The following is a 57671-nucleotide window of genomic DNA, read 5'->3' on the forward strand; positions in this document are numbered from 1 at the left end:
GTCGTTGACGCAGAGAAATTCAGCGCGTGTCCCGTTTTGGGCGTGTATGTGACGCTTGTGGGGTTATCGATGTATGACAGGCCTATGTTTGCATATATTCCGGGTGCGAGATGGGCAGTATACGTTCCCGAGATCGCTTTACTCTCCCAATGAACAAGATTCCCTGCAGCCAAAGCAGACTCCACCGAATACTTACTCCATGCGGTGTCGGTGGCAACAACTGAAATTTGATCGCTAGGCCGCCAGTCAAAGGGGCCCTTTACATACAGTCGAAGCTCATAATACTGGCTGACCTTGTTCAGGTCGGGTGGAGCGTACATTACCGAGAACCCACCATAGATGCCACGAGATGGTGAGCTGTCGGCGTTAGTCTGCCAGACTTGCCTGTCCGCGGCGACGTAATAGAAGCTGTTCTCGTCAGCTCTTGGTTGTTTCGGATACTCCAAGTTCGTGTAGTTGCTATTGTTGAAACCAGCACCTGCCCGAAGCCACGTGTCGGGCGATCCGCGAGCAGCCTTGTTCTGATACCCGACTTCATCAAGCAGGAGAACGCCCGTGTTCGGCGTGCTCCAGGTCAAGCCGGTGGGATTTTGGGTTACTTCTGTAAATACACCGTCTGGACTGATCGAGCGTTGGAGTGAGGCCTTGCTATACAATTGATCACCAGCATTGAACTTCAGGATTATGCCCGGCGTCGGCGCGGCGTTGTTGCCTATGCCTCCTTGATATAGGATGTTTCCTGACGGTCCGAAAACGTTTGCTCCTGCGTTTCCTCCGACCCATATGCCTGCAAACTCGTAGCTGTTTCTGAGATACCCTATCTTGAATTCGAGCTTCCTGTCGAAAAAAGTCTGGTAGAAGGCGAATGTAGCAAGTCCAATTCGATCAGGCCCCCCAGGATTCCACGTCCACCATTGCTGCTCGGTCCCAACGATGATCTGACCATCAGGTACCCCAAACCGGCTGAGATCGTAGGTCACCATCATGGCATTTACCGTATTAAATGTGGGATTCTGGCCGTTATACAGTTGATTGGCGATGGTGCTTTTGGCGGCATTCGGCAGGAGATTATTCACAAACGTGTTTTGCGTCCAACCAACATAACCGATCCCAACCTCTGCCAGCGCGGATCTCACGCCGCCCTTATCCTGATCTATCGTATCGGCGGGACCAGGTACCGTCAGTACTGTGCCTTTTTCCCGCAGGTTCTCGAATTTTGCGAATGGGTCGACATCCGGACTGTCACTGCGTGGTTTAGAGAGGCTCGTAGTTCGTGCCAGCGCCGAGCTAGCGATGGCGGCCACTGCTCGCATTTCAGTGCGCTTTGCGAGCGGGTCTTCCTTCTTTTGAATTGTTCTTTTCGCGACTTCATCCGGCGTGTCGGTCGTTAGGTTACTCATATTGGCATTTTGTGCCAGCGCCGGGCTGGCGGCAATACTCGTCGCTAGTGCCAGTGCGATGACGAGCCCTTTCTGTTTTCTAGCTCGTCGAAAGCAGAAACCAGAGCCCGCGGCTGAGTATGGCGGCTTCATCTGATCATTTTGTGGAAGGTGTGCACTGGCAACGCCAGTGCTATTTATCTCAACTCGCATAGTACCCTCGAGAACAACTAGTCCGTTTGACGCGCGATCCATCGCATTGAAATCGCAATGGACCGATGACGAATATCGAATAGTTTGATGAGAACTCTAGCAAGATGCGATAGAGTCTAGGGCTCCGTGTAGAACAGGACGTCGAGAGAGGAAGGGCTTAGTCTAAATGTGTTGTCTTCCAGGTAGCCTCCGCGCCCTCCTGAGAAGGTCTCGAACTCCCGACGCGGTAGTACCAAGCCTCCCTTGTGTTCGTATGGACTGAAAGCGCGGTGCGGCTACGAGAACCCGGCCACGCTCGTCGGGGTTGACACCTACGAAGCCCGAAGTTCCGGCAGGCTGCGCCTGCTCTCGATATTGATGTGGTATTGGTTCGACCCGCTCGGCGTTCTCTATCTGGCCGGTCGGCAAGAACCCAAGATCGCTAGGTGCGTTGAAACCGTTGCGTCCGAGACATGGCAATGGTGCGAGCATGACTCCTTCGGAAGACGAGTTCGACGGCGTTGCTCCCGGGAGCCGATCAAAAGCAAGTCATCTTCGCAGATCACGCCCTTGCGCCGGAGTCGCTTTTTCCTTGGGCGCCGATCGTGCTGTCTACCCCTCGGAATCTTACGCGGAACTCCATGGCTCGAAGGTGGTCCAGCAGCCGTGAAATCACCACCCGCGGCAGGGGAGCGGCGTAGGGGCGACCGTAGATGCCTACGGACCAACCTCAGCTCGCTTAGACGGCGTAAGCCGCGTCGTGGTCCGCTTTTTTAGGCGTGAGTCACTTTCAAGGTGCAGGTCCAAAATCCACGACGAAAAAAACATGCGGATACGGCGTTCGGAAAAGCTGATCCAGGACGATGCCAACTCCTACAAGTTCCTCGGGTGTAGCCGCGCCGTGCGGACCGACATCGGCCCGGCGATGATTGTCATAGATGAGAAGACGTTGTGCTGAGCCCAGATAAAACGAATGGAGTTCTCACTATCATCTTGAAATGGCTCAGTCGTTGCCGTGTATGAGTACAAGATAGTGGGCGGCGACACGGTTTCAGCTTCAAAACCGAACTCGATCCGCATCACGTGGCTGGGATCGAAAAGCATGCGGCGGGCGAGGGATCGTCCGGGCAATGCGGCTTTCTCTGTACTCGACATATGCGCCCGCCGTCCGGTTCCGCAATGCGCCACGTTGCGCTCGACGCCGCCGCAGTGCGAGCAGAATGTGGGCGGTTACAGCTCCACCTCGCGGAGCCAATGGCCGCGATAGTTCAGCCGGCCGTGAACGAGATTGAAATAGGCGTCCTGCAATGCTTTGACCATCGGACCGATCGCGCCTTTGCCGACCGGCATGCGGTCAATGCCGAGTACGGGCGTCACCTCGGCGCCAGTTCCGCAGATGAAAGCTTCATCCGCTGCATAGAGCTCGCTGCGGTTGACCACGCGCTCTTCGGTCGGAACGCCGAGATGGTCGGCAGCGAGCCGGATAATGGTATCTCGTGTGATGCTCTCCAGCACATCGTCGCTAAGGCTAGGCGTGATCACGACCCCGTTGCGCACGATAAACGGCGTCGCGGTCGGAGCCTCGGCGAGATTGCCGCGATCATTAAGGATTAAGGCGTTGTGATAGCCGTCCGCTAGCGCCTGCATGTGGGCGAGTCGGCTGTTGTGATAGTTGGCATTAGCCTTGATCCGCGCCGGCATCGCCCTGTCGGCGATGCGGACCCAGCTCGACACCTGAACCTGCACGCCTTGGGCCACTGCTGGCGGAACCGGTCGGGCGAGCGCGGTGATCGCAACGCTGATCGGTCCCGAGACCGCCATATCGCCCTGCCCGTCGAGATAGCACATAATGCGAATATGCGTGCTCTCGCGGAACCCGCAGACCCGCAGAAGGTCCACCGTCCACCGCTCGATATCCGCGTTCGCCGGCGTCGGGTCGAACCTCACCGCGCGCTGACTGTAGGCCAACCGATTGAGATGATCCCCCAAGCGGAACAGCAGCAAGCATTTGCGCTCTGCGCTCCAATAGGCGCGCACGCCTTCGAACACGCCAATTCCATATTTGGCGGCGGGACTGAAGGCATGAATTCTGGCCTCGTCCCAGGGAACAACTGTGCCATTGATCGAAGCATATGGGGCAAGCGCCATCAGAAGTCCTTGTATTCGAGTGGAGCCGTCGACGCAGGATTGCGTCTCGAGCCCATTCATGCAGCCATCGCCTAGAGTCGAATATTCCGTAGACTGCTCCGTTCCCACGGCGGAATGACCTTGAAGCCTCTATATCAACCGGAAGAATAGATCTAGTAGTATAGATCACATTATGATATGCTTTGACAATCCATTGCCGTACGAGGGGCCTTCATGCCGTCTATCGCAGATCTCAGCCGCAACCTCCCACCGCCCACGCCAGCGACCGACAAAGCCTTCCGCTCCGCGCTCAGGAACCTCCTCGCAGTCACCAACTTCACCGAACTCTCGCGTACCCATCGCTTTATGGGCACTCCTACTGATCGCGAGCATGGTGCCCGCTGGACGGCACATCGCCTCAAAGACAGGCCCGATCCCGATCGGGTCGTGCTGACCAACGGTACGCTCTCGGCGATGAACATGATCTATCCGGCGGTGATGCGTCCGGGCGATACGTTGCTCACCGAGCCGCTGACGTACCCCGCGGTACCGGCGATCGCTCGTCAGTATGGTTTTAAGACCGCTACCGTCCCTGTGGATGAGGCTGGTATGATTCCGGAGGCCCTGGATGAGGCCTGCCGGGTCCATCGGCCCAAGGCACTGTACTGTCTCGCAACACTCCAAAACCCGACGACGACGATCATGCCGCTCGATCGCCGTCGCGCCATCGTCGAGGTCGCCAGAGCGCACGACCTGCGCATCGTCGAAGACGATATCTACAGCGCGTTACCGCTCGATGCGCCGCCTCCCTTTGCGTGCCTGGCGCCCGAGATCACTTGGTATGTGCTCGGGCTCGGCAAGAGCTTCAATGTGGGCCTGCGCTTTGCTTACGTGGTCGCACCGTCGTCCGAAGAAGCCCGACGTGCTTTCTGGCCCGGCGTCCGCTCGACCTTCTGGATGGCAGCCCCGCTCACTGCGGCAATAGTTGGCGATTGGATAGCGACCGGTCAGGCCGAGACTATCTTCGAGGCGGTTCGCGCCGAAGCGGCGGCCCGCCACGCGCTTGCCGTCGACGCGCTGGGAGCACTCGATTTCCTTTCTCCCGCGGGGGCTATCCATGGTTGGCTTTCACTACCGGCCGGCTCGCGCGAGAGCTTTCACCGCCAGCTCGCAGCGCGCAACGTTTTGGCGGGAGATGCTGCCCCGTTCGTCAACAATACCCAGCCGGTGCCCGACGCTGCCCGGATCTGCTTCGGCTCGCCCGAAACGCGGGAAGAGCTTGCGCGCGGTCTCGACGTGATAGCCGGCGTCGTCTGTGAACTGGCCGAAGCGGCTTCTCGCGCAAGCCCCCTCTAGCGAGGAACGCGCATACGACAGACGTTTGCCCGATGAGCCTCGCATTCAAAAAGTGGCGCCTGTCAAGCAAGCTGCGGCGCAGGGCTACAAGGCTGTTGCGGAGCCAGGTCGAGACGGCTTTGCTCCGACCAATCTCGGGGATGGTCATGATCATGTGTCTTGCGACTGCGACGCAATCGCCGAGGACAGTGGCTCCCGGAGCGTTACAGCGTACGCGAAAGAAAGAGCACCGCGCCTCACGCGGTGCCATGATTGCAATCCGCAAAGAAGCGGCACCAGATGTGTGATCCGGCGGCCATGGTCTACTCAACTAGAGGATTCTTTATTGGCAGTCGCAGCCATCCTCGCTGATGATGGCCCATGCAATGGAGGGGAACGACAGGACTTATGGCGCGCGAGGATACAGCACAGGGTATTCAGATTTGGCGGCGGATTGTCGACACCATCATCGACGAGATAAATCGGGGTGTGCTTCTGCCTGGAATGCGCCTGCCGTCTGCTCCGGACCTCGCAACGCGCTTCGGCGTCAGCCGCCTCACGGTACTTCGCGCGCTCAACCATCTCTCGTCCGAGGGATTGGTCAGCGTCGAGCAGGGGCGTGGCACCTTTATCACGGGCAACGTCATCAACTATCGCTTCGGTACCCGGAGTTATTTCGAGGAGAATATTCTCGAGAATCGCAGAAAGCCAACACGCCGGCTGATCAGCACAGTGATCATCCCCGCCTCGGCGGCTGTTGCAGCCCCGCTGGAAGCACGGGAGGGGACCTTCGTCCTTGTCGTGACCATTCGCAGCGAGGCCGACGGGGTGCCTATTTCCTATGGACCGAGCTACTTCGTCTTTGACGACTTGGGTAAGCTTGCTGCCGCCTTCGAGAAAGCGTCGAAAGGCGGCGACACGATTTTCTCGACGACTGCCGTGCTTAGAAGGGTAGGTGTCACCAATTACCACCGCAAGTGGGTGCGCATGCGCTCGCGCATGCCGACCATTCCCGAGGTCGAGCAGCTCAAAATTCCGACAAGCGAGCCGGTGACCCAGACGGACGTCGTCAATGTCGACAGCAGTGGGAAGCCAATTTCACTGGGGCAGGTGGTCTACGCTACCAGCCGGGTCGAGTTCGTGTTCGAGTGCTGAAACCGGAACGGCGCTCTGCCTAAGAGGACCAGCTAAAGCGAAGGCGAAGGGCTGCGATGACCGACCAAGTGGTTCAAGTCCACATACCGGCTGCCAAGTCGACCGCGCATGCGGACTGTCGGGGCCGCAAGCGGTGATTCAGGAAGTTGGTCATCCGACTTTCCAGCGTCCAATGGCCTCCGGACGGCTCCCAGGCTGTGTGGATCTACACGTAGAGCTGACGTGAAGTCGACGAACACACGTCTCGTCACCCGCAGGCATGCGGCAATCTGGAGTCTGCTATTGTCACTCGTAAATCATGGGTGATCGATCTGTTGGTCGTCTGATTGGGCGCTTGGGAGAGGCTATTCAGCATTTTGAAGCCCCACGCTGCTGGCCAGGCAGCGTCGGATGAACTTGGTATATTCGGCTTCAATAGCGGACTGCCTTTCCAAGCCCGACGCTCCTGACGTCGACTTCGACGTCCGCCGCGACCGTGACGTCACGATCGTAGCGGTAATTCTCATGGTACTGGCCCCATCAGACTCGCCGCGATCTCGTCCGTGACGGTGGGGCCGGTGACCCCGATGCCGCCACTGAAATCGTCGTGCGTGTCTGTGTTGGTACTGGCCGGACATTGAAATTATGGCTCGGCCAGATCGCATATTTGATAGCGCCGCCGGCTGTTGCAGCCGTAGAGCGTACTTGCACACGCGAAGCACCTGGGGGGCCGAACGTCGAGCATGTCCACGGGGACCCCCTAGTTCTGCGAGATATAATAGATGCGACCACCGGATCGCTGTTGGCGTCTCGAAGCCCTATGCCGCGGATCAAGTAGAGAACGTCGGTGCAATGCTGCTTTCACCGCGGGATCGGAAGGCTTGTAACGAAGTAGGTGTGCCGGTCTGATCAATGCCGTCTCGTCTAGCTCCTTGGCATTCAACGTACTAAAAATTCTTCTCGAGTCTTCTGCAGGTCGGCATCGCAGCACTGAACCGCGAGAAGCATGATAACCGGTCGGCTGGATCTCTATGATCCGTGTGCCGTTTGCGCGTAGACAAATGCTGGCTCACATGAATTTCCGGGGATGAGACGCTAGGATTTCTTCGATTATAGAACACCGTCCACTACGTGGGACCACCTTCACACCTGGAGCCGGCCAGCAGAATCAAAGTGCGCGTGCGGGATATGTGATCTTCGAGAACTTCGGCCATTCACGGACTAGTCCCTACGGTTTAGCAGCCGACCTCGAGATGCCGTGACCGCGTGATGCCATCTATTCGGCGTCATTCAATACCGTCACCGAGGGATGAAATCAGATCATCCGTTAAACGGGAAATCACATTTTGATGGAGACCAAACTGAGGGACATCATATTGCTCGCCAATGGTTTCGCAGCCAAAATGCATATGCGTGTGCAGTGCCCCGACAATTCGCGGGGTACCCCAAAGGGATCGGGCTCCTCGCCTGTACGTCTTTAGCATAATAGCTTTCATCAATGCCGTTCCAACTCCTTGTCTCCTGACAGTCTTGTCGACAGCAAAACCTCTTGTCCTCCAAGCATCATTGCAGGAGGTAAAAGGACAGAATTCAGGACCAGCCGACAAGATTCCAATTGTTCGCCCGTTGGCCGATGCTAGCAGGTGTATAGCAAGCTCGGAGATGTCGGCCGACGTCAATCTTAATTCGAATGGCTTATCCGTCGGCCAACTGTCCGGTTTGAGGAGCTTATGGCGAACCGGTAGAACTTTATCCAGCTTTGTTTCCATTATGGAGATCTGCATCAGTACCCCTATCGTCTTCTTCGAGCGCGGCAATTGTCGTCGATTTATTCAGTCCCTTGTCATCTATTCAGTCCCTCCCAGCGTCTTTTACCACCAAGACGCGCGATCGAATCCTCGGATGGTCTCATATTCATCGGCCGGAACCCCGAGCTTCATTCGGAGCTTTCTATCGCATCGGAACCAACGGCGATCTCGAGTTGGATGATGGCTTGATCACGGGAAAAGTAGCCACTCTTTTGTTGAACAGAACGTCCTTCAAAGTTGTCATGACGATGCTGCCATACGCTTTTCGTTGCAATCCGCCGCCGACAAAGGAAGAAGAAGTCACGGTTGGGGCAGGTCCGAGTAGTCAGCTGACGACGACGAGTCGACGCATTTGTCGAGACAGCCATCGATAGCAGTTTGAGTTTGTATTGCATGCATAACTCCGTTAGGTGACGTCTTGACCCGGGACGGCAAACTAATCAGTGACATGCTTGGGTTATCAGAATCAATTACAAGGGCTGGTAGTTGACCACGCGCGGGCGTTTTCGACCTCCCGCACTCGTGGCGCTCCGTTGTCCATTTTGCAATGCTGCGCACCAACGCTACACGCGCTAAGCTCACTTCATTCTAGAAGTGAACCCTTCCGATTTCTGAGGGGGTGGCGACTTGCGATCGCCTCTCAACATTCGTTGTTGACGCTTGGCGTGCTTCTTCCGAAATCCAATGGGCAAGTACTCCATCTCGTAGGAGGAATAGTACGCCGAAGCAAGCTGGTGGCAGACCTCAATGAACGCGTTCTGGGCATCTGAGCACTTTGAGACGCTTATCGTCCTTTGCTCTCTTGTAGGGGCCGATCGGACGGCAAAGGCCGAAAGCGAAGTGCACCAACTGGCGGCCTATGACACTATCATTCAGGGCGAAGTACGACATGAAACGGTGGCAGCCACAAAATAGGAATGCGAACATGACAAGATCTCCACGATCCGTTGTTCGATGGCAGTGTCCCAGCACGGGAACGTTGTGCTTCGGCCAACCCGGGTAGCTTTCGGGGCTTCGTTTCCGGTAGCAGTTCCATGTCCGCCAAAGGATGATGCGCCGCGTTTATCGCGAGTTAGCCCGGTGCCATAGACGCCCGAGCGCGCCTGTCACGCAAACTGCGTGGCGATCATCAAGCTGGCACCAAGACCCCGGTATGTACATTTGCGTGACCGGCCGCAAGCTTCGCTGCAGAGGATTTTCGTTCCTGCTCCGGTTTCACGCCAACGCTAGAGGCTCGAAATAATGTGCAATAAAGTGCGACTTACACTGACGGTTCAGATCAGTCGAGGCAGCGAGTTCTCGTATCTCGACCTAGAGGGTTGCTCGCGCGGTGTCGCATGTGACTTCTCGCTCCCGGAAAGATGACCGCCCCGCCTTGGGGGGCTCGCGGACGCCAAGAAAAAGTCCAGAAACGAAGCAGGTACTACAATTAAGAGCGTCCCGCGGACGGCCAGCAACCGAGCGTCGGCTTTGCTGCAGGACAGTGCTGGCGCAGTCAGCCTACATTGTGGCGGGTGGCGGAAAGTTGGCTCACTGTCCCCAAAGGCACCAACCCTCTGGAAGATACACTGCGAGCCTTCGTAGCGCGAAGACGACATCAGATCTGAGGCTAGCTCTCAAGAGGCAGATCCGCCTCAATATCAACAATAGATAGGGGTCCGCCACGAGGCATGCCGACTATCCGTGCCCATCACGAGCGCTCGATAGATCTGCATCAATTGTTGCGTGATGAGTCCAGGTTGACCGCTTCCAACAACTACGCGTCTATTGACGTCACCGGTCTGATTTCGGCGCCAGTGCCGCAGTAGAAGACCTCGTCAGCGAGGATCAATTCCGTTCGGTCGACATCGCGCTCGATGGTCACTAACCCAAGATATTCACGTGCTAACTCGATAACTGTTTGGCGCGTAATCGACTCTAATATGTCGCTCGTTCCGCTCGGCGTGATCAGCTGACCACCGCGAATGATGAATACGCACATAGCAGGCGCCTCGGCGAGCTTTCCTCTTGAATTCAGGAGGAAGGCGACGTCGTAACCATCACGTTGCGCCTGCATGATCGCCAATCGAGCGTTATGATAATTTGCGTTGCATTTGATACGGGCAGGCATAACGCTGTCGGGCATACGCGTCCAGGAGCTGATCTGAGCAGAAGCGCCTTCGGCGGAATATTTAGTACTCTCCCGTGGCAACGCTGTGATTGCGGTTCCTACGGGCCCAGTGGCGCTCATCTCGCCAAAGCCGTCAATGAAGGCCATCATCCGGATATGGACGGTCATACGAAAAGCATTTGCGCGACACAGATGAACAAGCGCTTCAGCCAACTCCTCGCTGGGTGGCCCTTGATCGAATCGCATCGCTTTTTGCGAGAAAGCATACCGTTCAAGGTGCTCTGCGACTCGAAAGAGGTATAATTGTTGTCTCTCTTCGTTCCAGTAGCCGCGTATTCCCTCAAAGACACCTATGCCATACTTCGACACAGGCGCGAATACATGCACTTTCGCGTCGTGCCATGGAACAATGCGGCCGTTGAGATATACAAATGTCGTCGCGGCCATGTATGTTCACCTATGCTGCTATAGCCATTCTTTGTGAGACTTCGTTCGATCAATAAAGAATTGCTAAACATCAGGCCGGTGCAGTGCCCAACGGTCCGGCTGCTAGCCTGCTCGCTGGCCAAGTTGCAGGTTGCTAATGTAATGGAGCATCCTAACCCGGCCCATTATTTGGTCTCTGGCGTGGAACGCAACGATGTCTGAGAGGTCTAAGCCACTTCTGTCGATCAAGGTGCTCGCGGGGGGCGGTTCACCAGGTAGAGACTAGAACGTTTCGCATTGTATGACGGAGGGTGGTGGCCGATGCCACGCGCTCCGAACCTGGCTAATGCAGAGACCTCAACGCTAGGGTCGTTGAAGCGATCACGACGAAGATCGAAATTGCGACGTATGCAGCTGTATTCAGCGACGACACACGAATAGGTACGACATGCAACACCGCAAGTGCGAGAAAAATGCCAAGCGCAAATGTTGTGAAAAGGTCATCCGCGACCAACGGCCGGGCTACGAAGGCGAGAGCCAGCAAAGGCACATCGTATGATAGTGGTAATCCTACGAAACGTCCATCGCATGATTTACCGAAATTCGCGAAGTAGCTAAGACGAATTGCGCCGGCCGCAAGTAATGCGCTTCCAGTCGCCAAGCCAATAAGTGAGGCGTGGCTTACCTGAAACAAGATAACGGCTGGTAATACCGCGCCGTATATTATGTCCCCGAAGCCATCGAGGCTTTTCCCCATTTTCGCAATATTTGGATCGCGATTCTTGGTGCGCGCCGCTACAATACCGTCAAGATGATCGGACAATACGGCCCAAAGAGCAGTAGCTACAGCGAGCTCCAGGCGGCCTGAGACAGCGAAGAAAAGGCTGACAGACGAGAAGAGAATGCCGCCCGTTGTGATGACGTTTGCCGGATCCCGAAGATATTTCAGCATCTGGTTCCTCTTCATTCTGCCGCCGAGACGACCGATCCGATTGGGTTCTCGCTCAAGAATATCCGCTCCGCCTTGCGCAGGTCCTCCTCGTTGTCGATCTCGTACCACCTGACGCCGTCACAGCGTGCGGCTGCGAGCTGGAGACCTCGTCTTTCGACAAGATACGCGAGGAGCTCCTCCGTATAGCCTTGCGTCGCGCCGGAGCTGATGATGTTATCCAGAGCAGGAACAATCACCGATCTGAGCGTCGCCGCGACAAGGCGCAACAGGTTCATTGTTTTGAACAGCCTGGGACTACCCGCGCCGAGATTCGCTGCCGTTTGCTTCATACGAAAACTAGTAATAAATCCTCTCTCCGAAAGCAGCGCAGCCGATCCTTCCATCGTACAGTCGAACGGCACAACGGCCGCGGCGTCGCCGTAACCGAGAGAGATATAGCGAAGCGCATCTTCCTCGAAAAAGACATCACCCTCGAGCAGATAGCAGTCTCCGGAAAGTAGCGCGTCGCGCGCCAGCCAAAGGGAATAGGCGCTTCCAGTTCGGTCAAAAACAGAGGATTCGACATAGCTGATCTTGAGGGCTCCGAAACGGTGGCCGCAAGCGTATTGAATGGCATCCTTGCGGTAGCCTACGACGATCGTCACCTCTTCAACGCCAACTCCTTCGAGCCTTCGCAACGCGTTGTGTAGAATCGGTGTCCCATTCACCTCGACGAGCGGTTTGGGCCGCAGATCGGTCAGTGGTCGCAAGCGAGAACCGCAGCCGGCAGCAAGAATGACCGCTGTCTTGGGAGCATTGATTGTCATTTCATTCCCCTCGTCGTTACTGGGATATCGGGCTAAGGCTATCGCCCATTGTGGTGCTAGCGGGGACATTTGTTGTGCCGAGCAGTGCTTTCGGGGACCCGACACCTCCAGCAGAACCGATGATCGCGCGGGCATCGATATTATCTCACAGCGAAAGCAACTCAATCACCGTCCTTGGTAGTTGACCAACCCTCACTCGAGGTGGCTAAGGCAGCGCTAACCGCCGACAGAGCCAGTCATGATGGTCGCTCCCGACTCGTAGGATCTGACAGCTGAGACGCATTGGGCGGTATCCGAGCATCCCGCCTCGTTGCCAATGGGTTCGAAATCAATTCGGTGCGCGGGCTTAGTCGTGCCTCCACGGGCTTAGTCTTGAGTCCATTCGAGCGGCGAGAACCACGGCTTGTGTTGTAAGGGCCGTTCAAGGTTCTCGGCAAGTGTTAGGCGCATCAGGGTCAGTACATGGGATACCTCCTGGATCGAAGACCACCAACCGGAGTGGCCAAGTTCGAAATGAACGTGAGAGTGGAGGACCAGTGAGTCTTTGGAAAGAGCAGATCGCTCCCTTGGTAGGGCACGCGTCCATCAACGTATCTGGAGATATCGCGCCTCCGCTCGAGCGAGTTCGTCGTATCCCAGTAGCTCGAAAACCGCCTCAAGCGTTGCGATATGAGGTTCAATGCCCTCAACGCTTTCCTCCGAAATAATGCGGCCGCAGACGTGCTGCATTGCTCCGATTGCAGCTCGCACGGAGTGGTTGGCCCAAATCACCGTTGAGATCCCGGCATTTCGATATGCAGAGGCTGGCGTTCGATAGTATTTGGTGGGAACTACCACGACGGGTAGGCAATTGTGCCAGGCGCGCGCAAACGAGAATATCTCGTCGGCGGTGGTCTCACGAGAGTGAATGAGTATCGCGTCGGCGCCGGCGGCAGCATAAGCGCTGGCCCGTAAGATTGCGTCATCCATTCCATGACCTGCAATCAAGGCTTCGATCCGGGCCACGAGGACCAGATCTTCTGCCACGGTGTCCTTCACGGCCCGCAAACGGCCGCAGAATTCATCGATGTCGGCGAGCGGATGGCGATCGCCAACAAATGAGTTCATCTTAGGAAAGCAGCTATCCTGGAGCGCTAGGCCGGCAGCGCCGCGCTGGCAGAGTTTTCGTGCGAGCAGACGGGCATTATTGAAATTCCCGAAGCCGCCATCACCGTCTACCAGCACAGGGAGCTCAGTGGCGTCCACGATCCGCTCGACCACGTCGACAAGTTCGCTCCATGAGGCTTCGTTGGCGTCGCGATAGCCGAGAGAGGACGCTATTGACAGACCCGAAGCCCAGAGAGCCTTGAAACCTGCGCGTTTTGCAATCAGGCCGGAGAGTGCGTCGTGCGCTTCCATGACAAAGGAGAGATCACGATTCGAGCAGATCTGGGCGCGCAGCACATCCGCGAGTGAGGAGGCCGCGCTTTGGTCTGGGGCGTCCGCGATGACGGGCTGTGGTTGATATTGCATGCCGAGCTCCTTACGGGCGCACTTGCCCGATCGATATCTACACGGCGATAAGTGACACACGTCTGTCATCTTTATCGATTGTTCGGGTTGGTAGTTGACTTGGCAAATAAACTGCTGCGCCTTCATGCAGAAGCCCTGGAGAGGGTCGCGCGGTGACAAGCCGCTCGAGCGTCGCTCGGATATCCAAAGTTCGACCCGTTCGTTGGCATTGCGCCATTTGAGCGCACGCACGGCATCTGCTTCATCCGGCCGAACGACAAGTGACTCGCTCCAGACCTCTCACCAATACTCTTGATGAGCCCTCTCTCTCACTGGAACGATCTGCCAGAAACAACGGCGAGCAAGTCGGCGTCGAGCCTGTAGGTGGGAGAGCTTTGGTCGCGTGTTGGAATCAATCATCGGTCGAGCGATCGAACGGTGTCGAATTCACCTTGGAACGCAAGTGGCAGCGGTCGTCCGGGCTTTACCGGTTGCTTCCCCCGGTTAGAAATCGAAGAATGGCCTTCATGCAAGTCAGTTGAACGTTTCAATGCTCTCAAGCAGAGCGGCCGCTCATTGTGGAGCGACTTCGCCATCACACTAGAAGCGACGCGGCACGAGGTTTCGCTGGTGATGCGCTCTTCTTTGTCTGGATCGATTATTACCAAGACCGCCCTGCACGGCGCGGTGTCACATTTCCGACGTATGTCACATTCGTTCCCTGTGGATCAAGCTCACCAAGCTCCCGGCAATCTCCTCAATGGCTTATCCAAACCGCCGATTCTGTCGAGTGCGGCAACTGGTACGCTGCTTGCTATCGCCCATCTGTAGCGCCGCGCCGGGCTACAGGCCAACGGAGGTAATGCCCGCCCTCGGCTTTCGGCCGTGGCGCGCACTCGCTCAATCTATGGAGGTAACGATGCTTCGCAAACTCTCATTTTTTGGCGTTGCTGTGGGACTGCTGGGGGCGGCGCTAATGCCGACTTCGGCTTCTGGGTGCGACCGGCATTGGGCCCTCTCCTGGTGGGGACCACGCGATAGGCGGCCCGTCTATTATGGTCATCGCGCCTATCACTACGGCTACGGCGTCTATCCTTATGGCGGCTGCTATGTGCGCGCTTTGGTCTCAACACCGTCTGGCTTGCGAGTGCGGCTCGTCAACGCCAGCTACTGAGCTGAGGCGCGCTAAAAAAAATAAGAAGAACGCGCCGATGTTTGAGACCCATCTTGCAATCTGCTGTGGCGCCATCCGGCTTTGGCGCGCTGATCGTTGGCGTAGGTGTGTGGCTCTCGCTGTCTTCGCCCGACCGGATCGCACGCTAGAGGAGTTTGTGATGAAGCGAGCAAAGGTTCGGCTCCGTTTTATCAGGCGCCGGCGTTGCCGGTATCGCGTCCGCATCAGCTATGACCGACTCCGACATCAATATCGTGCCGCGCGACCGAGCCGAATATTCGCTCGTGCTTGGTGCCAAAGCAGCGCGAAGAAAGGCGACGATCGGTATGCAACAAAGATCACAGCGGGTAGGCAAACTGAAGCGTTGTGCTGTGTTGGTGAACACCATCCTCCGGAGCATGAGCGTGAATGCGGAGCCATCACTCAGGCCTTAGCAAAAGATAGTCTTGCGGCGCCGCCTCGCAGCATTACTGATTTGTTCAGCTTCATCGAATGCGCGAAGCGCACGCACTCTACCAAGGCATTATTCGACCTTCTTGTGAGCTGCGCAAGCGAGGAGGGGTTCAGCGAAGTCGCTTATGGAGCACTCACCGCGGCCGAGTCGTTACGGCTCCAGTACCTCCCGCCCGCAGAGACGGTCAATTTTCCGTCGGGCTGGTGCCAGCGCTATTCTGAACGCAAGTACCGCGTGATCGACCCCGTGGTCCGGCGCGCGCCAATGCTTTCGCGGCCCTTTCTGTGGGACCAATTGGGAGCCCAATATCAACTGCAACGTGGCGAGCAGCGAGTACTGGACGAAGCTAAGGATGCAGGCCTAAAGCATGGGATCAGCATACCATTGTTTGGACCGTCCGGGCAATTATCTGTCATGTCGTTTGCATCCAGTTCCGAGGATGCCGATCCTCAGAATCGTATGAGCCGTCTCAGCGTGTTGGCCTGGAATTTTCATGTCGCATTTGCCGAGATAGCCCCGCCCTCGGAGAGCGCTTGCGACGGGAAAATTAGACTATCAGAACGTGAAAAAGAGTGCTTGCGCTGGGGAGCAGAGGGCAAGTCCTCCTGGGAAATCGGCATGATACTCAAAGTTAGCGAAAATACGGTCAACTTCCATGTCAAGAACGCAATCCAGACGCTCGATGCTTCTAATCGGACCCATGCCATCGTCAAAGCGATTCGTCTCAATCTTATTTGATCGGCGATGATGAGGGACTAGACTCTTGGCCACCATCCGGACCACGACAAGCTTGCGAGTGGCTGCGACTCGGTATAGCCGCAAAAGCTGAGCGCTATATTCGCATGGTGCCCGCCATTCAGCGTGAATGATACTCAGCCCCGAGTTCTGAGGCGCTTCAAAGTGCGCACATTTCGTGCTGCTCAAGTGAGAACCCGCGTTCTTTGGTTGCAACGCTTCGACGCGCGCCCGTTTTCGGGCCAGCTTCTTATCGCAATGCCCGCGCTCTCGCGAGTACCTCAGTCCCGAGCGCGGCAACCGACACAGCCTAACCGGGAAATGCCATGGGAAATGTGACAGGTATGGCTTCCGATGAAGAAGATAAGGCTGTTGCCAGATGGTGAAGCGCAAAAAAAGAGCCCCGGCTGAGGGCCGGGGCATTCGATCCGCCGTTCGAACGCGAAGAGTTCAGTATTTGAAGCTCGGCGGGCCGGCGAACCCGCAATTGAGCCGGATCGTCGGGAGATCGAAATCTTGACGAATGCGATCGGTCCCTACCGTACTGGCGGCTGATCCGAACCGTCCTAGTGGGGGGCCGCCACGCTCGTGGCGAAGTTCATTTTGCGTTGCTGTCTAAACAGGTGATCGTATTCTACGTCGAGGGACCAGTTCGATGCGAATCCGCCCCTGCCGGCTCCGTGCACAGTGTCCCAACCACTGCCATCACTGCTAGCCAGCTGCGCACCCGCGGCGTTGGTCATACGTGCTGCTGGTCGCCGCAGCACCGACTGTGGCGCAAAGCAGTAGGTTGTTGAAGGCGTAACCGAGTTGGCCGGTGAGCAAGCCGAGCGCATCCGTCTCGGTGCTGTTGATGCTCCGTGGGAACGTCAGGCTGACATTGGAGCCGGTCAAGTCAGCCCGGTTGCCCTGGCCCTCGAATGCCGAACACCAACGGGCCGGACTGCAAACGGTAGCCGATCTGACCGCCAAGCGTCACGCCGCTTCGGTCGTGGGAGCCGTCGGACGCAATGCCTCTGAAATCCCAAGCGCTATGGCTCAACCCCGGTCCGCCGTTTGCACCGACATAGAGACCGGTCCAATCGTACATCGCAACAGCTGCCGCAGTCGTGAAGGTGGCCCTTGTAGACTGGCTGAACAGCCAGCGCTGCGCCGAATGCGTGAGCAACCACGAAAAGTGCGACGATAGTCGTGGTCAGAAGCAACAAGTGTTTCATTCGAGTTCGATCCGTTAGATGTCCCCGTGCGCCGCTCGCGTTTTAACAGTGCCGCTGCGGATGGCTATAAAAGTGGGGGCCCGGTTGTCTGGAGATGAATGGATGAAGAAAAAAGCCCCGGCTTACCGCCGGGGCTTTCGATCCGCCGTTCGAGCGCGAACAGATCAATATCTGAAAACAGGCGGGCCGCCGAACTTGTAGTTGAGCCGTGCAGTCAGGAGATCGAAATCCTGGCGGATACGATCGCTGCCCACAGGGCCGTTGGCTGCGGTGAAGTTCACATCACCTTCCTGCCTGAAGATGTGATCGTACTCGACGCCGAGCGACCAGTTCGGAGTGAAGCCGACTTCCACGCCAGCGCCGACCGTGCCGCCCCAACGCGTGCTGTCAGTGCTTGCCAGCTGGGCGCCGGCGGAGTTGATCTGATAGGTGTTGCTCGTCACTGCGGCACCGCCCTTGACGTAAAGCAGTAGGTTGTTGACGGCGTAGCCGACCTGACCGGTCAGCAGGCCGAATGCATCAGTCTTGGTGCGATTGAGATCAGCCGGGAAGGCGAGGCTCGTGTTGGAGCCGCTTATGTCGGCCCAGTTGCCCTGGCCTTCAAGACCAAACACCCACTGCCCGGATTGCCAGCGGTATCCGATCTGACCACCAAGAGTGCCGCCGCTCGGATCATGCGAGCCCTCGGGCGTGACGCCTCCGAAATCCCAGGAGCTATGGCTCAATCCGAAACCGCCGTTTGCGCCGATATAGAAGCCGGTCCAATCGTAGACCGCTACAGCGGCCGGCGGTGGTGGCGGCGGCGCCTTGGTGTAGACCTGCTGCGGCGCCAGATCCGCGCCGAATGCGGGAGCAACCGCGCCAAGTGCGATGATGCTCGCAGTCAGAAGCAAAAAGTTTTTCATTCGAGTTCGTTCCCTTAGATGGCCCCTGCGCCGCTCGCCTCTTAGCAGTGTGGGACTGAATTGCTGTAACGGTCACGCAACACTCGCGTTGAAAGAAATGGCTTGAATCGCACGCTGCGTAAGGTTGTAGACTCGAAAATCGAATGCAGACAAAAACGTCATTCTAGGTTCGATTCTAAGCACCGCAGATGCAGACAAGCGGTGCAATCCGAATGAAAGCTCTCCGATAAAGAAGGCGTCGTAGCCAGCGATGAACAGTGCGGAATTCACCGGCGGACCGCCATTCCGATCAAAGGTACGGCTGACCGGACTCGCTTAAAGAGCGGCGGCAAGCGCATGTTCATGTTTTCCGCGGATGCCAAGCCGTCACGCTAGTTGATAAAAGGTCCGGCGCACCAGCTCCTCTTAAACAAGCTCGCTATGCTTAAGGCAACGTCAATTCGAAGGTTCTTCTTGGTTCTTGGGACAGCATTGGAGAGCGAGGTTGGCTAAGACGCTCCCAAGATCAGATGAGAGGCTATGGCGCACCTGGTTCCCAGCTGGGTGGTCTCTTGCTTCGCCGGGGCTCATGGCTTAGGTCCGAGGTAGCCGTCCTCACAACGCACTGCCTGTGGGCGCAATATCGCGCTTCCAAACAGTTTGGTGGATCCTGGACATCAAGTGTCTGTTTGGATGCAAGGATACGAGTGAGTGGCTTATCCGCGACACTTTGGCGATGCGTGCGGTCACGTGCCATGCACATTTTGTTGGCGCGAATATTGCTCTCAATGCCGAGGTGGAACCGTCACTTGCCAATGAGGCTATGAATGCCAGCGCTGCTCCGAGGCTCTACCAGTACTTAGAAGGGAATCCTCATGGATGCGGCTATCGCAAGGTTGGTGGTCGCGGTGAGAAGAATCCCAAACCCCGTTTCTTAGAACTGAAGGCGCTCGAGTAGAGCGAACTGCTCTATAAGAGTGCGACTATCGTCTAGCGCAATTCGAACAGTTCGGCTATCCAGCGCCGCTTGTAGCGAAGCGATCTCTAACTCATTTGAGAACTCGATGAAGCACATAGACAACCGCAGAGCGTTGAAGACTGAGACGCGGCCTTCTCGTCGAGGTCGGCGATACGCTGAACATGCGGGCTTGGACGTCACCGTCCATCAAGCCTCTAGAAAGCTTTCCGATACACTCGAGCAATATGAAGCGCGTAAGCCGGACGGTCCGACAGCCCACTACGGCCGCTTCGGGTCGCCGCCGTACCCCGCTCTTGAGACGGTTATCTGCGAGTTAGGAGCCGGATGGCGCAAAACGCCCTAGTTGCGGATATGGGCCGGGCGCTTCATGGTCGCCGACGTCGCACCTACCACGGAACCATTGACTGACGGCTGCGAACGAGGGTCGTAGCCTATAGAGTCGAGATTCAAAAGGAGGAGCCGGCTGCCTGCCAGATTCGTACTCGCCGAATGATTGGTTCGATGCCAGCGATCTGGCAAATGAGAAAACGCTTATCCCGCGTACGGGGACTCGAAGTGAATAACTGAATTCCACCCCGTCGCCGATGGGGCCTAAGATAGTGGATGTTCGTCTCCTTCTCCGGCTGTTTCTGCACAGCCTTGCTGGGAGGACGGGATGGTGTGCGGCGTCAGCTGCCCGAGTAGAGGCGGCGGCAGAAAGATATGGCGAGGAACATGATGACAACGATCGCAGCCGTGGTGCTCGCGCCGACGTCCCGTCCCTGGTACAAAATCCTCTACGTTCAGGTCCTGTTCGCGATCGTGCTCGGTGTCGTGGTCGGCTGGCTTTGGCCGTCGCTTGCCACCAATGAATGGATCAAGGCGCTCGGCGATGGCTTCATCAAGCTGATCAAGATGGTGATCGCGCCGATCATCTTCTGCACCGTGGTGTCGGGCATTTCGCACATCCAAGATGCGCGCAAGGTCGGCCGAGTCGGCGTGAAGGCGCTGGTCTATTTCGAGATCGTCTCCAGCTTCGCCCTCGTGATCGGCCTTATCATGGACAATGTTTTCCAGATCGGCCACGGCCTTGCCGCCAAGCCCGACGCCGCGGCAGTCCAGCACTATGTCGATCAGGCGAAGGCGACGAAATCGGTCGATTTCGTGCTCAACATCATTCCCGATAGCGTGGTTGGCGCGCTCGCACGTGGCGACATCCTGCAGGTGCTACTGTTTGCGATCCTGTTCGGCTTCGCACTAATGGCGATGGGTAGACGGCCTGCGCACGCTCATCGATGACACCGCGCGTGCGGTGTTCGGCGTGATCGGCATCGTCATGAAGGCAGCGCCGCTTGGCGCATTCGGCGCCATGGCCTTCACCATCGGCAAATACGGCCACACGGCGCTCGGCAACCTGGTTGGGTTGGTCGCCTTGTTTTACATGACCGCCGGACTGTTCGTGGTGATCGTGCTCGGCCTGGTCGCGCGGTTTGTCGGCTTCTCCATCTTCAAGTTCATCGCCTATATCAAGGATGAGCTCTTGATCGTGCTCGGCACGAGCTCGTCGGAGAGCGCGCTGCCCCAGTTGATGGAGAAGCTTGAGCGGCTCGGCTGCTCAAAGCCGGTGGTCGGTCTGGTGGTGCCGACCGGCTACTCCTTCAACCTCGACGGCACCAATATTTATATGACTCTGGCGACCCTGTTCATCGCGCAGGCGCTCGGCGTCGATCTCACCTTCCGCCAGCAGCTGACAATTGTGGTCGTGGCGATGCTGACCTCAAAGGGCGCAAGCGGTGTCAGCGGCGCGGGCTTCATCACGCTGGCTGCGACGCTCGGTGGTCAACCCGGCGCTGGTGCCTGCCATGGCCATCGTGTTCTCGATCGACAAGTTCACGAGCGAGGTGCGCGCACTCACCAACATAACCGGCAACGGCGTCGCAGCGGTGTTTGTGTCATGGTGGGAAGGTGAGCTCAATCAGACGACGCTGCAGGTGGAACTTCGGAGTCACGTCTGCCCGAAACGTTGATATCTCGGTTGTGTCTGCTCAAGAACTCCGCTGAGTGCCTGCCAGCAACCAAACAATATGAACCTGGAATCAGACATTTTTGGGCTATAAAAGTGGCTCCGAACTGGGTCTGTCTCCAAGATCAACATAGATCGGCGCATCAAATTCCAGCGGTCCAAACGAAGCTCCGGAATACGTCATAAATCCAGCATCCGAATAGAGGCGTTCGTAACGGCTGAAGCAAGCCAACTCTAACCGACACGTTGCTCGTGTCGGGCGACATCTGTACCAAATTGATGTCGCCTCCGTGTCTCCCGCAGTAAACCGCCTAGCGTACGCCAGCAATGTGATGTCGGCAATTCGCAATCGAATCCCGTGGAGGGAATCGAATGTAGCCTTTCTGAAGAACGCCCAGACGAGATAGGTTCGGTCAACCAGAGATGTCAGCTCTCGTTGCTAAGGGGGACGAACGCTTGCGTCGTGGCGACGGTGGTAGACCTTTGATCAACCGTAAGCTCTTCATCTTCGTTCGTCGGCATGAGTTCGGGTGGGCAGCCACGCAACGCGGCACTTGCTCGGGCTTGGGCGTACATCTCGTCGGCAGCTGACAGCAGCCGATCAATGAGTTCGTGGAGGAGCTGTCCAAGTCCTTCTCACAAGCAGAGCCGGGGACGAGCCTGACAGCGCGAGACCGGTCCCGCAATGTTTGGACGAAGAGGACAGTTCCTCCTGCGGAGCAAACGAGATCGATGATTAATGCGCTCCTGTGGGCGGGTGAACGCTTGGCGGAGCTGCTATCTGGTGATCAGAGCCGGGTACTTTCGTCTGCCGTCGCGGGTGCTTGCACGATTGCTGCGCGGGGGGGAGCTCGTCACTCTGGGAATCCCCGCGATCAATCTATTTCGATGAAAGTCATTCGGCCAGCGTGTGGTCACTTATCGTCCTCGCCTTCATCGCGATGGCTAACAAACGTCAGTCCTTCGAGCTGTAGCGCCGATTGGCATATCGGCCATCTCGCCAACGCGATTCGAGCTGGGTCCGACGGACTGATCGGCAATCCACCGATCGCGCTCCGCCTTGGCCTCGAGCAACTCGACGAGCTTCCTACGATACGCGTCCTCAAGCTTTGCGAGCGCGCAGCGCTTGCGGGCGTAGATCACTTCCATTTGCCGAAGCTCCGCTTCGACTAGCAAAATCTTCTCCATGCTCTTCCTTTGTCGGTTTCAATTCGATGCACAGCTGTGCCCTGCACAGCTATGCATTTCGCACACCACCTGCGTCCGCCTCTCGGCCGGTACCGTGCCTGGCCTGGAGACATAGCGTTACCTTGGGCCGATCTGGTTACTCGCCGCGAACGCTGATGCGGCCGCATTCGAGCGGTGGGTCTTGATATGGTTCGGACCGACCAGCATTCGCAGTGAAGTGAGATCGGTGACCAGGACGTCGAGCGTCGCCTCGCAGGACAACTCCATAGTCATTGGTGCCAAGGCATTTTCATGATGTATTGCAGGCTGTTCACACCCTGAGTTCAAGCAGGAGGACCTGTGGACGTTCTCTCCGCCGGAGCATGGTTCAATCCACAGAGCAACTGTGGCGCGGGTGCAGATTACTCATTCGGCCAAGAACGCAAACATCTGAACAGCCTACCAGCAGGTTCATCCCTGTTGTGCCTGCTGCTCGATGATGTATTCGAACATTCTCGCTCTGGCGCAGCGAAGATTGTCATCGATCATCATGTGAAGCGCTCCACGAATGCTTGGCGAAATCGTGTTGTCGGTATCGATCATTTCTCTAAATCTCTGAAATACTTGATCGATCCTCGCGATGGATTCCTTGAGGGCTGTGAGTCCTTGCTCAGACACGCTAATTGACCTTTCCTGCTAGCGATTGGTGAGTAGTTTTGCATTACCGGACAGACGCCGAGGCCGCGACGATGGGAACGAACGACAGCGGTCAAGTGGTTGGCTGAGCCACCACGATCAACGCTCCTCTTGCTGACTGGCGGAAACGAGATGGCGGCTCGGGCTCAGTCTCGTTCAATTCTACGGCGTGCCGGCGCCGATCCCGTGGCCCTCAACTCGTTCGAGGCTCATGCGGAAGGGACTTTTGGCTTTCGGCGCATCGTTAGAGATCAGCTACGAGGGCACCAGAACGTCAGGATGGCTGCAATTTGATGGAGCAGCAACCGATCGGTTTTGTTCCAACAGAATCCGGCGCGCTGTGTGGATTCGGAAGGTAACTCAACGAGATCTCGGCATATTCGTCTAGATCCATGCTAACTTTAGAGTCCCTCGTTGGCCCGCGGGTGCAGTCCGGAAGACAGAGACCGTTGCGAGCCATACGAATGCGAAAGCGCTTCGTGGCGAACTCGATGTCAGGCCCACGGCGCGAAACGATGGACCATAAAGTTCCCGGTTCGAAATTAACGCCTGCCATTTGGTGTCCCGCTAATGCCTCAAGATTAGGCTGCTGTTCGCGCGAAGTCGTCGAGAGGCAATTCAACGCGGCAACACGCCGCCAAGTGTACGCTCGTGAGCCCCGGGGAGCGAAACCCCTCACACCGTTGATCCCAAAACGCCTAGCTGAGAGCGCCGGCACTGCCGTCTCAGAGTAGCCGTTTGATACATGAACTGCGGTCGCGATGCGCATACGGCTAACCGGCGGCTGAGGTGCAGGAGTCTCGATAGCTTCGACAACGTGATAGGTCGCACTTGGCTCTCCTGTAGTGATCACGAGGGTTGGATCGCCGCCACTCGATAACCCGGTTCGTGGTATTGCTGTGGCGGATTGTCTCGATCAACAGATATCCGCAACGCTTGCTCGAGCTGCGCTTTACTCAACGCCTGGACTTGGGTCCGGAGCCATGAGCGGCGGTCAGGCCAAGCTCACTCCCCCTCCCGAAAACTGTAGAACGCCACTGCGACGCCATAAGCATCCGACCGCCTCCTGCTGTTGGCGAAGGAGGTCCGCGTAGCCTTGCATCGGGCCTCAGGTCCGGATTGACATCATGGTGTCTATAGGCACGAGATTAGGCCATCGTACCGCGCAAACAGGGCCTATCCTTCATCGACCTCGTGCTTACCAACTAAGCCATCCTGAGGTCGTGCTACACGCCTTACCTTTGGTGGCAGCCCAAGCCAATCGAACGGGAAAGCGCAAGGAGCAGCGGCAAAGCGATTTGATATCGGCGCCTCGGGATGGTGAACCAGCGTCACGCAAATCGACCGCAGATCTCGGCTTGGATCGTCCTTGCGGTGTAGAAGGAGGCGTCTATTGGCAAATTCCCAAATGCGATCTGACAAAGGAGGTAGTTGGCACCTGCATCTTCCAATTGGTTTAGCAGAGTCTGTCGCACAGAAGCTGGCGTTCCCACGACGCATAGCTCACTTGCGAGTGCTGCATCGAAGCTAAGCGGCAGGTTCGGCGGCGTTGGAACTGCATTGAGTTCGTAAAGGAACTTGAAGCTCTCGAGCCAGCGTTCGTAAGCTGCCGTCGCCGTAAAGTAAGCGTCTGTGTGCGAACGCGCGATCACGATCATGCGGAGCAATCCGAGAAACGGCTCTCGATTATCCTCATCAGGGTGTTGTTTTCGATGGGCGCGGAATGCGTCAGTAACCTGTCGGACAGCAGAAGAGGGGCCCACGCAGGCGAGATTTGCGTCATTCGCAGCGGCCCAGACTGCGGACTCCGACCTGTTGGTGGCGATCCACTTCGGCGGATTTGCCTGATGAGGTCTTAGAGTCAGAGGAACGTCGCTCAGCTCAAAATATTGCCCATGATAGGATAGCGTCTGTTCCTTCATCGCCTTAATGAGAATTTCACTCGCCTCCTCGTAGCGGTCCGGCGCGGTATCCGCGCTTATGCCGAAATAACCCCATTCGATTGGCAGAGAGCCCCGTCCGATGCCGAGCTCAAGCCTGCCGCCGCTCAATTGGTCCAGCATACAGGCTTCTTCAAATGCGCGAAGCGGATGATACAGGTTAAGAAGCATCACCAGCGGACCAACACGAAGTTGGCGCGTGCGCTGTGCCACGCTCGACAAGAACAAATTCGGCGATGGACCTCTCCCATGGGGCGTACAATGGTGTTCTGCAACGTGATAGGCATAAAATCCGAGATCATCGCAAGTCTCTGCCAGTATGAGCCGATCTTCGTATTGTTGGGCAGGATCTCTGCCATTGTCGTCCAAATGGTCGAAGATGCCGCAGGTTATTTTCGAAGGAAGCGCGCTTCTCACTTGATTATCTCCGATTCTGAAACTTGAGTTCTGCTCAATTCAAGCCGCCGGGTCGTCGTCGACGGCGGTATCTCTCTCTTTAGGGGCCGTGATGACGTTCACGTTGGCTCTTGGTGCACGATGCTGCTGGCGAAGGCGGTGATTTGCATTTTTGCCGATGCTGCGAGGCTTTAAGGAAGGAAACTGAGAGCTGTTGTCTATTCGTCATTCAGCTAGATCAACAACTTGATCTTACGTCGCGTCCTGCCAGCGGTGCCTGATCCTGCTTGGAGTCCGGACCTCGCGATTTGTCTGTGTTCAGGCGCTCAGCAATGCCGGTCGCTGCTGCGATGAATGCGTCCATATCAGCTCTCGTGCCGATGCTGATGCGGATGCAGTTTTCCAAAGTTCGTTCAGGGAAGAAGGCAACCAGGATCTTTTGCTGTTCCAAAGCGTCCTGCCACCACTTACCGCCGTGCTCGTCAGGGACGCGGGCTAAAAGGAAGTTGGCATGTGAAGGCATGACAGAGAACCCAAGTCGAGACAGCGCGGCCCCAACCCGTTCCCTTTCGTGCCGAATAGATCTGTGGTTCTCGTCGTAGGCGGCACGATGTGCAAGAACGCTAATGCCGACCGCGTGGCCAATAACGTTCATGTTGAACACGTTCTGGGTATTGCGTAGCCTCCCAATAAGCTCGGGATGGCCGAAACCGAAGCCGACGCGTATGCCAGCCGTGGCGTAGCTTTTCGAAAATGTCCTTAGTAGCAGTAGATTCGGGTAGCGATTGACGAGACGAAGTCCATTTTCAGGTGCAAAGTCCACATATGCCTCATCCAACACGATCAAGTGGTCCGATCGCGCCAGAAATCGCTCGATAGATGCGATTGGCGCGAACGTACCCGTCGGATTGTTCGGATTGGCTATCACAAGGAATTTGGCATCCTTTGCAGGGCCAAACAGCAGTTCTTCGGTGGGCAAGGAATGAGGGTCTTTCCACTCGATTTCCAGAAAACGAGCGCCCTGTAACGCGGCCAGTTTCCGGTTGAAGGAAAAGCCGGGTGACATCATTGCAACGCTGTCCCCGGGCGCAAGAAAGGCCTTGTAAACAAGCCCAAGCAGCTCAGACGAGCCGTTGCCGGCGATCACTTGATCTTTATTGAGGCCATAAGCGGTGGCAGCCGCAACCCGCAAGCCAAGGTTGTCTTCTTCAGGATATAAGTACTGTCGCTCGAGAGCGGCCACTGCATCTTCCATTACGACTTTTGGTAGTGGAAACGGGTTCTCGTTCGTGTTTAGTTTCACGTAAGTCGAATCCGGAGCAGGCCGGCCGGGCGGCAAAGAGCCCAATCGGCTCGTCGTCTGAGAAAGCGAGGAGAGAACGTTTTGTAGTTTTTCATCTGACATGGTGTTCTCCGTTTCTGCCGCTGGTACCAATTGCTGTTGCCAAACCCGGCGGTTCGTTGGGCGTTGCAGAGCAGTTTGCAAGTAGAGTTGGATGTCTTAGCTGTTTTGTCTGCTTGGCAGTGGCGACTGTTTCCCTGCGGGGGCAGCTGGAATGTACCGATCGTCTTTACGCTGTTCTGGACCTGCCATTCGCCAACGGCCGAAGCGCTATTGTCTTCCGCATCAGGTGTCGCCGTGCCGCGATGACATCGTGGTCATTTCTCCGTTGGAGCCAACATCATTCCCGCCCGGGTCCAGATACCAAATACTGGGCCTGACAGATTTGGTCGCAAGTCGCGGAATTGGGCGACTGGCTTGCGGTAGCCGTGTCGGTAGACTCTCACTAGAGATCGATCTTCGTTGGTCACAAACTGAAACGATCCCGTAAAATGTCGACTGAGCAGCGCCATAGTGTTTCTGCTTCGGCACACTGGGCAGCTTTCCAGCGTGCGGCTGTCGTCGGAGTTGAGAGCAGGCGCAGTCGAGCCCGGGCGCTCGGTCTTCTCATAGTAACCGTCGAGTTCAATCTGTTCGGCGGGGCCAATGGTTCCGGAGTCGGCTCGCGAGATCAGTTCGTGCATCCGATCTATTTCCGCGTCCCGCCGTTGGCGTTCCCGCATTTCGTCCTCGCGCAGTCTTTGTGCTTGTTGCTGCTGTTGACGAAAATCATCTGCGCGTTCATCATCGTCTTCCTCCAAAGCCTGTTTGATCGCATCGGCTAGCGAGCCCTGGCTCGAAGTGTAGCTTCTGTCGGCTGCCTGGCGGTTCATCATCTCGTCGATCACTGCAGACGGGAGATCACTCATCTGATGGACCTTGTCATCGCTGACGTATGTCTCGCCGCCATGCGCGTCGACATATATCAGACTGGTATAAACAGGTGCCGCTTCTACCCTCCACATCGGGGGATACGGTCCGTCGACGAAACCAAATACCGTGTCATTCAGTGTGCCGCCGCTCACATAATAATCCACCAGAGTTTCCCGATACTCGAGTCGATGCGGCGCAAACTCCTTCGGAGCGTCATGCTCGATAACATCTTCAATGAAGAGGACGCCGGACGTACCAGGGTGCGCGTCGACATACCTCTTCGCTTGTGTGCGTCGGAACCCGCGAGACTGCTCGGTTTGGCTATCCGGTCCATAAACATTGACGAGAAAGCCGACGGTCCCGTGGGTTGGATCGGTCTCGATTCCGTTGGCCCGCGCCTCCAGCGCTGCTTTGAGATCTTCCGCAGGCGGATCTTGCGAGATTCCATTGGACGCGCCATCCGGAGCCCGGTCTGCCACGTGACGCGGCGTCTCGTCCGTTGACGGGTGCGCCGCTGCTAGCCGGCAGATCGCGGCTTGCGTCGATGGTTGTGGTTCGGCTTGAACTTGCCAGAGAGCAAAAACACTGCATGCTGCGAGTATCATCCGCATCAGAAATCACCCTTGAATGATAGGTTCCGGAGCTCGGGCGGAAGAACACGCATAAGTTGAGCGGCGGGAACCTGGTACCGGTGCTCTCCAGCACTCAGACAGAATAGTATCAGCCAAAGGTCACGCGGCGCGTTTGGCGGTACTTCGCCAATAGGTACGGACGTTTCCCCTTGCACACCCGCGGAATGGAAGAGAGCCGCGAAAAGGGATGCGAGGCCCACAAAGAACACGAGCAACGCGCTGTTTCTAGGGTTGAGAAGACGTTTCATCGATTTCAATCATTCGCAGTTGTGCCGGAGATGTCCAGGCGAGGGCTTTGTCATTCGACTGGCTCAACATTGTTGTGTCGCCAGCGGTAGATCATAAAGCCGGGAGCTGCATGGTCGCCTTTTACGTTGAATCGAACCGTGCCGAGGACGGTTTCGATTGCCTGGCAACGAAGCGTAGCCGCGACTGGCATGCCGTCGAATGTGCCTGACCGCTTGACCGGGTCTGCCCATGCCTGGATAGCGGCATAAGTATCGAGCGTGTAGCGTCCTGCCGAGACCTTGGAAGCGTGAGCTTAGCGACGGCGTCTGACGCTTTAGCGTTCCTGGTCGGATCGGGCACGAAAGTGGACAGCGTACCGTTCGCTGCCTCGCTCGCGATACTCCAAAATTCATTTCTCATCCGCGGATCGTTGCCCGTGACCATAAAATCCGCGCTCGCTTCTGCGGCCTGGCCTACGATCAAGCCGATCCCGGCGTAATAGCCGGCGATGTGCGCGATCTGAACGCCTTCGCTCTTCATCCTCAAGACTGAGGCCACGTAATCCGTCCCGCCGGCCACGTAGCTTTGCCGCATGACGTATTTTGTGCCCGCTTCCTGAAGACGTGAGGCGACGACATCGGCAATCCTTTTGCCCGCCGTGCGCTTATCATCCAGGACGGCAATCTTCGCGTCTGGGTAATGCCTGAGGATGTCCTCGGCTGCGACGGCCCCCTGTCGCTCGTCACACCCGCAGATCCGAAAGCCGGTCTTCAGACCTCGTTCCGTCAATTGTCGACTGCTTGACGCCGGTGAAATCTGGGCCAGTGCCGCATCAGCGTAGACATCGGAGGCTGGACTCAAGGAAGCGGAACAAAAAGGACCAACGACCAACTTGACGTCTTCCATCGTCAGTTGATCGGAAGCAGCGACGACCTGTTTGGGATCACACGTGTCGTCCGCCACCCTCAATATCCCTGTGCTAGGAAGTAATCCAGAAGCATTTGATGCTTCAGCGGCGGTCACCGTTCCATCGCGCATCTGTGCGCCGAGCGCCGCGGCGCTTCCAGTCATCGGACCGGCCACAGCAATGTTGACGTGAACGGCGCCCGCAGTTGGCGTCAACATAGAAGCGAATATGGCTGCACTGGCGAAGGAAAAGATGCGAGTATTGCACATGCGGAGCGTTCGACTGTGACCCGTGACGGAGATCAATCTTGTTGCGCTTCGGATCGTTGAGACAACGTTGATCACAAGAGGACGCCGGCTTCGGCGGAGCGGCTCGTCCAGGGTGCGCACACAGGCAGCCACCGATCGTCAGTGAGATGTGTCGCTGACCCCACAGCATCGGAGCCGGCGCAAGTCGCGTGCGGACCCCGCCACGTTGCCTCCACTCTGATCCCGCGGGTCCCGCTATTTAACCGGACTGCCTGCAGGGCCCCGGCTGAGCGCGTCGTCTGGCGCGGTGTGCATGTCGCGTCATGCCGATGCATGGGTGAACCCGTCCCGGTACCAAGCCCGACTGCGAAACTGGCGCTGTCGATTGAATTCAGCGGTCGATCGTTGGGTTCGCGGACTCTGCGGTTGGCCTCCAATGCGGCTGAGATCGTCCGTGGCTTCACGACCCCGTCCGTTCCCACTATGGCTCTCCTGAGCGGGTGCTCGGGCAGCAGAACAGTGCCTTGGGCCACCATCCCGGAAGTGCCGTCGACCACTAAACGGTTGACACGACATATTACCCGCAGGGAGTTCGATCCGTAGTCGGTGAGAGAACCGGAAGTGCCATCTATATAGTCGACGCCGAGTACCAACTTATGAAGCCCAGCAGTTGTCATTGTTTTTCCCCGGCGTGACGTGCCCTTGGCCAGAGCCGCCCTCTGTCGCTTACCGATCGATGCCTCTGGTCGCTGATGGTACAATCTGACGTTACGTGCGTTTCAAGTCTGATCCGCCCGCCACCCCGCAGGATCATTTCAAACTTTGTGGGCGATGAAAGACAGGAGACGCAGCTAGCGGAAAGTGCGGGGGAGGAACATGGTGCGAAACAGCACCCGCAACTCAATGTCTCATGTCGTGTGATGTAAGATGGAGAGAGCAAGGAGGGGCGTGCACGCGGGTCCGGTCGCGTCAACACGGCCGATCATTCAAGGCGGCAAGTGCCAGATCGAGATATTGCATCAGGTTCGGGTCCCAGCCAGCCAAACTGCGTGGCGCGCTCAATCGGGCAAGAACCTTTAATAATCTGGAGACCGTCGGATCGACGCCCGCGATTTCGGTGATCAGCGATCGCGCCTGCAGCGCGACAGCGTTCGCTCGTTCACAGCAAGGCTGCTCGCCCCTATCCATGCAGCCACGCAATTCATCGCGGATCTCCCGCCACCTTTCCTCTCGAACCGCATCTGGGGCACATGTGCAGCGGCGCGCCTGAGGGCGCTTCTCAGCCCGCGACATCGCATCCAGAGTGGCAGGCAGTTCGTCAACACTGACATTTGTTTCGCCCTGAGTCGTCATGTCACGCAGGCGATCACGCAGCAGCGTCGCCCGAGCGACCTGAACCTCTATCCGCTCTAAATGCTTTCGCAATAGATCGGTAAGCGAAATGCGGCCCTCCATCGCTCTGTGGATCTCATGGAGCGAGAAGCCAAGTTCACGTAGCGCACGAATTTGATAAACGCGCTTGATGCTTTCGCGGTCATATATACGATGACCGCCGTCCGTGCGCTCGGACGCGGCCAACAATCCCGTGTGCTCATAGTGATGCAGGGTGCGTACCGTTACACCGGCAGCCTCCGCAAGTTCTCCAATGCGCCATCGACGCCTTCGTGGTGTAGGTCTGATCATGATGTGTCTATTTCCAAGCCTACAACCTGACGTCACGTGAGATTCAAGCTAATTCAATGGGCTAGCTTGAACCTTCTTGGGTTTTGGTTGTCTAGCGCTCAGATCGCCGCTCGCTCAGGCGGCAGACGCAATGGCGCCCATCAAGTTCATTAGGGATCCCAACCCTGCTTCACCGGAAGCTGCACGTTGAAGAATGAGCTGAGCAATTGCCGTGCGATTTTCTGGGGTGCGCATCGATGCAGGCAATGCGGCAATTGCTTCATCGAAAATCGTTCCCAACAGTGAGAGGTCTTCTGGATCATAGACACCGCTGTGTCGTTGCAATGCTCGCCTCCGTGTTTATCATTGCGCGATAGCGCGCAGGTGACGCAGGTGACCAAGGCGTTTGGCTGCGGTAGGGCCAAAACAAGACAGAGTTGCGGCGTACACCAAGAACACGGCAACGCTGCTCTAGTGAGGCCGTCGCGCAACAGAGCCGCGTCGCGCGTTTGCCTGGTGGTTGCGTTGCGAATATCGAGCCGGCTTTTGGAATTATGTGCGTACGTGCGGTGATGCAACCAGCAAGAATGGTGCGAGAGAAAAGATCGCTTTTGCTAAAACGTGCCATTCGAATCTGAGCAATAATTCCAAACGACGAGAGTAGCCGCTGCGTTGATAAGCGGCCGGAGCACATAGGAAAGCAATCTCCGAGAATTGGTAGGTGCAGGACACCCGGCGTGTCATTTACAATTTGCGTGATCGTTGGCTTGCCGGACCGAGACCCGACCTAGGCACGGAGTTGCGCTCGCGTAGGTCCAGAATTCACGGAGGTCCTGAACAACATGGCGGTGATTATCCAGTCCTGCTGCGCATTGCGCGTTCTTGCGCTGGACTCAAGTTGAGCAGTTATGAGCTTACCTGTCAGTAGCTTGAGCAGTTGAGCTGCCGCGGGTGAGCTCTGCAATCAGCTCGATGCGGCGCCTAAGGTGCTCGATACGTAGGACGATGCCTGTAGGGTCCGCATTGACGAGCGCGAGGGAGTGATTCGCTGGCGGGTTTACGCTTAGCTCCAGTCGGGACTACCGAGATGATCGGATGCCATGTTCGCGCCGCTGCGTCCAAGGTCTCGACGCGTGCCTTAAGATGTTTCGCCGATCAAGGCTGCTCCTACGATGCAGCTGACTGCATATGATGCAAATCAGGCACTCGAGAGCCGCTCTTTCCGAACCACGCCCATGGTTCAGCACTTTGAGCGTTTTCAGATCGCGACTGCATCGTTGGCTACAATGGGCCGTAGGGGGCGACCACGAAAGAGTACCAAGAAAACCCGGTGTTCTAGCAGGAAACGAGGCTGAAGGACTTATTGTGGGAAATCCTCTTCTCTTAACGTCGCGCGGCGGCGAAGGGATGTCGGAATGGACGGTGTTTTGCATGCCGGATCCATTTCCACCGCCGGCTATCGCGGTTGTCGCCTCAGGATAATCGCGCGCCATTACAAGCTGAAAAGGCTGTGAACTGCATCGTGGCAGATATCGCTACAAAAATGTCGCGCCGTTGGGTGGTGGGCACCTTGACCATAATTTGGATCGTCGGAGCGCGAGCTCACAGACGGGAATCGATGCGAGACGCCTCATCCAGTAAGATCCGCCGCATCCAGATGCTTGCCGGGTCTGCGTTGTGCAGGGTGGGCCATTGGACGGCCTCGGTGAAAGCGGGAAGGGTCAGTGGCGGCTCGACGATCCGCAAAGGCGTCGTCCTTGCGAAATGCTTGGCTAGCCTTGCTGGCATGGTGGCAATCCGATCGGTTCCGCATAGCATAGGCGGGATCATGTTGGTGCCCTGGACCACGACCTCAATGCGCCGTTTCAGTCCCTGCTCGTGCAAGCACCATTCCTCGATGGAGGGCCTCTGCGTCGGCCCAAACCTCGCCGCAACGTGCCCCATGGACGTGTATCGCTCGAACGTCAGATCGGCCGACATTTTCTTGTTCAAACGGCAGCCCACGCACACCAGTGTTTCTTCGAACAATGCCGCTTTGGGATGCGCGCTTGACATAAACAACTCCGGCAGAATCAGGAAATCAACTTCGCCGCGCCTGAGAAGCTCATCGGGCTCGTCGGCGAGTGGTAGTAATTCGAAGCCGACAGCGGGGGCCTCTCGCGCAACCCGGTCTACGATGTTTCGAAAAAACACCACCGTCATGAAATCCGAAACGATGATCCTGAAGCGGCGATCCGATTCCGCCGGCTTGAACATGTTGCAGGAGATAATCGAGAGCTGGATGTGCGCCAAGGCCTCGCGAATCGGTGCCGCAAGTCCTTCGGCGCGCGGCGTCGGAACGAGTTCGCGGCCCCTCATCGTAAATAGTTCGTCTCGAAAATACGCGCGCAGCCGCGAGACCGCGGCGCTCATGGCCGGCTGCGTCAAGTTAATGCTTCGCGCCGCTGCTGTAAGATTGCGCTCTGTCATCAGGGCGTCGAGCGCGACCAGGAGATTGAGGTCAAGTCCTTTAAATCGCACCTGTCGTGCTCCCTCTGATGGTTGTGCGTCGCATGCATTGAGCAACGACAAATATCCCGACGGATGGTTTCACTCTCTTTGCCGGGAGCGCTCAAAGCATGGAACGGAAAATGGTTCCCTTTGCCGCGCCGTTGCCCCGTCACCGCCAACCTCCGGACCGAGGCTGTCAGGCTCGATACGGTTCAACAACGACTTGCTTGTGCTGTGGTCGGTTCTCTCGCATTCGTCACGAGCGTGTTCGGTGACCCGCAGGAGCATGAGACGGCAGTATCGGGCGCCTCGTCGCTTCAGTACGCATTCGTCGCGCTCTAGCAAGTACGGGAAGCCTCAAGATCATTCGCAGTCGGCTCGTTGCGTTGCTGGCGGTCCGCGCATGCGGTTTCTTGTCGATTGTCTCCATGTCTGCGTGGTGTCGCGATGGTCGTACGCGAATTGCAGAGCCTGCCTACAACCTGACGCAGCGTGCGATTCAAGCCATTTTATTAGATCGGTGGAAATTCATCCCAATCCGCGCATCGGCGAGATGAATTGTCTGGTTCGCGACGCCTCGGCAGGAAATGAGCCTCACGCCGAAGTGTGGTCCCGCCACTCAACTTGCTCATCTCGCCCGGCCAGCGATATTTTGCGGCAGCCGTCGCGAGATGATGCGCTAAGGTCCGCTACGGCTTCATAGAAAGGGTAGTGCCCCTGATTGGTGGAACCGATGGGCCGTGTTTGGCTGAGGTCCTCTCAGGCAAATCAACACCTCCTGCGGGTTTTATTGGGTTCATACGGAGCACTCATTTGTGAGGCTTCCTCGAGCAAGATCCGGCGCATCCAAATGCTTGCGGGATCCGTATTGTGACCGGCAGGCCATTGAGCAGCTTCGGCAAATTTAGGAAGGGGCAGCGGAAGTTCGACAATCTTTAACGGCATCGTCGCCGAGAAATGCTGCGCGAGCCTTGATGGCATGGTTGCAATACGACGGGTGCCCAAGAGCATAGGTGGGATCATGCTAAAGCCTTGCACCGCGACATCGATCCGCCGCTTAACTCCGTGTTCTAGCAAAAACCATTCTTCAATCGAGGGCCTTAGCGTCCGTCCGAACCTGGCCGCAACGTGCCCCATCGACATGTATTTCTCGAATGTCAGTTGACGGGAAATGTGCTTGTTCGTCTGGCAGCCAACACAGACAAGTGTTTCTTCGAATAGTGCTGCCTTGGGATGAACGTTCGACATAAACAGTTCAGGTAGGATAAGAAAATCGACATCGCCGCGCCGGAGAAGCTCACTTGGGTCCTCGGCGAGTGGTAACAGTTCGAAACTCACTGCGGGAGCTTCGAGCGCGATGCGGTCCACAACCTTCTTTAAGAATACGACGGTCATGAAGTCGGAGAGGATTATCCTGAACCGCCGATTCGATTGCGCCGGATCAAACGTATCTGGTGATATAATGCAAAGCTGGATGTGAACCAGTGCCTCGCGAATAGGGCCCGCAAGGCTTTCCGCGCGCGACGTCGGGACAAGCTCGCGCCCCTTCATTGTAAACAGTTCGTCCTCAAAATAAGCGCGCATGCGGGCGACTGCGGCGCTCATCGCTGGCTGGCTCAGGTTGATGCTGCGTGCCGCAGCCGTGAGATTGCGCTCGGTCATCAGAGCGTCGAGCGCGACGAGAAGGTTAAGATCGAGGCCGTTGAAGCGCATTGTTCCGATTTATCCGTGAGCTGGATGCGTTCCATCCAAACAATCGATTTTACCAATTTCTCGAAAAGAGAGTAGCAAACGTCAGTTTAGTAACATTGAACTGGGGCATACCCGAATGGCCGTCGATCGTTGCTCTGGCTCTGAAATAAGCTCTCAGTCGTACGCCAAGTATCGCGCGAGGTGCATCTCGACGTCGCTCGCGTTCTTCAGCGGCGGGCCCGTCGCGGCTCGTCCCACCGCGACACGGCAGGCGTGCGCACCGTCGCGTAGGCGCTTACGACCGACATACCCTCGTATGGTGGTGTCAACCCTTGTTATATCGTGCGCTTACCTCCGTACGATTGAGCGAGCGCTGGGGCGCCCCTTACCTTCGCAGCCGATCCGGGGTCGATCGCAGGCGTCAAAGGCCTCCGTGCGGCTGACCGGTTCGCGTGAGAGTGTGAGTGAAGCCGGGTGTAAGATGCCGGAAAAGTCCCTGATAGATTTGATCCGAAGAGCGCACGAACTGGATGTCGTCTCCATCGTGCATGCCGACCAGGCGTTGCGCGAAGAGTTGACAGGGGTCATTTTTTCGGCCGGCTATGTCGCAGAACCATTCGATGGAGCAGACGCGTTCTTGAGATCGAGCTGCGTTATTAGAACGTCCTGCTTGATCGCGGACATTCAGCTCCCTGAAATGACCGGGCGCGATCTGTACAAGCGTCTGGTCTCAGCTGGAAAGCGGATCCCGACTATTCTGCTAGCGGATCGAGGTCGCGACCGCCTGCTGGCGCGGGCGTTGCGAGGCTGCATCACGCATTACCACAAAGACCCACTCAACGATAACGAACTGCTCGCATGCGTCAAAGCGAGTCTCGGACGTCAGGCGGTGCGCCGGAGCCAGCCATGAATATAGCTGTGTCAAGCTCGACTGGAGGCGGCTCCATCCGCTCTCAGGTGCGGTGGAGGCTGTGCTGGGAAAACGAGTTGCAACTGTCCGATCACTTTGAGCTGTCCGAGTTCTTCCGAAAAACCTACGGGCCGACGGGCGAATTCAACGCAAAGCCATTCGAGGGCGGGCGAAGTTGGGCAGGCGCGAGGCCAGAGCTGCGTATCATCGCCTACGACGATCACGGCATAGCCGGTCATGCCGGCCTACTGCGCCGTTTCATCAGGGTTGGCGAAGTCGATCAGCTGGTCGGTGAAATCGGATTGTACGGGGTACGTCGAGATCTTGAGGGACTCGGAGTGACCTATCACGGTGCAATGCGCATGCTGCACCCGGTGCTGCAGAAGCTTGGCGTTCCATTCGGATTCGGTGGGGTGAGGCCCGCGCTGCAGAAGCATTTTGAAAGGCTCGGCCGGTACGGCCTGGCAACGGTGTTGTCTGGAGTTCGCGTGCGGTCAACCTTGCCAGATGTATATCCGGGCTTACCCACCACTCGTATCGAGGACGTGCTGGCCGTGGTCTTCCCAATCACGCGGCTGATGAGCGATTGGCCCAGCGGTGCACTAATCGATCGGAATGGGCCAGAGCTGTGACGCCTATCGAGCCCCAATCCTCAAGCCGCAATGACCGCGCTGACTGCACCGGGCGTCCCAGCGTCTATCTTACGTTCGATGACGGTCCCACTCCACTTTGCACGCCCGATGTCTTGGATGTGCTGGCGGCACATCGAGTGCCAGCGACGTTCTGCGTCATCGGCGCCTACGCAGCAAGTCACCCACGACTAATCCGACGCATGATCGGAGAAGGTCATGAAGTCGCAAACCACACGATGACTCATCCAGACCTGTCCAGATGCGAGTCCGCCGAAACTCAATATGAGATACTGGCGGCAAGCAGAGTCATTGAGATGATCTGCCCCCAGGCGTCTTTGCGGCACGTGCGCGCACCATATGGGGCGTGGACCGAGCAGGCGCTGACTGTGTCAGCGAGCGCAGGCCTGGCGCCGCTACACTGGTCGGTCGACCCGAGAGACTGGTATCGCCCCGGCGTAGATGCAATCGTTAACGGGGTGTTGGCCGCCGCCCAACCGGACGCAGTCATACTTCTCCACGATGGGTGTCCTCCCGAGGAGTTGGGATTGGCCGCTCCCGCTGGTCGGCGTGACCAGACAGTTAAGGCGCTCTCGCATCTGATCCCCGCTTTGCACGCCCGCGGATTTGCCATCCGTGCGCTTCCTCAATCTCACTGAACAGACCGACACACCCATGGACCTGTTTGCCACAACCAGTACTTTCGCGGTGTCATCTTATGCGCTGCTCTCGACCGTATATAAGACTGAGCAGGCGCGTTATGCGGTGTCGAGAGACGTCTACATCCTACCGGAGACGCAGCGCCACGAGGGCGTGCCGCCTAGCGTGGACGTCATCGTTCCCTGCTTCAATGAGGATCCCCTTACGCTCTTGGCGTGCCTGGAGTCCATCGCAAGCCAACACTATGCCGGACAACTAAGGGTTTATGTGGTTGACGATGGCTCCGGAAATGTTGACGCGGTAACGCCTGTACACGAGGCCTACGCCGACGACCCGCGGTTCAAGTTCACTCTGCTGCGAAAGAATGCTGGCAAGCGCAAGGCGCAGATCGCGGCGATACGCCAGTCATTTGGCGATCTGGTGCTCAACGTCGACTCGGACACAATACTTGCGCCTGACGTGGTCACAAAGCTCGCGCTGAAAATGCAGAACGCAGAGATCGGTGCGGCAATGGGGCAGTTGACGGCAAGCAACCGTGACGACACTTGGCTGACCCGCTTGATCGACATGGAGTACTGGTTGGCTTGCAACGAGGAGCGGGCGGCTCAGGCTCGGTTCGGTGCGGTTATGTGTTGCTGCGGCCCTTGTGCGATGTATCGCAGGTCAGCGCTTGTTATGCTCCTGGATCAGTACGAGACACAGTTCTTTCGCGGAAAGCCAAGCGATTTCGGCGAGGACCGTCATCTCACGATTCTCATGCTGAAGGCCGGATTTCGGACCGAGTATGTTCCGGACGCCATCGCAGCGACAGTGGTTCCGGATAGACTAGGACCATATCTGCGGCAACAACTTCGCTGGGCGCGGAGCACGTTCCGTGACACGTTACTAGGGTTGCGCTTGCTGCCAGAGCTCGATCGCTATCTCACGCTCGACGTGATCGGACAGAACCTCGGTCCGCTATTGCTCGCGCTCTCTCTGTTGAGCGGACTGGCGCAGATCGCATTCACAGGTACCGTTCCGTGGTGCACGGGCCTCACGATCACTTCGATGACCATGGTGCGCTGTAGCGTCGCCGCATTTCGTGCTCGCCAGCTACGGTTTTTCGGCTTTTCTCTGCACACTCCCATCAACCTTTTTCTTTTGCTTCCCGTCAAAGCCTACGCTTTGTGTACGCTGAGCAATAGCGATTGGCTCTCGCGCAGCACTGCAAGCGTACCAAACGGCGCTGAAAGGCCCATCGTCATCGAAAGCTCGACAAGCGGGTCAAAAGTGTCAGGCGGCCCGCGCACCGGCTCATTTCGCAACCCGGACCTTCCGCGCGCCCCCTCGAAGTTTGCGGCATCTGACAGCGTTCTCGGCGGCGAGTGATTCTTACACGTTGTACCTAGGGGGATGAATCGTGGGTCTCGACAACAATTATCAGTTGCTGGAGCGGGAAATGGCCGCGGACGATCCGTGGCAGCTTGATGGCAATCCGTTCGAGCGAGAGCGGCATCATCAAATGCTCCGCCTGTCCCTTTCCAGAGAAAGCATCACAAACGCCCTGGAAGTCGGGTGCGCGGCGGGCGCGTTCACGGAAAAGCTGGCGCCCCACTGCCAGCGGCTCACCGTGATCGACGTCTTACCGCGCGCGATTGGTCGAGCATGCCAGCGGGCGAAGAGGTGGAGGCACATCGAGTGGATAGTCTCGGACGTTCAGCAGTTCTCGACCGTCGAGGTATTCGATCTGATCATCGCCGCGGAGGTCCTTTATTACCTCGATAGCATAGAGCAGATGCGGGGTGCCATCCGCAACCTCACTCGCATGCTTGCGCCGGGCGGATATCTCGTTTTCGGATCAGCGCGCGATACCACGTGTCATAGATGGGGACACGCTGCTGGCGCGGAGACGGTCATCACCATGCTGAACGAAGCCTCATTGATCGAGGTCGAACGCGTGCACTGCCAGGGTGAGTTGAGCAACGAGGACTGCTTGCTCGCCTGTTTTCGAAAGCCGATCTGATTTTCGATCCAACCTATCGCGCCCCGACTTTGGAGACACTATGCGCATCTGCGGAATCAAGCTGACGCATGACGGGGCAACCGCGTTGGTGGAAGACGGACGCCTGATCTTCAGCATCGAGCAGGAGAAGCGAGACAGTAATCCACGATATCAGACCATCGACAATCTTGATGTCATTGTGGAAGCACTTACCGAGCACGGTCTCGACCCACGGGATATCGACGAGTTTGTCATCGACGGCTGGGACGGCGAAGTCGAATCGCAATTCCAGGTGCTGAGCGGGGCATCACCCATCCGTCTCAAGGGGGCCCCGTACCTTGAGAGGCATGCCGATCGCCTTCTGGCTTCTCGAGACGGCTCCGGCCTCGTTCTCGATGATCGGGTCTTCCCATACAAGAGTTATCCCCACGTCACGGGTCATGTGGCCGCCGCCTACTGCACCAGCCCGTTCGCCAAGGCGGAGCAGCCTGCCTTCTGCCTGGTATGGGACAGCTGCATCTTCCCACGCCTGTACTACGTACACCCCCGGGGTGGCCGGTTCATTCAAACCCTGTTCCCGCTGATAGGCCATGCCTATGCCGCCGCTGGCCATCACTTCGGCCCATATAGACAGATCAACCGGACAAACTGGGACCTGGGGATCGCGGGTAAGCTGATGGCTTACGTCGCTCTCGGCTTTGTAGATGAAAGCATCGTCGCGGTCTTTCATGAGCTCTATGAGGAGCGCTTTGCGGGCGAATCGGAGGGCGCTCATCGATACCGCGCGGAGAGCAACAACGCCACGTGTTCGCTTCAGGCCATGCACGACTTCTTCGACGCCAGCGCAATCCGTTTGAAGGCCAAGCGAGCCGAAGATGTAATTACATCGTTCCATTTTTTTGTCGAACGTCTGCTCGTTCAGGAAATGACCAGTGCTTTGCAGCGCCATTCGTCACTTTCCGGGCAGCACAATCTGTGCATAGCCGGGGGATGCGGTCTCAATATCAAATGGAACAGCGCACTACGCGCCAGTGGCCTGTTCGACACTGTCTGGGTGCCCCCCTTCGCGAATAATAGCGGCTCCGCAATCGGCGCCGCTTGCTCAGCATTGGCCGCGCACAGAGGCTTCGTGCCGGTAGAATGGTCGGTCTACAGCGGTCCCACCATGCAACATGGCGATATACCGTCCGGCTGGAAAGTCTCGCCGTGCGGTATGGATGGGCTTGCAAAAATCATCGCAGCCAACAAGCCCGTGCTGTTCCTTGAAGGCCGCGCCGAGCTTGGGCCACGCGCATTGGGGGGGCGAAGCATACTGGCAGCCGCGACTTCGGCTGGAACCAAGGACCATCTCAACCACATCAAAGGCCGCGATTACTTCCGGCCAGTTGCGCCAATATGCCTCGAGGAGCGAGCGCCGGACATTTTCGATCCCGGCACGCCTGACCCTTACATGCTCTTCGATCACCAGACACGAGCCGAATGGCGAAACAAGATCCCCGCCGTCGTACATCTCGACGGATCGGCGCGATTGCAAACCATTCCTAGGACCTCCGAGCACAAGGTCGCCGAACTTCTCGTCGAATATGAAAAGCTGACAGGCATACCGCTGCTTTGCAATACGAGCGCCAACCGCTACGGGCGCGGGTTCTTTCCAGATGTCGCAGCCGCATGCCAATGGGGACGCGTTGAACATATATGGTGTGACGGGTTGCTGTGGATCAAAGCATCCGCAACTGCGCGGCCGTCTGCCGAGCCGGCTCTTTCAAACTAAGATCGACCATGTCAAACGCAGCAATCGACCTTGCCAGCGTAAGCAAGTCATATGGCAAAAAGATCGTTGTCGACGGCCTCTCGTTCGCCGTAGCGCCCGGCGAGTGCTTCGGCCTGCTTGGCCCGAACGGAGCCGGCAAGAGCACAGTCACGCGCATGATCCTCGGCATGGCATCACCTGATGCTGGCAAGATAACCGTGCTCGGCCAGCCGGTACCTGCACGCGCTCGCGTGGCACGCGCGCGTATAGGGGTGGTGCCGCAGTTCGATAATCTCGATCTTCAATTTACGGTGCGCGAGAACTTACGAGTGTTCGGCCGCTACTTCGGCATGAGCAGACGCGATGTCGAAGCGCTGACCCCATCGTTGCTGGAATTCGCCCGTTTAGAGCACAAGGCGGATGCGCGCGTCGCCGAACTGTCGGGCGGCATGAAGCGTTGCCTGACGCTTGCCCGGGCACTCATCAATGACCCGCAACTGCTCATAATGGACGAGCCGACTACCGGTCTCGACCCTCACGCGCGCCACCTGATTTGGGAACGTCTGCGTGCGCTGCTCGCTCGCGGCAAAACGATCCTTTTGACGACCCATTTCATGGAGGAGGCGGAGCGGCTGTGCGACAGGCTTTGCGTACTCGAGAAAGGCCGCAAGATTGTCGAAGGCCGTCCTCATGCCCTGGTCGACGAGCTTATCGGTTGTCACGTGATGGAGATCTACGGCGGCAATCCCCACGAATTGCAGGCACTGGTCAACCCGTACGCGCAGCGCATCGAGGTGAGCGGCGAGACGCTCTTTTGCTATGCGTCCGATCCGGAGCTGGTACGCGTGGAGCTGCGGGGGCGCACGGGCCTGCGTCTCATCCAGCGTCCCCCTAATCTTGAGGATGTCTTTTTGCGGCTGACAGGGCGCGAGATGAACAAATGAGCGAAGCTTACCTGGCCGCCTTGCCCGCCAATGCGTGGAACTGGATCGCGATATGGCGTCGCAACTATCTTGCATGGAGAAAAGTCGCGGTTGCGTCGCTGTTAGGCAACCTTGCAGATCCTATGACCAATTTGTTCGGGCTCGGTTTTGGGCTCGGCATAATGGTGGGGCGCGTCGAGGGTACTTCATACATCGCGTTTCTGGCAGCTGGCATGGCCGGGGCAGCCGCCATGACGGCTGCGACCTTCGAAACAATCTATGCGACCTTCGCTCGCATGCAAGCCCAACGCACCTGGGAAGCAATCCTTTGCACCCAGCTCACGCTCGGCGATATCATTCTTGGGGAGTTGATGTGGGCAGCCAGCAAGGCATTCCTGGCCGGAACGGGGGTTACGATTGTTGCCGGGCTGCTGGGTTACGCAACATGGCCCTCTGTGCTCTATGCGCTACCGGCAATCGCCCTCACGGGTCTGGCGTTCGCAAGCCTGGCAATGGTCGTCACCGCGCTGGCGCCGAGTTACGACTATCTGGTGTTCTACCAGACGCTGGTGCTTACACCTATGGTGTTTCTGTCGGGCGCGGTCTTTCCAGTTAATCGACTGCCTGACGCATTCCAGTCCGTATCGCGCTTCTTGCCGCTTGCCCATGCCGTCGGTCTCATTCGACCAGCAATGCTTGGCGATCCCATGGCCAGTCTGGCTGTGCACATCGGCGCACTTTGCATTTACGCAGTCGTGCCGTTCTTCTTTTCGGCAGCGCTGCTTCTTCGACGCCTCATGAGATAGTGCAAAGTTGCGCGAAAGGAAGGGAGCCGCACGATGCAGGAGCGTAAACGGGTCCGCAGAACACAGAGATGGCACAGCGCTCGAAAGCTCTATCTACGTCACCTTCTGCGCACGGTGAAGTCCATGTGCGAGCGGCGGTTGTTGTCCATCGTCAACGGTTCGGTGGCAAGTGCAATTGTAGACGCACCGAGTTCTGGGTTGGTGGCTGGCCGCTTAAGTTGCAGCGCTACCACTGCCCATCGAAGCCGGTCAATTTATCGTCACTATGGAGCGCCGGTGCTCGGATCGACTGATTTTATGTCCTTGGGCGGCGCGGACTTTATGCCAGAGGTCTCTCAGGACGATGGTAGCCGACGGGAGGTCGCAAAGGCACGCGACGGTGCAGAGCGGTTGGATTGAGCGAGTCTGAACGGGGCCGATCGGGCCTTCCTTTACAAGGAATGGAGAGCGAGATGCTGTGTCTGGGTGTGAGCGGTGGTCTGGACAAGGTTTATGATAATCCACTCGAGCTGCAGAACACATTTATGCACGATGGCGCCGCGGTGCTCGTCCGTGACGGTCGGGTGATTGCAGCGATTGAAGAGGAGCGGCTCAATCGGGTCAAGCACTCGAACAAATTCCCCGGGGAGTCGATTCGATATTGCCTCGCCACGGCGGGAGTTCAGCTGAGCGACATCGACCGTATCGCGTTCTACGCTACCGAGACGTATTGCAACGCCATGCTCGAGCGCCTGGTCATTTCCCAGCCGGGTATCTCTATTCCCTTGGATGCCAAACTGTTGCTGCGAACGTTGCTCGCGCAGGAGTTTGGTACCGAGGTGGATCCGTCGCGGGTCTCGTTCGTGAGCCACCATGAAACGCACGCGGTAAGTGCGTTTGCGATGTCGGGATTCGATCAGAGCTTGATTTTTGCGATTGATGGCGGAGGCGATTTCCTCTCCGGTCTCCTCGCGGTGGGGTCTGGAACAGAAGTGAAGCAGCTTCAGGCCTTCCCGGAGGATAATTCTCTTGGTCTGTTTTATCTGGAGACGATCCGATATCTCGGCTATGGGCTCTTCGACGAATACAAAGTCATGGGACTTGCGCCTTACGGGGACCCCGGACCCTATCGCAAGCTCTTCGAGCAGTTCTATGAACTCTCCGCCCACGGTGGCTACCGCGTCTATCTAGACCGCATCGGTCGGGCGCTGCTCCGCAACATTGAGGTCCGGCGGAAGGGAATGCCATTCACCCAGCAGCACCGAGACATAAGTGCCTCCCTGCAGGAAGCCCTGGAGCGGATTGTTTTTCACATTATCCGCCATCATCGCGAGGCGACGGGCATGAAACGTCTGTGCCTCGCCGGAGGCGTAGCACACAACTGTACCCTGAATGGAAAGCTGCTGTATTCCGGGCTATTCGAAGACATCTTCGTGCAACCCGCAGCCCATGACGCTGGATGCGCATTGGGCGCTGCATTGATGATGTCTCAGGAGCTGGGTCAACCGGCGCCACAGGAGCGGCTAGGAGAGGTTTATTGGGGGCCTGATCTTGGAACCGAGCGTGCGATTGAGGAGGAGCTGAAGGCGTGGAACGGCTACCTCGAAATTGAGCGCAGTGATGACGTCGCCGACAGTGCAGCAGATTGGATGGCTAATGGTGCGGTGATCGGCTGGGTCCAAGGCCGTTCGGAGTTCGGACCACGGGCGCTGGGCAACCGCAGTATTCTTGCCGACCCCCGGCCTGCCGCAAACAAGGATCGGATCAACGCAATGGTCAAAAAGCGGGAAGGCTATCGGCCCTTTGCGCCCTCAGTGCTGGAAGAGGATGCGCCCGAATTCTTCGATCTGCCGGGAGGCTTGCGCGAATTTCCCTTTATGAACTTTGTTGTTCGCGTGCACGAGCCCAAGCGGGCCTTGCTTGGCGCCATCACGCACGTCGACGGCACTGCGCGACTGCAGACAGTATCCCGAAAGACCAATTCCGCCTATTGGGACGTTATAAACGCCTTCAAGAAGCGGACCGGCATTCCAGTTTTGCTCAACACCTCCTTCAACAACAATGCGGAACCGATTGTAGATTCGGTTGCAGACGCAATTGCAACGTTTCTGACGACGGAGTTGGACGGTCTTGTGGTTGGACCATTCCTGGTCAAAAAGCGGTCTACAAAACCAGAAGATTGGGGCGGCCTGGCGGTTTCCCTGCCGGCTTATGTACGCCTTTATCGGATCCGCGCTTACACAGCAACAGACCGGCAGGAGACAATTTGCGAGGTCCGCACGACCCTGTCGAGTCGTGATACTGTCCGCATTTCAAATGACTTGTTTGATCTGCTGATGCTGATCGAGGGTGAGGCCGTGGTTCAGGACCTCCTCGACACAACCGAGTTCGATCGGCCTCGACGTGAATCTCTCCTCAAAGAACTGCGCGGATTGTGGGAGCAGCGCCGCGTTCGACTGCGTCCCTCACAGGCTGCTCGTGCGTGCGATATTGACGCTTAATTGCACAAAAAATGTCAGGAGCCATCGTGAGGCCGACCATGTCCATATTGCAGAAAGCTGGAGTGGCTTGGTCGTCGGCTTGGCGAAAGATGCAGCTACGCTGGCGCGGATGGCAAGACGAGCATGCTTGGTGAATGGATGAACGATCGGTTCGTGGTTTCCAGACGGCGCACAGGCTTCGGTGATTGCCTTTGGTCACTGGCGGCGGCCTGGCGCTATGCGCAGCGGACCAGGCGCACGCTTGCCATCGATTGGCGGGGCTCTTGTTATCTCGACCAGCCGTTCACGAACGCATTTGCGGTGTTTTTTGAACCAATTCAAGACATAGCCGGCGTGCCGGTCGTATGCGATAATCAAATCAATCAGTTCTCATTTCCGGGTCCTTTCTTTCCGCTATGGTGGAATAAGTCACCAATCGAATGCCTTTACCGACCGGACGAACAGATCTTTCGAGAACGTGACGAACTAAGCGAGCTTTTGGAATCGCAAGAAGACAGCGACGCCAACACGGTGGTGTGTGATGCTTGTCTGATGTGGCGCTGTGATCAGGAGGCTGAGCGGCAGATCTTTCGGAGCATCAAGCTGAGATCCGAAATTCAATTGCGTATCGAGGCGATCTATCGGGAGCACTTTAGAGATCATAGTGTAATTGGGGTCCATGTCCGGCACGGCAATGGCGAAGACATTATGGCGCATGCGCCGTACTGGGCCGATCCGGAACTCGCCTTTCGACAAATATGTGCCGCCGTTGACAAGGCCAAAACGCTACCGCACTCAAAGCCCGTCAAGGTGTTCTTGTGCACCGATAGCGCCCAGGTTCTGGCGCAAATATCGGATGCATTCCCCAGCGTCTTCACTGTCCTAAAGAGCTTCCAGGCGCATCAAACCGGGCCTTTGCATAGTGCTGCACTAGGCGTGGACGGCGGCTCCTCCGCCCTTATCGAGATGTATCTTCTTGGTCGGTGCGACACGGTGGTTCGCTTTCCGCCAACGAGCGCCTTCACGCGATATGCCAGCCTGTTCGTGCCTCGCGTGATTGAGTTCGATTTGAACGATCCGACTCGTTTGATTCTGAAAGAACAACCGATCACGGATGTCTTGGCATGACATCGTGGCAGTTGCTGCCGAGCGCTTCATTCTCGTCGATCCGCCCGCACTGTGTTGGTGTTGTTGATGCGCGCCTCCGATCTGCAAATTCGGAGCCGTCGCCCGACTGCGGCGGGATGATCGTGATGGGCCGCGGAGCGTGTGGCGCTGCTGTGCAGCGGTCACTTGCCTGTTTTGGCGAGCGTGCTTGGCACACTCAATCGGATGACGAGTTTCACCCTGTCAGTCGAGCGTTGGGACATCGGAGTTAGCATCATTAGACACGATCCAAGGCCGTTTCCTGCTGTTTGTTTTCTTCTCGGCCTTCCCCGCTCCGGGAGGACGCTGCTCGCGCATTTACTGCAACGGCACCCGGATATTCTCGCTCCGCCTGAGCCATGGCTGTTGCTGGCGCTGGAGGCACTAGGAACAGTGGATCACCGTCACCCGGCAGGACAGCCAGTGATTAGGACCGCGACCTCCGAGTTTTTGGACCGAATCGAGCGCCCTGCAGTCTACCGCGCCATTGCCGACGCGGCTTACGCTCGCTATTTGGCCACTGCGGGCAAGCGTCTCTTCATAGATAAAACCCCGCGCTATTGGATGGTGCTAGAGTTCCTGGAAAGCGTTTATCCAAGCGCGCCACGGATCCTTCTGATGCGTAATCCCTACGCGATCGCCGCGTCACTGAAATCGACGTGGGGAATCCCGATCCAGTCGGCAAGCTGCCCATCCGCCATCGGATCTTGTCTCGCCGATATCGCCCGCGGCCAACCTACGCCCGCTATTGCGTCTACTATCGCCGATCTCGTTCTTGGGCTGCCCGCGCTTGCCGCACAGCGTGGCCATCCGTACACGCGGCCGGTCCAGTACGAACTCCTGGTTACAAGGCCCGATGAGGTAATCGGACGCCTGATCGCTGGGCTCGGTTACGATCGAGCGCTCACCGCGCTGGCGATGGAGCAAATGGATTACCTGCGATCCAGTAACTTCGGTGATCGGAAGATCCTGGAGAGAAAGGCGATCGATGACCGCTCGGTTGATGCGTGGAAGACAGTACTTAGCCCCGAAGAGATGCAAGCCGTGACCGATCTGGTCGGCGCCGAGCTTTTGATCGAGATCGGCTATGAAAAGGAACTCGGCTACGCGCAGAAGGCGGGCGTCGTCGATAGGGGCCGAGGAGTAGCCGAACACTATCGCCGTCTATTTCAAACGAGCTGGGATCTACTGGGCGGCACAAGAGGAACATCGTTTGGCATTTCTATCGGCTCTGAGCCAAACACTGCCATCGAACAAGCTGGAGCGAAGTCGTCCACGCCCGGCATGTCTTCTGGGGTCACCGAGCCGCAGCATATCGCCCAATCCAGCATCGACGATACGCTGCGTCAGGTGAATTCGATGGTGGCGGAGTTGGAGCGGGCGCTCGAGGTCTCCAAGAGCGACCCGAACGAGCCGCGTTGACGCCGGTCAGCCGACCTAATCAAGTGAGGTGCCGGCACTTCCAGACTGACAGGAGGCTGCAGCGCGAGGGGAGGGCGGGTCATATTCGGTCCAGCCGAACATCCAGTCCAGCCCGCGGCTACGTTGCCATTGGCTAAATGGAAGGTCTCCTGGGAGCTCGAGCCCGTCAGCCTCCCGGTGTCACTGCCATCCGGGTGAAGAGGAACACGTCGCGTGGACGACAGGTCATGATTGCCGTGCCACTCGTGGATCACTTCGCATGAAAACCCCACGTGGATGCAAAGCACATCCGATTTCGCCTCCAAGGGGCAGTAGCGGGTCAGGACCAGTAGCGCGAGGCTTTTGTTTCCGACAAGAGCCGAGAGCGGGAGATCAAGAAACTCGGATCCGTAACCCATAGTATCCGACGAAGCGAATGGGACGCCCGACTGCCGGGGCTCGTCAGGAGCCATCTGGCTTGTTGATCATCGTGGCGTCATAAATCGCATTGATGACAAGCTGGTGCAGCATCGAGAGAGCGCGTTGGACAAGGATCGGACCAAAGGGCATGACGTAGGCTCACCAGCTTAAGTGAGCCGGAGCACCGATGTCATGTGCGCTAGATGCCTCTATTGTCCGGAATTAAACCGCCTGATGTGCGGAACCCTCCAAAGTTGCTTGCAAGCGCGACATGGAGCCGCGAAGCGCTCACGTTTCTCTGCATCCCGATGGCCCGAATCCTGCAGCCGCCCCTCGCAGGGGAGGGCTGCAGAATGGAGGGGCGTTTGGATCTCGATGTGAGAAATGAACATGAGGTCCGGGGTCAACCGGCGGCCGCGGACACGTCGTGTCCTTTTCATGCCGATAGAGCGGGAATGCAGCAGGCAGAATGCAAGACGCTGGTGTTGACCGGCGCGTCCCGCGGCATAGGTCATGCCACTGCGAAACTGTTTTCGGACGCAGGTTGGCGCATCATCTCATGTGCGCGCCAACCGTTCGATGGCGCGCGATGCCCATGGGAAGCGGGGGCAACGGATCATGTTCAGGTCGACCTCAGCGACCATCGGATGCTGCCGTACGCTCTCACCAAGATCAAGGAACGCCTTGCCGGAACGCCGGTCCACGCGTTGATCAACAACGCCGGCGTTTCACCGAAGACGCCAACCGGCACGCGGCTGACGTCATTGACGACATCAGTCGAAACCTGGATGAAGGTGTTCCATCTTAATCTGGTTGCGCCGATCCTGCTCGCCCAAGGCCTGTTCGATGAACTAAAGGCTGCATCGGGATCGATTGTCAATGTGACCTCAATCGCAGGTTCGCGGGTGCATCCGTTCGCCGGAAGCGCCTATGCAACCTCTAAAGCTGCGCTCGCGTGTCTCACCCGCGAGATGGCGCACGACTATGCGCCCCACGGCATTCGCGTAAATGCGATTGCGCCCGGCGAAATCAAGACGGACATTTTGTCGCCGGACACCGAAGCGCGACTTTTACCGACAATTCCATTGCGCCGCGTCGGCACCCCCGACGAGGTCGCAAGGGTAATTTTTTTCCTGTGCTCCGATGCCGCAAGCTATGTAACGGGCACGGAGGTGCCCATCAATGGCGGCCAACACCTGTGATGGGCTGCACGTGATGACAAATCGTTGCTGATTTGAATTGGCCGCTTGGAACTCGTTCCGCGGCTCATTCGCGCGCCATTTCGCCGCGGAAGAGAATAACTAAGCGAGGCCATTTTAATTTTACAGTCGTGCCATGAAAAGGTGCTATCCCTTGCTGTCATCCCGTGAGGCTGAACGGGAGATCGAGGATGACATGCAAGACAATATTCGCGAATCCGAACAAGCTGACAGGGGCGATGGTCACAACGTCGGAGATGTCGTCGTGCTGCACAGCGCTTCTGTACGCGAAAGACCGGACTCGACGTCCGAGGACAACCAACCGGGTTCCACTATCTCTTCGTATGAAAACGCGCTGAGTGGCATCTTCGAAATATCCAGGGTCCTCGCAGCCCCGAGCAGCCTCGAAGTCACGCTCGCCAATGTCGTCGAACTTCTGCAATCGTTTGTGCAGATGCGGTGCGGCATAGTGTCTCTCTTTGGCGAAGATGGCTTGCCAGAAATAACCGTTGGTTCGGATTCCAGCGAGGGCACCGACGACCGCCGCCGGACGCGCGTGCCGCAGAAGGTAATCGATGAGATTGTCGCAGCGGACATGCCAGTGGTTGTCGAAGATATCGCCCAGCATTCGTCGTTCAGTGGCGCCGATATGGACCTGCTCGGTGCCTCTGACGACGTGAGGGTGTCATTCATCGGCATTCCCATTCGCAACGACATGAAAGTCGTGGGGACGCTGACCATCGATCGCCTCCTCAATAGCTCGAGGAATCAGCTTGATTGCGACGCGCGACTGCTGAGCGTGGTCGCTAACCTGGTGGGCCAGACCGTGAAGCTGTACCGGGTGTTTGCGAACGATCGCGAGCAGCCGACGGCAGAGCGAAACGGATTGGCGAAGCAATCGCCTGACGTCGTACAGCACGCGCGGGAACGCAGGAAAGTCCATGTCAAGGGCATCATAGGCAAAAGTCCGGCGCTGCGCGGGCTACTCGAGAAAATCGCGGTGGTAGCGAAATCGAATAGCACGGTTCTGCTGCGTGGCGAATCCGGCACCGGTAAGGAACTGGTAGCCAAGGCTATCCACGAACTGTCGCTGCGCGCCAAGCGGCCCTTCATCAAGCTCAATTGCGCGGCGCTTCCGGAGACGGTGCTGGAATCCGAATTGTTCGGCCATGAGAAGGGCGCCTTCACCAGCGCCTTCAATGCACGTAAGGGGCGTTTTGAACTGGCCGACAAGGGAACGCTTTTTCTGGATGAGATCGGCGAGATCTCCGGCTCTTTCCAGGCAAAGCTACTACGTGTGCTGCAGGAGCAGGAGTTCGAGCGCGTCGGCAGCAACCAAACCATCAAGGTCGATGTTCGGGTGATCGCGGCCACCAATAAGAATCTCGAGGAGGCGGTCGCAAGAAATGAGTTCCGTGCCGACCTTTATTACCGGATCAGTGTGGTCCCTTTGTTGCTGCCGCCGCTGCGCGAGAGGCGTAGTGATATTCCGCTGCTCGCCTCTGAGTTTCTCAAGAATTTCAACGGCGAGAACGGACGTACGCTGACCTTCGATGCGAGTGCGACCGAAGTGCTAATGAATTGTGGTTTTCCAGGGAACGTCCGCGAACTCGAGAATTGCGTGCGGCGGACGGCGACGCTGGCGCCGGGCCCCTCGATTATTAGAAATGACCTTGCCTGCTGCAATGACCAGTGTCTTTCTGCGACGTTGTGGAAAGGAGGGCGCGATGTGAAGGCGAGGCAGCCAGGACCAATTGTGCCGTTGCCCATGGAGCCAGCTGCGCAGCCGGCGCCGGCCGCTAGTTCGCTTCCACCTATTGGCAGTGATTTCGCTCCGCTGGCACCTGCAAGCGCTGCCCTCGTAAGTGGCGCGAAGATAGCTGATCGCGAGCGTGTCGTCGCGGCCATGGAACGATCGGGTTGGGTCCAGGCAAAAGCGGCGCGGCTGCTCGGACTGACGCCGCGCCAGATCGGCTATGCTTTGAGGAAACACAATATCGAGATCAAGCGTTTCTGAAGGACTGGCAGAGTTGGCTTATCACTACGCACGCGAATAACTCGGACGAAAACAGGTGTCTGGGCCAATTGTGCTTGGCCGAGTACGATCAGAAGAGACCGCTGACGAGGCTGCGCCGATTCGGCCAACGCGAGCGGCCGCGGCGCAAGTCGGGCGCCGCGGTCGAAGGCCCGGGGTCAAGGGCCAAAGTCAAGGCCCCAAGTCAAGCGCCGAAGTCCGTGCTCCACAGCAGGCACCGGCGCTCCCTTCGCACGCAGCGTCCTCGTCGGTCCTGTCGCTGGCTATCCAGACCGCATAGCGTATGCTTCACCTACCGGCCCGGACACGTGCCATCGTGTCGAATTCTGAATGCATGCGGCGCCACAGGACTTTCCGCCTAGACGTGAGTATGAAGGAAGCTCGGATTGCGCTCGGCACAGCTGCCGATGTTGCAGTGGACCTGAAAGATGAAATTCGGCTGTGCAAAACGACTTTGGCGGAGTTGCAGGTCTCAGCTAAGCGAGTGCTGCTGCGTAAGCTTGCGGGGATTTCTTGATATCGGTCGTGGATCGTCAACTTGGCTGAAGTCAGGCGCGCGAAATCACCGATTTATATTGCATCTGAGATGAGCTCGCGAGAAAATCGTTCGAGATCTCAAGGGCTCGGCAGGGCTGTCGCCACCCAGGTGAGTGTCACCTGGTCGTGAAAGCACATGATATGGACCTACTTACGCCGAAGAACCATCGACCACAAATCGGCTCCAGACTTGTGGTGTCTCGAGGTGGCGGCCTCGCCCCGTCAAAGCCCGATTTCCGCGTGAGTATTGACCAGAGCAAGCGCACCTCGCGTTAGTTCAAGCGCCTCTTTGTCAGGATCAAAATGGCTCGCCGGGCATAATCGGCGTTGTAGCACTCGCGACGAATGTCAGACGTCCATCGTCGGCGGGCGTCAAGCTAGTATGACAAATTTCTTAAGCGATTGTGTTAGCGGCCGTTTTTTGGCCGTTTCACACAGTGGTACGACACTTGCTGTCCGCTTCACCAGGTTCAGAACGGCTGGAGAGGCATATGCACAACGTCGTCTGCATCAAGCAGGTCCCCGATTCCGCACAGATCCGCGTGCACCCCGTTACCAATACGATCATGCGGCAGGGGGTGCCGACCATCATCAACCCGTACGATCTCTTTGCGCTCGAAGCCGCGCTGGAACTCCGTGACAAGTTCGGCGGCGAGATCACCGTCGTCACAATGGGGCCGCCGTCGGCCGAGGATTCCTTGCGAAAGGCGCTGACTTTCGGCGCCGAGCGCGCCGTACTGCTCACCGACCGCTGCTTTGCTGGCGCCGATACTTTGGCTACGACTTACGCACTGGCAACTGCCATCCGCAAAATCGGTAAGGACTACGGTCAACCCGATTTGATCTTCACGGGCAAGCAGACCATCGATGGTGATACTGCCCAGGTTGGACCTGGCATCGCGAAGCGGCTGCAAGTCATGCAGCTAACCTATGTCGTCAAGATCGGGGCACTGGATCTCACCGCGCGCACAATCGAAGCGGAGCGACGCTCCGAAGGCGGTGTCCAGGTGCTGCGCACGAGGCTTCCGTGTCTCATTACAATGCTGGAGGCGACCAATCAGATCCGCCGGGGCGCCATGGCAGATGCATTGCGTGCCGCCCGGGCACCAATAGTAAAATGGAGCGCGCAAGATGCCGGCGTCGAGGACATCTCAAAATGTGGTCTCAAGGGATCGCCCACCGTCGTCAAACGCGTCTTCGCACCTTCCGCACGCGCGGACAAGGCAACACTTGTTGAGCCGAGCGAGGAGCCGGCGCAAGCCTTGATTGATACCATCTTCAAGCACCAGCCGAAGCTCGAAGCTGACCTTGCAGCGCTGGCCGGCAACGTCTGATCTGAGGGATTTTCTGCAATGACCAATGTCATAAAGGCTCCTGCATCAAGCGCGGCAGGACGCGCTGCCGCAAAAAAGGAGTTGCCGGAGCATTTCAGAGCCTACAAACATGTGTGGGTCTTCGTCGAGCAGGAGCGCGGGGAGGTTCATCCGGTCTCCTGGGAGCTGATGGGCGCCGGTCGAAGACTCGCGGACAAGCTGAAGGTCGACCTCGCCGCTGTCGTGATCGGCCCCGAGGGTGAGGCGGCACGCAATGCGGCGCTCCAGTCGTTCTCGTATGGCGCCAACTTGGTCTATTTGGTCGCGGATCAAGTGCTCGCTGACTATCGCAACGAGGCCTACACCAAGGCGCTGACCGACCTCGTCAACAGCTATAAGCCAGAGATCCTGCTGTTGGGGGCGACGACATTGGGCCGTGATCTCGCAGGCTCGGTGGCGACGACATTGCTGACCGGCTTGACTGCTGATTGCACGGAGCTCGATGTCGATAGTGATGGCTCGCTCGCCGCCACACGCCCGACCTTCGGCGGCTCGCTGCTCTGCACGATCTACACATTGAACTACCGGCCGCAGATGGCCACGGTGCGACCGCGCGTCATGCCGATGCCCGAGTGCATCGCGCGCGATCCCGGCCGCATCATCCTCCACTCTCTCGACTTGATCGAAGCCGACATCGTTTCAAAGGTGCTCTCATTTGTACCAGACCGTGACTCGTCAATATCCAGCCTGGCTTATGCTGACGTGGTCGTGGCCGGTGGCTTGGGACTTGGATCGGTGGAAAATTTTGAGCTGGTGCGCCAGTTAGCTGCCGTTCTTGGCGCTGAGCATGGGTGCTCGCGTCCGCTGGTGCAAAAGGGCTGGGTTACCTCCGATCGTCAGATTGGCCAGACAGGCAAAACCATACGTCCGAAGCTTTACATTGCCGCCGGAATTTCTGGGGCGATCCAGCATCGCGTCGGCGTCGAGGGCGCAGATCTTATCATTGCCATCAACACGGACAAAAACGCGCCGATCTTCGACTTTGCCCATATTGGAGTTGTCACTGATGCGGTCCGGCTCTTGCCGGCGCTCGCGGCGGCTTTTCAAGCGCGGCTGTCGCCGCGCTTGCGTGACCGTGTCGTAAGCCACGACTTCCGAGGTGCGCCGCAGAGAAGGAGAGGTCCGTGATAGATGAGAAGTTCGATGCCATCGTGGTCGGCGCCGGACTGGCCGGCAACGCCGCCGCCCTGACTATGGCCAAACGCGGTGTGAAGGTCCTGCAGCTCGAGCGAGGTGAATATTCCGGATCAAAAAACGTCCAAAGCGCGATCCTCTCAGCGGATCTGCTTGAAGAGCTCATCCCTGATTTCCGAGACGATGCGCCACTCGAACGCAACCTGGTCGAGCAACGCTTCTGGATGATGAATGACCGGTCCCATATCGGGCTTGGCTACCGTTTCGACGCCAAGCGGCCAACTCGCTATACGGTAATCCGCGCCCACTTCGATAAGTGGTTCTCCTCTAAGGTGAAGCAAGCCGGTGCCGCTGTGCTATGTCAGACCACCGCGACAGAGCTAGCGCGGAACCGCCGTGGCTGCGTCATCGGCGTGCGTACCGATCGCCAGGACGGCATAATACACGCTGATGTGGTCGTATTAGCCGACGGCGCCAATGGCTTGCTCGGCGCGCGGGCAGGCTTCCGCAAGGCGCCGAAACCTGACCAGGTTGCATTGGCGGTCAAGGAAACGCACATTCTGCCGAGAAAGGTTGTCGAAGATCGGTTAAATCTGAAAGGCGATGGCGGGGTCGTGATCGAGGCCGGTGGCGTCATCGCGCGCGGCATGACAGGCATCGGCTTCATCTACGCAAACAAGGAGTGCATTTCGCTCGGCGTCGCTTGCCTCCTGTCCGAACTCCAGAAAACGGGCGAAATCCCTTACCAACTACTCGATAGCTTCAAGCGTCATCCGTCGATCGCGCGCCTGATCGACGGCTCGGACGTCAGAGATTATTCCGCGCACCTTATTCCCAAACGCGGGGACAAGCCCGCACCGCGACTTCGCCGCAGTGGTTGGGTGGCCGTCGGAGATGCCGCGTCGCTGGACGGCATCGTCGATTTCGATAGCCCGAGCATAGCGATGATCTCAGGGAGGGTCGCTGCGGAAGCCGTTTCCGGGCTCAAATTGCGCGGAGATCTCACGAGGGCAGGCGGCCTTTCACTCTACAACAAAATGTTGCAGATGACGTTACGGGAATCGAAGAAGTACGAGGATATGCCGGGTCTACTGCATGCTGATCCGCAAAGCTTCTCGCTCACGTATCCGCAGCTCGTCTTGAAGGCGATGAAGAACTTCACCCGCGGAACGCCGGAGGCCGATAAATCGATCTTGAGGATATTGCCATCTCCATGGTCTCGGACCGGCGGCGAGCCGTTTCGGGTACCGCGCGTCCTGCGTTGAAGAATCACCAGCGCAAGCCCCGGCGCGAGAAGGAAGAGCCATGGATGCCCACCATTTGTTGAACCTGAGCGAGGCTGCTCCACCATCCGTCTTCAAGGATGCGATCACTTATACAAGGATACGCACCAGGAAGAAACTGTATCCGCAATTCCCTCAAGTCCCGGATTCAGCTGCACGCGCTCAATGTCAATCGGCAGGTCGAGCCAGACGTTGTTTCACAACTGGATCAAAATGGGATGGCGTGAGCGAATCGAATGGCCAGTGTCGCCGATGGGCTCGCTGAAGGCTGACACAGCTGTGAGGGGCAATTAGCTGTGCGATGGCGCTTACGTGCGCCATCCTTGCTCGATCCGTCCTGAAGTTCGCTCGGGCGATCTCGATGACAGAAAGCCTCGCCGATTATCATGCGATGAAGGCGCCGATACACATGCGGACACAGGGCCGCAGGCTCCGGCGCTCCGCCGAGAACCCTTATTACAAGGACAGCGCACATGACCGTAGTCCCGGACAGGTACAACGTAAGCACGATGCTCGACAGAAATCTGGCTTTGGGGCGGTCTGACAAGACAGCAATCATCTGCGACGATCAGCGGATCAGCTTTGGCGAGCTCTTCGCTCGCGTGTGCCGAATGGGGAACGCACTGCTCAGGTTGGATGTTCGCGCTGGTGAGCGGGTGATGCTTGTTCTCAGCGACACTCCATTCCTTGCCGTGGCCTTTTGGGGCGCTTTACGGATCGGAGCTGTTCCATGCCTGCTAAATCCCGCGTTTCAGGAGGATGCGTATCGGCACTTCGTTTTGGAGGCAGGAGCTTCGCTGGTCGTGACGGACGAGCCTTGGGTCGAAAGAGTGGCCCGGTCTCTTGGAGATATTCGATCGATGGTGATTTTGGCGCCTGGCGCTTCCAGGGATCGAACTACATCAGTCGATGAACTCTTGGCTGCAGCCGGTGATACACTCGCACCGGCCGGCACGCACCGAGAGGATATGGCGTTCTGGTTGTACAGCAGCGCATCGACAGGTCGGCCTAAGGCAATTGTTCATGCACACCAGGGCATTCCCGCGACTTGCGAGACTTACGCTCGACAGACCCTTGGTATCACCGAACACGACATATGTTTCGCTCGGGCGCTTTATCATGCCTATGGCCTCGGAGGTGGACTGACGTTCCCGGCATGGGCTGGAGCTACATCTGTTCTCTCTCCGCGACGTCCGACACCAGCCGCCCTCTTGGAGATCATCGACAATTACAAACCCACGCTGCTGTTTCTCGTACCCGCGCTATATAAAGCGATTCTCGATGATCATGGCTCCACATTCGCTGATCTCGCCTCGGTCCGCCGCTGGCTCTCGGCTGCCGAACCCTTGTCCCCGGAGATCTGGAGTCGTTGGCGGGATAAGTTCGATGCGGAAATCATGGACGGAATTGGCTCCACTGAGTTGCTCCACATCTTTTGCTCCAATGCTCCCGGCGCCTTGAAAGTCGGATCAAGTGGAAAGCCCGTGCCCGGTTACGAACTGCGTCTG

The 57671-nt window shown here is 57.5% G+C and carries 45 protein-coding genes and 1 pseudogene (1 of these 46 running past the window's edge); 27 read left to right on the plus strand and 19 right to left on the minus strand.

From position 1 onward, the window contains the following. A partial coding sequence (locus A3AI_RS44010) for a carbohydrate porin (protein WP_245287018.1) occupies positions 1-1592 on the minus strand: 1592 nt, incomplete at its 3' end. Between the two features lie 805 nt (positions 1593-2397). Here A3AI_RS44010 and A3AI_RS50050 point away from each other — a divergent pair. Beyond that, on the plus strand, positions 2398-2529 hold the full coding sequence (locus A3AI_RS50050) for a hypothetical protein (RefSeq protein ID WP_283807306.1): 132 nt from the start codon (positions 2398-2400) through the stop codon (positions 2527-2529). Between the two features lie 272 nt (positions 2530-2801). Here the strand turns inward: A3AI_RS50050 and ilvE are convergent, their stop codons facing one another. Beyond that, positions 2802-3779 (minus strand): branched-chain-amino-acid transaminase, encoded by a 978-nt coding sequence (gene ilvE, locus A3AI_RS0134505; protein ID WP_051382616.1) that lies wholly within the window; start codon positions 3777-3779, stop codon positions 2802-2804. A gap of 153 nt (positions 3780-3932) precedes the next feature. On the opposite strand from ilvE, the gene A3AI_RS0134510 reads away from it, so the two are divergent. Beyond that, positions 3933-5054 carry an aminotransferase-like domain-containing protein gene (locus A3AI_RS0134510; protein ID WP_024519923.1) on the plus strand — a complete coding sequence of 374 codons (1122 nt, stop codon included), beginning with the start codon at positions 3933-3935 and terminating at the stop codon, positions 5052-5054. A gap of 387 nt (positions 5055-5441) precedes the next feature. Continuing rightward, positions 5442-6188: a GntR family transcriptional regulator gene (locus A3AI_RS0134520; protein ID WP_024519925.1), complete on the plus strand. Its 747-nt coding sequence runs from the start codon at positions 5442-5444 to the stop codon at positions 6186-6188. A 1265-nt stretch (positions 6189-7453) separates the two neighbouring features. Here the strand turns inward: A3AI_RS0134520 and A3AI_RS46630 are convergent. From A3AI_RS46630 to aepX, 6 genes are all read right to left on the minus strand, one after another. Continuing rightward, positions 7454-7951 (minus strand): GNAT family N-acetyltransferase, encoded by a 498-nt coding sequence (locus A3AI_RS46630; RefSeq protein ID WP_084801128.1) that lies wholly within the window; start codon positions 7949-7951, stop codon positions 7454-7456. A gap of 152 nt (positions 7952-8103) precedes the next feature. Then, positions 8104-8370: a hypothetical protein gene (locus A3AI_RS48235; RefSeq protein WP_156928069.1), complete on the minus strand. Its 267-nt coding sequence runs from the start codon at positions 8368-8370 to the stop codon at positions 8104-8106. 1361 nt (positions 8371-9731) lie between these two features. Next, entirely contained in the window at positions 9732-10532 is an 801-nt protein-coding gene (locus A3AI_RS44015) for an aminotransferase class IV (RefSeq protein WP_156928070.1), read from the minus strand. Between the two features lie 322 nt (positions 10533-10854). Then, on the minus strand, positions 10855-11463 hold the full coding sequence (locus A3AI_RS0134530) for a CDP-alcohol phosphatidyltransferase family protein (RefSeq protein WP_024519926.1): 609 nt from the start codon (positions 11461-11463) through the stop codon (positions 10855-10857). 11 nt (positions 11464-11474) lie between these two features. Further along, entirely contained in the window at positions 11475-12269 is a 795-nt protein-coding gene (locus tag A3AI_RS0134535; protein WP_024519927.1) for a phosphocholine cytidylyltransferase family protein, read from the minus strand. Positions 12270-12854: 585 nt separating this feature from the next. Then, on the minus strand, positions 12855-14012 hold the full coding sequence (gene aepX / locus A3AI_RS0134540) for a phosphoenolpyruvate mutase (RefSeq protein WP_502685783.1): 1158 nt from the start codon (positions 14010-14012) through the stop codon (positions 12855-12857). A 132-nt stretch (positions 14013-14144) separates the two neighbouring features. On the opposite strand from aepX, the gene A3AI_RS48240 reads away from it, so the two are divergent. The 3 genes from A3AI_RS48240 to A3AI_RS0134545 all read left to right on the plus strand — a co-directional run bounded on the left by A3AI_RS48240 (position 14145) and on the right by A3AI_RS0134545 (position 16126). Then, entirely contained in the window at positions 14145-14591 is a 447-nt protein-coding gene (locus tag A3AI_RS48240) for a hypothetical protein (RefSeq protein WP_156928071.1), read from the plus strand. 88 nt (positions 14592-14679) lie between these two features. Beyond that, positions 14680-14934 (plus strand): hypothetical protein, encoded by a 255-nt coding sequence (locus A3AI_RS46635; protein WP_084801130.1) that lies wholly within the window; start codon positions 14680-14682, stop codon positions 14932-14934. Between the two features lie 160 nt (positions 14935-15094). After that, positions 15095-16126 carry an autoinducer binding domain-containing protein gene (locus A3AI_RS0134545; protein ID WP_084801136.1) on the plus strand — a complete coding sequence of 344 codons (1032 nt, stop codon included), beginning with the start codon at positions 15095-15097 and terminating at the stop codon, positions 16124-16126. A 1378-nt stretch (positions 16127-17504) separates the two neighbouring features. On the opposite strand, the gene A3AI_RS0134555 is transcribed toward A3AI_RS0134545, so the two are convergent. Further along, entirely contained in the window at positions 17505-18245 is a 741-nt protein-coding gene (locus tag A3AI_RS0134555; protein WP_024519930.1) for an outer membrane protein, read from the minus strand. Between the two features lie 715 nt (positions 18246-18960). Between A3AI_RS0134555 and A3AI_RS48245 the strand changes: the two genes are divergently transcribed. Beyond that, entirely contained in the window at positions 18961-19182 is a 222-nt protein-coding gene (locus A3AI_RS48245; protein ID WP_156928072.1) for a hypothetical protein, read from the plus strand. 738 nt (positions 19183-19920) lie between these two features. After that, positions 19921-21209: pseudogene (dctA, locus tag A3AI_RS44025) on the plus strand (C4-dicarboxylate transporter DctA). 941 nt (positions 21210-22150) lie between these two features. Here the strand turns inward: dctA and A3AI_RS0134570 are convergent. Continuing rightward, positions 22151-22393 carry a hypothetical protein gene (locus A3AI_RS0134570; RefSeq protein WP_024519931.1) on the minus strand — a complete coding sequence of 81 codons (243 nt, stop codon included), beginning with the start codon at positions 22391-22393 and terminating at the stop codon, positions 22151-22153. Between the two features lie 117 nt (positions 22394-22510). Continuing rightward, entirely contained in the window at positions 22511-22675 is a 165-nt protein-coding gene (locus A3AI_RS48250) for a hypothetical protein (RefSeq protein WP_156928073.1), read from the minus strand. Between the two features lie 57 nt (positions 22676-22732). Here A3AI_RS48250 and A3AI_RS48255 point away from each other — a divergent pair, with 57 nt between their 5' ends. Then, positions 22733-23059 (plus strand): hypothetical protein, encoded by a 327-nt coding sequence (locus tag A3AI_RS48255; protein WP_156928074.1) that lies wholly within the window; start codon positions 22733-22735, stop codon positions 23057-23059. Positions 23060-24399: 1340 nt separating this feature from the next. Here A3AI_RS48255 and A3AI_RS0134585 read toward each other — a convergent pair. From A3AI_RS0134585 to A3AI_RS0134620, 8 genes are all read right to left on the minus strand, one after another. Further along, positions 24400-25425 (minus strand): LLM class flavin-dependent oxidoreductase, encoded by a 1026-nt coding sequence (locus A3AI_RS0134585; RefSeq protein WP_024519932.1) that lies wholly within the window; start codon positions 25423-25425, stop codon positions 24400-24402. A gap of 217 nt (positions 25426-25642) precedes the next feature. Further along, positions 25643-26809, minus strand: a complete 1167-nt coding sequence (hisC, locus tag A3AI_RS0134590; RefSeq protein ID WP_024519933.1) for a histidinol-phosphate transaminase — start codon at positions 26807-26809, stop codon at positions 25643-25645. A gap of 254 nt (positions 26810-27063) precedes the next feature. Then, the gene (locus A3AI_RS48260; protein WP_024519934.1) at positions 27064-28269 is read right to left on the minus strand and encodes a hypothetical protein; all 1206 of its coding nucleotides are present in this window, start codon (positions 28267-28269) and stop codon (positions 27064-27066) included. Between the two features lie 390 nt (positions 28270-28659). Then, entirely contained in the window at positions 28660-29694 is a 1035-nt protein-coding gene (locus A3AI_RS44045) for a branched-chain amino acid ABC transporter substrate-binding protein (RefSeq protein WP_245287019.1), read from the minus strand. Positions 29695-30642: 948 nt separating this feature from the next. Further along, positions 30643-31356 carry a MerR family transcriptional regulator gene (locus A3AI_RS0134610; protein ID WP_024519936.1) on the minus strand — a complete coding sequence of 238 codons (714 nt, stop codon included), beginning with the start codon at positions 31354-31356 and terminating at the stop codon, positions 30643-30645. A gap of 114 nt (positions 31357-31470) precedes the next feature. Further along, on the minus strand, positions 31471-31680 hold the full coding sequence (locus tag A3AI_RS46640; protein ID WP_084801131.1) for a hypothetical protein: 210 nt from the start codon (positions 31678-31680) through the stop codon (positions 31471-31473). 1257 nt (positions 31681-32937) lie between these two features. Beyond that, on the minus strand, positions 32938-33855 hold the full coding sequence (locus A3AI_RS0134615; RefSeq protein ID WP_024519937.1) for a LysR family transcriptional regulator: 918 nt from the start codon (positions 33853-33855) through the stop codon (positions 32938-32940). A 738-nt stretch (positions 33856-34593) separates the two neighbouring features. Further along, positions 34594-35538, minus strand: coding sequence for a LysR family transcriptional regulator (locus tag A3AI_RS0134620; RefSeq protein WP_024519938.1), 945 nt, complete (start codon positions 35536-35538; stop codon positions 34594-34596). Between the two features lie 460 nt (positions 35539-35998). Between A3AI_RS0134620 and A3AI_RS48985 the strand changes: the two genes are divergently transcribed. From A3AI_RS48985 to A3AI_RS0134715, 18 genes are all read left to right on the plus strand, one after another. Further along, entirely contained in the window at positions 35999-36427 is a 429-nt protein-coding gene (locus A3AI_RS48985) for a response regulator (protein ID WP_024519939.1), read from the plus strand. Continuing rightward, positions 36424-37059: a NodA family N-acyltransferase gene (locus tag A3AI_RS0134630; protein ID WP_024519940.1), complete on the plus strand. Its 636-nt coding sequence runs from the start codon at positions 36424-36426 to the stop codon at positions 37057-37059. Before A3AI_RS48985 ends, A3AI_RS0134630 begins: the two co-directional genes overlap by 4 nt. Then, a complete protein-coding gene (nodB, locus tag A3AI_RS0134635) occupies positions 37056-37715 on the plus strand; it encodes a chitooligosaccharide deacetylase NodB (RefSeq protein ID WP_024519941.1) in 660 nt (219 codons plus the stop codon). Before A3AI_RS0134630 ends, nodB begins: the two co-directional genes overlap by 4 nt. A gap of 16 nt (positions 37716-37731) precedes the next feature. Further along, on the plus strand, positions 37732-39084 hold the full coding sequence (nodC, locus tag A3AI_RS0134640; RefSeq protein WP_024519942.1) for a chitooligosaccharide synthase NodC: 1353 nt from the start codon (positions 37732-37734) through the stop codon (positions 39082-39084). A 70-nt stretch (positions 39085-39154) separates the two neighbouring features. After that, complete coding sequence (gene nodS / locus A3AI_RS44050) at positions 39155-39718, plus strand: nodulation methyltransferase NodS (RefSeq protein WP_051382622.1); 564 nt, start codon at positions 39155-39157, stop codon at positions 39716-39718. Between the two features lie 40 nt (positions 39719-39758). Further along, on the plus strand, positions 39759-41468 hold the full coding sequence (gene nodU, locus A3AI_RS0134650; protein WP_024519943.1) for a nodulation protein NodU: 1710 nt from the start codon (positions 39759-39761) through the stop codon (positions 41466-41468). Positions 41469-41476: 8 nt separating this feature from the next. Continuing rightward, on the plus strand, positions 41477-42391 hold the full coding sequence (gene nodI, locus A3AI_RS0134655) for a nodulation factor ABC transporter ATP-binding protein NodI (protein WP_024519944.1): 915 nt from the start codon (positions 41477-41479) through the stop codon (positions 42389-42391). After that, positions 42388-43176: an ABC transporter permease gene (locus tag A3AI_RS0134660; protein WP_024519945.1), complete on the plus strand. Its 789-nt coding sequence runs from the start codon at positions 42388-42390 to the stop codon at positions 43174-43176. Before nodI ends, A3AI_RS0134660 begins: the two co-directional genes overlap by 4 nt. Before the next feature lie 452 nt (positions 43177-43628). Next, positions 43629-45656, plus strand: coding sequence for a carbamoyltransferase family protein (locus tag A3AI_RS0134665; protein WP_024519946.1), 2028 nt, complete (start codon positions 43629-43631; stop codon positions 45654-45656). A gap of 138 nt (positions 45657-45794) precedes the next feature. Beyond that, positions 45795-46763, plus strand: a complete 969-nt coding sequence (locus A3AI_RS0134670; protein ID WP_024519947.1) for a nodulation protein NodZ — start codon at positions 45795-45797, stop codon at positions 46761-46763. A 141-nt stretch (positions 46764-46904) separates the two neighbouring features. Then, positions 46905-48203 (plus strand): nodulation protein NoeE, encoded by a 1299-nt coding sequence (noeE, locus tag A3AI_RS0134675; RefSeq protein ID WP_156928075.1) that lies wholly within the window; start codon positions 46905-46907, stop codon positions 48201-48203. 764 nt (positions 48204-48967) lie between these two features. Next, entirely contained in the window at positions 48968-49804 is an 837-nt protein-coding gene (locus A3AI_RS0134685) for an SDR family NAD(P)-dependent oxidoreductase (RefSeq protein WP_024519949.1), read from the plus strand. 193 nt (positions 49805-49997) lie between these two features. After that, positions 49998-51818: a nif-specific transcriptional activator NifA gene (gene nifA, locus A3AI_RS0134690; RefSeq protein ID WP_024519950.1), complete on the plus strand. Its 1821-nt coding sequence runs from the start codon at positions 49998-50000 to the stop codon at positions 51816-51818. 388 nt (positions 51819-52206) lie between these two features. Then, entirely contained in the window at positions 52207-52353 is a 147-nt protein-coding gene (locus A3AI_RS48265; protein ID WP_156928076.1) for a hypothetical protein, read from the plus strand. A 511-nt stretch (positions 52354-52864) separates the two neighbouring features. Next, positions 52865-53707, plus strand: coding sequence for an electron transfer flavoprotein subunit beta/FixA family protein (locus tag A3AI_RS0134700; RefSeq protein WP_024519952.1), 843 nt, complete (start codon positions 52865-52867; stop codon positions 53705-53707). Positions 53708-53725: 18 nt separating this feature from the next. After that, a complete protein-coding gene (locus tag A3AI_RS0134705) occupies positions 53726-54874 on the plus strand; it encodes an electron transfer flavoprotein subunit alpha/FixB family protein (RefSeq protein ID WP_024519953.1) in 1149 nt (382 codons plus the stop codon). Further along, positions 54871-56145 carry an FAD-dependent monooxygenase gene (locus A3AI_RS0134710; protein ID WP_024519954.1) on the plus strand — a complete coding sequence of 425 codons (1275 nt, stop codon included), beginning with the start codon at positions 54871-54873 and terminating at the stop codon, positions 56143-56145. The genes A3AI_RS0134705 and A3AI_RS0134710 overlap by 4 nt, the downstream gene beginning before the upstream one ends. 491 nt (positions 56146-56636) lie before the next feature. Further along, positions 56637-57671, plus strand: the 5' portion of a protein-coding gene (locus A3AI_RS0134715) for a benzoate-CoA ligase family protein (protein WP_024519955.1). It continues 492 nt past the right edge of the window; the window shows 1035 of its 1527 coding nt (coding positions 1-1035); it begins with the start codon at positions 56637-56639; its stop codon lies off the right edge, out of view.

The sequence above is a fragment of the Bradyrhizobium sp. Tv2a-2 genome (genome assembly GCF_000472425.1).
Classification (GTDB): Bacteria; Pseudomonadota; Alphaproteobacteria; order Rhizobiales; family Xanthobacteraceae; genus Bradyrhizobium.

What these genes read in the sequence shown, in the direction of transcription:
- A3AI_RS0134535 (WP_024519927.1), bottom strand. Translation starts at nt 12,269, where the DNA reads ATGACAATCAATGCTCCCAAGACAGCGGTCATTCTTGCTGCCGGCTGC.
- A3AI_RS0134665 (WP_024519946.1), top strand. Translation starts at nt 43,629, where the DNA reads ATGCTGTGTCTGGGTGTGAGCGGTGGTCTGGACAAGGTTTATGATAAT.
- A3AI_RS0134520 (WP_024519925.1), top strand. Translation starts at nt 5,442, where the DNA reads ATGGCGCGCGAGGATACAGCACAGGGTATTCAGATTTGGCGGCGGATT.
- A3AI_RS0134510 (WP_024519923.1), top strand. Translation starts at nt 3,933, where the DNA reads ATGCCGTCTATCGCAGATCTCAGCCGCAACCTCCCACCGCCCACGCCA.
- A3AI_RS46630 (WP_084801128.1), bottom strand. Translation starts at nt 7,951, where the DNA reads ATGCAGATCTCCATAATGGAAACAAAGCTGGATAAAGTTCTACCGGTT.
- A3AI_RS0134700 (WP_024519952.1), top strand. Translation starts at nt 52,865, where the DNA reads ATGCACAACGTCGTCTGCATCAAGCAGGTCCCCGATTCCGCACAGATC.
- nodS (WP_051382622.1), top strand. Translation starts at nt 39,155, where the DNA reads ATGGCCGCGGACGATCCGTGGCAGCTTGATGGCAATCCGTTCGAGCGA.
- hisC (WP_024519933.1), bottom strand. Translation starts at nt 26,809, where the DNA reads ATGTCAGATGAAAAACTACAAAACGTTCTCTCCTCGCTTTCTCAGACG.
- A3AI_RS0134570 (WP_024519931.1), bottom strand. Translation starts at nt 22,393, where the DNA reads ATGGAGAAGATTTTGCTAGTCGAAGCGGAGCTTCGGCAAATGGAAGTG.
- A3AI_RS48260 (WP_024519934.1), bottom strand. Translation starts at nt 28,269, where the DNA reads ATGCGGATGATACTCGCAGCATGCAGTGTTTTTGCTCTCTGGCAAGTT.
- nodI (WP_024519944.1), top strand. Translation starts at nt 41,477, where the DNA reads ATGTCAAACGCAGCAATCGACCTTGCCAGCGTAAGCAAGTCATATGGC.
- A3AI_RS0134610 (WP_024519936.1), bottom strand. Translation starts at nt 31,356, where the DNA reads ATGATCAGACCTACACCACGAAGGCGTCGATGGCGCATTGGAGAACTT.
- nodU (WP_024519943.1), top strand. Translation starts at nt 39,759, where the DNA reads ATGCGCATCTGCGGAATCAAGCTGACGCATGACGGGGCAACCGCGTTG.
- A3AI_RS0134630 (WP_024519940.1), top strand. Translation starts at nt 36,424, where the DNA reads ATGAATATAGCTGTGTCAAGCTCGACTGGAGGCGGCTCCATCCGCTCT.
- nodC (WP_024519942.1), top strand. Translation starts at nt 37,732, where the DNA reads ATGGACCTGTTTGCCACAACCAGTACTTTCGCGGTGTCATCTTATGCG.
- A3AI_RS0134705 (WP_024519953.1), top strand. Translation starts at nt 53,726, where the DNA reads ATGACCAATGTCATAAAGGCTCCTGCATCAAGCGCGGCAGGACGCGCT.
- A3AI_RS48265 (WP_156928076.1), top strand. Translation starts at nt 52,207, where the DNA reads ATGAAGGAAGCTCGGATTGCGCTCGGCACAGCTGCCGATGTTGCAGTG.
- A3AI_RS0134555 (WP_024519930.1), bottom strand. Translation starts at nt 18,245, where the DNA reads ATGAAAAACTTTTTGCTTCTGACTGCGAGCATCATCGCACTTGGCGCG.
- A3AI_RS44015 (WP_156928070.1), bottom strand. Translation starts at nt 10,532, where the DNA reads ATGGCCGCGACGACATTTGTATATCTCAACGGCCGCATTGTTCCATGG.
- ilvE (WP_051382616.1), bottom strand. Translation starts at nt 3,779, where the DNA reads ATGAATGGGCTCGAGACGCAATCCTGCGTCGACGGCTCCACTCGAATA.
- A3AI_RS48985 (WP_024519939.1), top strand. Translation starts at nt 35,999, where the DNA reads ATGCCGGAAAAGTCCCTGATAGATTTGATCCGAAGAGCGCACGAACTG.
- A3AI_RS44045 (WP_245287019.1), bottom strand. Translation starts at nt 29,694, where the DNA reads ATGTGCAATACTCGCATCTTTTCCTTCGCCAGTGCAGCCATATTCGCT.
- A3AI_RS50050 (WP_283807306.1), top strand. Translation starts at nt 2,398, where the DNA reads ATGCGGATACGGCGTTCGGAAAAGCTGATCCAGGACGATGCCAACTCC.
- A3AI_RS0134530 (WP_024519926.1), bottom strand. Translation starts at nt 11,463, where the DNA reads ATGCTGAAATATCTTCGGGATCCGGCAAACGTCATCACAACGGGCGGC.
- A3AI_RS0134670 (WP_024519947.1), top strand. Translation starts at nt 45,795, where the DNA reads ATGAACGATCGGTTCGTGGTTTCCAGACGGCGCACAGGCTTCGGTGAT.
- A3AI_RS0134620 (WP_024519938.1), bottom strand. Translation starts at nt 35,538, where the DNA reads ATGCGCTTCAACGGCCTCGATCTTAACCTTCTCGTCGCGCTCGACGCT.
- A3AI_RS46635 (WP_084801130.1), top strand. Translation starts at nt 14,680, where the DNA reads ATGCTTCGCAAACTCTCATTTTTTGGCGTTGCTGTGGGACTGCTGGGG.
- A3AI_RS48235 (WP_156928069.1), bottom strand. Translation starts at nt 8,370, where the DNA reads ATGCAATACAAACTCAAACTGCTATCGATGGCTGTCTCGACAAATGCG.
- A3AI_RS0134545 (WP_084801136.1), top strand. Translation starts at nt 15,095, where the DNA reads ATGAAGCGAGCAAAGGTTCGGCTCCGTTTTATCAGGCGCCGGCGTTGC.
- A3AI_RS0134660 (WP_024519945.1), top strand. Translation starts at nt 42,388, where the DNA reads ATGAGCGAAGCTTACCTGGCCGCCTTGCCCGCCAATGCGTGGAACTGG.
- A3AI_RS48245 (WP_156928072.1), top strand. Translation starts at nt 18,961, where the DNA reads ATGCGTGCGGTCACGTGCCATGCACATTTTGTTGGCGCGAATATTGCT.
- nifA (WP_024519950.1), top strand. Translation starts at nt 49,998, where the DNA reads ATGCAAGACAATATTCGCGAATCCGAACAAGCTGACAGGGGCGATGGT.